Source organism: Streptomyces ochraceiscleroticus (assembly GCF_000720485.1).
GTDB lineage: Bacteria > Actinomycetota > Actinomycetes > Streptomycetales > Streptomycetaceae > Streptomyces > Streptomyces ochraceiscleroticus.
Map to the genome: position 1 here is coordinate 224115 of NZ_JOAX01000002.1, position 56728 is coordinate 280842.

Here is a 56728-nt window from a genome sequence, read left to right on the forward strand (position 1 = left end):
CCCTGTGGGACATCGGCCTTGCCGTCCAAGAGGTGCGGCGCAATGCCGCGCGCGGGGTGCGGGCCGTGACGTTCAGCGAGATCCCCACGTACCTCGGACTGCCCTCCATCCACAGCGGCTACTGGGACCCCTTCTTCGCGGCCTGTGAGGAGACCGGCACGGTCGTCAATATGCATATCGGGTCCAGCTCCCAGATGCCGGCCGCTTCCCCCGATGCGCCGCCCGCCGTGCAGGCCGCCCTCTCGTTCAACAATGCGATGGCGTCGATGATGGACTTCTTGTTCAGCGGCGTCCTGGTGAAGTTTCCACAGCTCAAACTCGCCTATAGCGAGGGGCAGATGGGCTGGATCCCGTACGCGCTGGAGCGGGCGGACGACGTGTGGGAGGAGCACCGCGCCTGGGGCGGGGTGCGCGACCTGATCCCCGAGCCGCCCTCGACGTACTATTACCGGCAGATCTTCTGCTGCTTCTTCCGGGACAAGCACGGCGTCGCCTCACTGGACGCGGTCGGCCGGGACAACGCCACCTTCGAGACGGACTACCCGCACGTGGACTCGACCTTCCCGCACACCAAGGAGGTGGCGCTCGACCACGTGAAGGGGCTGGACGAGGAGACCGTGTACAAGCTGATGCGGGGCAACGCGATCCGGATGCTCGGCCTCGGCCTGGACACGTGAGGCCCCGGTGGACCTCACGTACACGGACGAGGAGGAGGACTTCCGGGCCCGGCTGCGCGCGTGGCTGCGCGAGGTGCTGCCGAAGCTCCCCGACCGCCCCGCCGCCACCGACTGGCCCGGCCGCAGGGCCTACGACACGGCCTGGCAGCGGCTGCTGTACGACGCGGGGTACGCGGGGCTGCACTGGCCCGCGGACGCCGGCGGGCAGGGCGCGACGCCCACCCAGCACCTGATCTTCCTGGAGGAGACCGAGCGGGCGGGCGCTCCCTACGTGGGCGCGAACTTCGTGGGACTGCTGCACGCCGGGCCCACCATCGCCGCCGAGGGCACCGAAAGCCAGCGCGCCCGCTGGCTGCCGCCGATCCTGCGCGGCGAGGAGATCTGGTGCCAGGGCTTCAGCGAGCCGGACGCCGGTTCGGATCTGGCCGCGCTGCGTACGAAGGCGGTGCGGGACGGCGACGCCTACGTGGTCAGCGGCAGCAAGATCTGGACCTCGCACGCCGAGGTCGCCGACTGGTGCGAGCTGCTGGTGCGCACCGACCCCGAGGCGCCGCGGCACAGAGGTATCAGCTGGCTCGCGATGCCCATGGACGCGCCCGGCATCACCGTACGGCCGCTGCGCACGCTCACGGGGACCGCCGAGTTCGCGGAGGTCTTCCTCGACGAGGTGCGGGTGCCGGTGGCGAACCGCCTCGGGGCCGAGCACGACGGCTGGCGGGTGACGATGGTGACGCTCTCCTTCGAGCGCGGCACCGCCTTCGTGGGCGAGGTGGTGGCGTGCCGCCGGGTGCTGGCCGAGCTGGCCCGTACGGCGCGCGAGAACGGCCGCTGGGACGACGCGGTGCTGCGGCGCAGGCTCGGACGCCTGGCCGCGGAGTTCGCCGCGCTGTGGCGCCTCACGCAGTGGAACGTCAGCGAGGCGCAGCGGGGCGGCGGCGTGCCCGGTGCCGGCGGCTCGGTCTTCAAGCTGCGGTACTCGCACGCCCGGCAGGAGCTGTACGACGCGGCCGCCGAGGTGCTGGGCGCCGGGTCGCTCGACGCGGACCAGGAGTGGATCGCCGACCGGCTCTCGGCCCTCTCGTACACGATCGCGGCCGGCACCTCCCAGATCCAGCAGAACATCGTGGCCGAGCGGCTCCTCGGCCTCCCGAAGGGACGCTGACCGTGGACTTCCACCTCACCGACGACCAACAGGCGCTGCGCGCGGGCGTGCGCGAGCTGCTGGCCGGGCGCTTCCCCGGAGAACGGCTGCGCGCGGCGGTGGACGCCTACGAAGCGGCAGGGCGCGGGCCTGTACTGGACCGCGCCCTGTGGCGCGAGCTGGCGGACGCGGGCTTCTTCTCGCTGCTGCTGCCCGAGGCGGACGGCGGCGCGGGGCTCGGGTTGCCGGAAGCGGTCCTGGTGCTGGAGGAGGCCGGGCGGGCGCTGGTGCCGGGACCTCTGGTGGCCGGGATGCTGCTGGCGGGTGCGGTGGACGGGGCGGCGGCCGGCGAGCGGGTCGCGGGGCTGTGCGACGCGGCGACGATGCCGGCGCTCTGGGAACACCCGTCCGACTGCGATGAGGTCATCGTGGTGGCGGAGCGCGCTGCGTACCGATGTGCGCCGGGCAGCCTGCGCACGGCTCCGGTGCGCTCGGTGGACCCGCTGACCCCGCTCGCCCGGCTCCTCGAGGGGCCGGGCGGTGCGCCGTACGCGGCGGACGTCCCCCGGATCCGCCGTGAGGCCGTGCTGCTGACCGCCGCGCAGCAGCTCGGTGGCGCCGCGCACGCCCTCGAGGCGGCGGTGGCGTACGCGCGGTACCGGGAGCAGTTCGGGGCCCCGATCGGCTCCTTCCAGGCCGTCAAGCACCTGTGTGCGCAGATGCTGGTACGCGTGGAGCTCGCCCGAAGTGCCGTCTATGCGGCCTCTGTCACCGAAGATCCTGCCGAGGTGGCCGGTGCGAAGCTGCTCGCCGACGAGGCCGCCGTACGCAATGCCCGCGACTGTCTTCAGGTGCACGGCGGCATGGGATTCACCTGGGAGGCGGACGTGCACCTCCTCCTGAAGCGGGCCTGGCTGCGTGGCGAGAGCCGGCAGTCGGCGGCCGCGGGCGAGGAAGCGCTGGCGGCGGCGTTGGCCGACGGTCATATCGCTGTGTGACAGCCGTTGAGCGGAATGTCGGACTCCGCACGGATGAGCGGTCACGCTGCGTCGATATCGGGTTGTGTCCTTCGCGTGACTCGTTACACGGGGGAGTCGGTGCGGCGCTCGGGTACGCTCGCTCGGGTGCGAGTGGTTCTGAGGCGCAACTGTCCCGGCGTTGCCTGCGAGGCATCTCCGGGGTACGGGGTGCGTACCGCTCGCACCGGGCAGGGGCCCGCGAATCCCCTGCGTTCGACTCCCCGCATTGCGCGTCGCACAGTATGCAGCACGCATACTCCCTTCCGCTGGAATATGCCTGAAGCGCTTGTTGGGGTGACTGAACGTCAACCATGCTGTGCTTCGCCGGGATCACGCACCGTGATCCCGTGGAGGCGCGAGGCGATGTTTCCGCCGGTTCGGATGGTGTGAGCGGTGCAGGTGCTTCAGGTGCAGTTGGAGGTGCGGCCCGACCCCGCTGAGGTGGGGCGGGCCCGCAGGTGGGCCCGGTCGCGGCTGGCCGGGACCGGCATAGGGGCCGATGAGCCGCTGGCGGAGACGCTGATCCTGCTGGTCTCCGAGCTCGTCACCAACGCCGTGGTGCATGCCGGCTCGCACGCCGAGCTGCGGCTGCGTTTCTCCGGCGCAGGGCCCGTGGTCGGGACGGTGCGCCTGGAGGTCGTGGACGGCAGCGCCCGCCCGCCGCGGCCGCGCCGTGCGGAGGGTGACGACACCAACGGCCGCGGCCTGGAGCTGGTCGACGGGCTGGCCGACCGCTGGGGCTGGCAGCCCGAAGGGCCGGGCAAGCGCATCTGGTGCGAGGTGGACCGCGGCCGGTCGCTGCTGATGGCCACGGGGGCCGAGCCGGGCGCACTGGGGGCGTACGAGCAGCCGTGTGCCGTCACAAACGGGATGTAACGGAAAAAGTCCAGACCAGGTGTTGACGAGACGTGGCACCTTGATCACGCTTGGGGCAGCGATTCGCCGCGAGGGGACGCCGAGGGTACGGGGGAGACGCCCCCTTGGCGAGTGCGGGTCGCGCCCGGAGCCGGGTGGCGGTCCGCGGTGCCGCGCTCGGGGTGCGCATGAGCGCACCGCCACCTTGGCCGGGCGGCTCTTCTGTGGAGCCGCTGCGGACGGCTCCACCTAGAGCACCGCTACGGGAGCGACCGGCGCCCCGGAGCCGCCGACGAACGGCTCCGCCACCGCCGAGAGCAGGAAGGCGTAGCGCCCCTCGGAGGCGCAGGCCGCCGACAGCTCCTCCAGGTTCCAGTTCTGGCCCTGCAGCAGCCCCATCTCCACGAGGTGCAGCGCGTGCACGGGCATCCACAGGTCCGCGATCTCCGGCGGGAAGATCTCGAAGGTGAGGGTGTCATTGGCGACCGCGGCGACGTCGCGGGCGTGGAACCACTCCGGCGTACGGACCGACAGCCCCGGTGAGGGGAACGCGTACCCCTGCTTGTCGCCCGCCAGGTAGCGCCGTATCTGCCCGGTGCGTACGAGGGCGACGTCACCGGCGCGTACGGCCGTGCCGGCCAGCTCCTCCGCGGCCTCCAGGTCCTCGGGGGTGACGGCGTGCGCGCCGTCCAGCGGCCGGTCGCCGCCACCGTCCCGTACGCGCGCCACGTCCAGCAGTACCCCGCGTGACAGGACCGGAGGGGCCTTCTCGATGCCGAGCGCGGTCGCGCCGGCGTGGGCGGTGACGGCGGCGGCCGGCCGGCCGTTGTAGAGCTTCCCCGAGTGCGAGACGTGCGTGAGGCCGTCCCAATGGGTGGCCGCCTGCAGGCCCATGGTCACGACGTCGTCGCTGGTCGCGACCGTGTCCGGGCCGAACATCTCATAGTTGACCGCGACCATCGTGTGCAGCGGGTTGACCCGCCCCGGTATGGCGCCGGTCTGCACGCCGTCCTGCCGGAGCGGCAGCGCGAGCGGGATGCGCAGGCCGCTGCGGACGGTCGCGACGGCGGCGCGCACCACGTCCGCGGTGATCAGGTTCAGCGTGCCGATCTCGTCGTCCGGTCCCCACCGCCCCCAATTGTTCACACGTCGGGCGATCTCGTGGAACTCCGGCGGCAGGGGCATGAGCCCTCCTCGGGGGATTCGGTCGTGAGGCTTGTCTTCGTACCGCGCCTGCCCAAAAATCTAACGGTCCGTCAGAAACTGCGGGAAGGGGAGCGGCATGGGGAACTTCTTGGCCGGCAAGGTGGTCGCCGTCACGGGGGCGGGCCGCGGCATCGGGCGGGCCGTGGCGCTGGCGGCCGCGGCCGAGGGCGCCAAGGTGATCGTCAACGACTACGGCGTCTCGGTGGACGGCAGCGAGCCGGGCAGTGAGGTCGCCGCCGGGGTGGTGAAGGAGATCGAGGCGGCCGGCGGCGAGGCCGTCGCGGTCGCCGACGACGTCGCCACGATGGACGGCGGGCAGCGCATCGTGGACACGGCTCTCGCGCGCTACGGGCGCATCGACGGCGTCGTGTGCGTGGCGGGCATCCTGCGCGAACGGATGCTGTTCAACATGTCCGAGGCGGAGTGGGACCCGGTGATCGCGACCCACCTCAAGGGCACGTTCACGGTCTTCGGGGCGGCCGCCGCGGTGATGCGCCGCCAGAAGGCGGGCACCCTCATCGGCTTCACCAGCGGCAACCACCAGGGCAGCGTCTCCCAGGCCAACTACGCCTCGGCCAAGGGCGGCATCATCTCCCTCGTGCGCAGCGCCGCGCTGGGGCTCCACAAGTACGGCGTGACCGCGAACGCCGTGGCGCCCGTCGCGCGCACCCGTATGTCCGCCGACGTCCCCATGGAGCTCAAGGAGATCGGCGAGCCCGAGGACGTCGCGGCGCTCGTCGTCTACTTGCTGAGCGAGCGCGCCAAGGGGGAGGGGATCACCGGGCAGGTGTACACGGTGGCCGGTCCGAAGATCGCGGTCTGGGCGCAGCCCCGGGAGCTGCGCGCCGCGTACAACGAAGGCCCGTGGACGCCGGAACGGATCGCCGACTTCCTCCCGGGGACGGTCGGCACCGACCCCATGCCGCTGCTGGACCGGCTGGAGGCGATGGCGGCCGCGGCGGCCGCCAAGGAGCGCCCGAATGCCTAGCCGGGCCACGGCGGCCCGGAACGGCGCTCCGAGGGGCCCGGTGGGGGAGAGGCGGGCGTCGTGCGAGGGGTGATCTTCGATGGCGAGGCGCCGCGGTTCGTGACCGACCTGGAGGTACGCGCTCCGGGGCCGGGCGAGGTCCTGGTCGGCATCCGTGCGGCGGGGTTGTGCCACAGCGATGTGTCAGTGGTCGATGGGACGATTCCCTTTCCGGTGCCGGTCGTGCTGGGGCACGAGGGCGCCGGGGTCGTCGAGGCCGTGGGGGAAGGGGTTTCGCATGTGGTGCCGGGGGACCATGTGGCGCTTTCCACGCTCGCCAACTGCGGGGCGTGCGCGGAGTGCGACCGGGGTCGGCCGACGATGTGCCGGAAGGCGATCGGGATGCCGGGCAGACCCTTCCGGCGAGGCGATACGCGGCTGTACAGCTTTGCATCCAACTCCGCGTTCGCCGAGCGCACGGTCGTCAAGGCCGTCCAGGCAGTGAAGATTCCCGTCGGCCTCCCGATGGCCTCCGCCGCGCTCCTGGGGTGCGGCGTGCTGACGGGCGTCGGGGCGGTGCTCAACCGCGCCCGGGTCGGCCACGGCGAGTCGGTGGTGGTGATCGGGGCCGGCGGTATCGGGCTGAACGTCCTGCAGGGGGCCCGTATCGCGGGTGCGTCGACGATCGTCGCGGTGGACGCGAACCCGGCGAAGGAGGCGGTGGCACGGCAGTTCGGCGCGACCCACTTCGTGGACGCGTCGGCGCCGGGCGGCACCGTAGCGGCGGTGCGCGACATCCTTCCCACGGGCGCCGACCACACCTTCGAGTGTGTGGGCAGCGCCCGGCTGATCCGGCAGGCGGTCGACCTGCTGGACCGGCACGGCCAGGCGGTCCTGCTCGGCGTCCCGCCGGCCGACGCGGAGGCGTCCTTCCTGGTGTCGTCGATGTACCTGGACAAGGCGATCCTGGGCTGCCGGTACGGCTCGTCGCGGCCGCAGCGGGACATCGCCCTGTACGCGGAGCTGTACCGCGCGGGGCGGCTGCTCCTGGACGAGCTGGTCACCCGTACGTACCCGGTGGAGGACTTCGCGAAGGCGGCGGCGGACGCGGCGGAGGGGAGGCTTGCGCGCGGGGTGCTCATCTTCTGAGCGGCCCGAGGGGCTTGGGGGCTCGAGGGCTTGGCCCGATCCTGATGAATCATGGCCATCCGGCCACTCGAAGGCGGCGGTGCGCTGCCCGAGGCTGAGGGGGTGACCCAGACACCTCAGCCTTCCGCCCCGCCGGAGCCGACTCCGGTGATCTCCGCGGCGTCGACCGAGAGGCGCCGCGGTCCGCGCCGCCGCCCGCACCGCGCGTGGTCCGTCGCTGCGGTCACCTTCCTCACGCTCATCGGTGCCGCCAGCTTCGCCTCGTTGCCGGGCCTGCTCATCGAGCCGCTGCACGAGGAGTTCAGGTGGTCGCGCGGCACCATCGGGTTCGCGGTCTCGGTCAACCTCGCGCTGTACGGGCTCACCGCCCCGTTCGCCGCCGCACTCATGGACCGGTTCGGCATCCGCCGGGTCGTCGCCGCGGCGCTCGCCGTCATCGCGGCCGGGGCCGGGCTGACCGTAGTGATGACCGCCTCCTGGCAGTTGATCCTCTACTGGGGCGTCCTCGTCGGCCTAGGCAGCGGATCCATGGCGCTGGCTTTCGCCGCCACCGTCACCGGGCGCTGGTTCGTCCAGCGGCGCGGCCTGGTCACCGGCATCCTCACCGCCGCGGGCGCCTCCGGACAGCTCGTCTTCCTCCCGCTGCTCTCCTGGATCATCGAGGGCCACGGCTGGCGCCCCGCGGCCGTCACGGTGGCGCTGACCGCCGTGGCCGTCGTACCGCTGGTGTGGCTGCTGCTGCGCGACCACCCCGCGGACGTGGGCGTGGCACCGTACGGCGCGACGGAGTTCGTACCGCGCCCCGCTCCGCAGCGAGGCGCCGCCCGGCGCGCGCTCGGCGCGCTCGCCAACGCTGCGCGCACCGGCCCCTTCTGGCTCCTCGCCGGTACCTTCGCGATCTGCGGCGCCACCACGAACGGCCTGGTCAAGACGCACTTCGTGCCCGCGGCCCACGATCACGGCATGCCGATGACACTCGCCGCCTCGCTGCTCGCGGTCATCGGGATCTTCGACATCCTCGGGACGGTCGCCTCCGGCTGGTTCACCGACCGCTTCGACAGCCGCCGGCTGCTCGCCGCGTACTACGGGCTGCGCGGCGTCTCCCTGATGTTCCTGCCGATGCTGCTCTCGGACGCCGTCCACCCGCCGATGCTCTTCTTCATCGTCTTCTACGGCCTGGACTGGGTCGCGACCGTGCCGCCCACGATTGCGCTGTGCCGCGAGCACTACGGGGACGACGCCGCGATCGTCTTCGGCTGGGTGCTGGCCTCCCACCAAGTGGGCGCCGCCCTCATCGCCTTCATCGGCGGTCTCGCCCGGGACGCGCTCGGCACGTACGACCCGGTCTGGTACGCCTCCGGAGCCCTGTGCGCCCTGGCGGTCCTGATGGCACTGGTGATCCGGCGGCGGACGGAGGCGCCGGTCAGTCCCTGACTTCCCGGAATTCCCCGAACGCCCCCCGGTGGAACAGCAACGGCCCCGCGGCGGCCGCCGCTTCGTCCGTGCCGAGCGCGTCCACCCGGCCCACGACCACGAGGTGGTCGCCGCCCGTGTGGACGGCCTGGACGGCGCAGTCGATCCAGGCCGGCACGTCCGCCAGCCGCGGGGAGCCGCTCACCGGCGCCGGCACGTGCCGTACCCCGGCGAACTTGTCGGCGCCGCTGACCGCGAAGCCGCGGCACAGCGCGCCCTGGCCCGCGCCCAGGATGTTCACGCAGAAGACCCCGGCCCGGGCGATCCGCGGCCAGGTCGTGGACGTGCGCGCCACCATGAAGGCCACCAGCGGCGGGTCCAGGGAGAGCGAGGCGAACGACTGACAGGCGAAGCCGGCGGGGGCGGGACCGGCCGCGTCACCGGGTGCGGGGTCGGCCGCGTCACCGGGAACGGGCGCGTCGGCGGGTGCCGTGATGATCGTGACGCCGCTCGCGAAATGGCCCAGCACGCGCCGGAATTCGCTGCGGTCGACCGGGGCCCGCTCGTCCTCGCGTACGGCCCGCAGGGGCGCCCTGGAAGCCGTTCCCGGGGTACCGGGCGTGGCGGGCCCGGCAGTTGTCGGGGCCGGGGCCGCGGTGCCGGCCGCACGCAGATAGCGCACCGCTGTGGCCGCCATGCCGGCATGTCCCATCATGCTGCGCTCCCTTCCACGCCCTCATTGAAACTGATGGTCCGTCAGATAGGAAGGGCGGGGCGCGCGGGGCCAGGTGGGCTGCGCGGGCGGCGCCCGGTGGCGGATCACCGGCGGATCGAATAATTGTCGGTATTCGGTCGGTTGGCGGCGGATCATGCCGGGTATCTCCCTCACGGCCGCACCCGTATCGGATCCGGGGAGAGTTCCGCCGCATGACCGATGCGATGGCGTCGTCGTCCCTCCCGTCGCCGTCCTTCGACGACGTCTTCTGCGGGCTGCTGCCGCGGCTCTACCGCCGGGCGGTGCTGCTGGCGGGGTCCCGGCAGGCGGCGGAGGACATCGTGCACGAGGCGTACTTGAAGCTCGCCGGGCGCCCGTACCGCTTCCTGGACCACCCGGAGCCGTACGCCCGTGCCTTCACGGCCCTGCTGAGCGTCGCCCGGGAGGCGCACCGCAGGGAGCGCCGGCACGCGCTGATCGGCGAGGGCGGCCCGGAGGACGGACCCGGCAGCGGCGCGCTCATGCGGGAGCTGCCCGGCACCGGCTGGGACGGCGCGCGGGAGCGCCGGCAGGCCGAGCTGGAAGCGGTACGGATGCTGAGCCGGCTCTCGCACCGCCAGGCCGGCCTGGTCATCCTTGTCGACCTGGACGGATACACCATCGGCAGGGCCGCAAGGATCATGAAGGTGCAGCGGTGCACGGCGGCCCGGCACCGGGCCCGCGCCCTGGACCGGCTGCGCGGCTACCTCGCCGCTTCGCCGTACGACCTCACGGGGAGGTGAGCACACCGTGGAGCGGGACGACTTCGGGAACACGCACGTGGCCCCTGGGGACGGGCGGGACGACTTCGGGGACGGACGGGGATGCCCCGGGGACGGGCAGTGGTGCCCCGGAGGCGGGCAGGGGCTCCCCCGTAATGAGCGCGGGAGTACCCGGGGCGGGCGAAGGAATCCCCGGAGCGGTTACCGGAACGGGCTGGGGCGCCGTGGTGCCGAAACGATATTGCGGGAACGACTCCGGGCGGCAGACGAGGAAATCCAGCCACCGCCCGGACTGTGGACGCGCATAGCCGAGTCCGCGCCCGCGCCCGGCGCGCCCCGCAGCCCCCTGTCGTTCCTGCGCCGGCGGCCGCAGCTCATGACGGTGCTGTTCGCCGTCGCGGCGCTTGCTCTGGGCCTCGTCGTGTGGCGGCTCGTAGGGACCGGCAGCGAGCGCCCCGCGCCGCCCGGGCCCGGTACGGGGCTGGAGGTCACGGTGTACAACAGTGAACCGGCGTGCGAGAAGGCGCGCACAGTAAAGTGCGCGCTGCGTCTGGCCCGGGACCCGCACCAGGCGTACGCCGCCCCGGGCAACGCCGCGGGCCGCGTCTGGAACGGCGACCGGCTGGCCACGGAGTGCGTCCTCACCAATGGGCGCCTCGTGCGGGACAAGGCGGGCGCGATCTCCCGCCGCTGGTACCGGGTGACCTCCGCGGAGGGCGCCGAGGGCTGGCTGCCGGGCGTCCACACCCGCGATGTGCACCAGGTACCGCTCTGCCCCAGCGGCGAGTCCTAGACGTCTGCCTCAGTGGCGAGTTACGGGGGAATGCGGGCCCTTCGTGGTCAGTGGCCGCGGTACTCCGGTGTGCGCCGTGCCACGAAGGCCGCCACCCCCTCCTGCGCGTCCGCCGTCGTCATGTTGATCTCCTGAGCGGCGGCCTCGGCGGCGAAGGCCGCACCGCGGTCGAGGTCCGACGAGGCGTTGACGAGCTGCTTGGTGAGGGCCAGCGCGCGCGTCGGACCGGCCGCCAGCCGGTCGGCCCAGGCGGCCGCGGTCTTCGCCAATTCGCCGTCCGGTAGCACCCTGTTGACCAGCCCGAGCCGCTCGGCCTCGGCGGCCGGCAGCGCGTCGCCGAAGAACATCAGCTCCTTGGCGCGCTGCGGGCCGACGAGCCGGGGCAGCAGATACGCACCGCCGCCGTCCGGCACCAGGCCGCGGCGCACGAACACCTCGATGAACGTGGCCGATTCGGCGGCCAGTACCAGGTCGCAGGCGAGGGCGAGGTGCGCGCCGAGCCCCGCCGCGGTGCCGTTGACCGCCGCGATCACCGGCTTCTCGCAGTCCATCACCGCGGCGATCAGCCGCTGGGCGCCCTGCCGGATCATCCGTGCGACATCGCCGACGATCCGCTCGCTGCCGCTGCCGCTGCCGCTGCCGCTGCCGCTGCCGCTGCCGCTGCCGCTGCCGTCGGGCCAGGGTCGCAGGTCCGCGCCCGCGCAGAAGGCACGGCCGGTCGCGGTGATCACCACGGCGCGTACAGCCGGCTCTGCGGAGGCTTCCGCAAGCCGCGAAATGATGCGTTCGCGCTGGTCAGGAGTGAGGGCGTGCATCGCCTGCGGGCGGTTGAGAGTGATCCACGCCACGCCATTGTCAGTGGTGTGGAGTATCAAGGATTCGGAGGTCCCGTCGGGACCGTCGGGGGAGGTCGTCATGATCAAGCTGCTCCAGCTTCTGGCGTCGGCATGGAGACGGCCGGCGGTGCGGCCGGGGCTCGGACGCCGGCGTTCAATGGCAGACGGCGAGCGCGTCGAGGGCCACGGCACCCTGGCCCTTCGGGAGGACGACCAGCGGGTTGATGTCCAGCTCGGCGAGCTGATCGCCCAGCTCCAGCGCCATCCGCTGGACCCGCAGCATGACCTCGACCAGCGCGTCGGTGTCGGCCGGCGGCGCCCCCCTGACGCCTTCCAGCAGCGCGCGGCCCCGCAGTCGGCCGAGCGCCGCGCGCGCCTGGTCCTCCCCGAAGGGCGGTACGGCCACCGCGGTGTCCCGCAGCACTTCGACGAGGACGCCACCCAGGCCGACAGTCACGGTCGGCCCGAAGAGCGGATCGGGCGTGACGCCGACGACCATCTCCACACCCGGCTCGACCAGTTGGCACACCAGCACCCCGTCCAGCGTGACGTCTTCGTAGCGCGCGATGTCCGTCAGCTCGCGATAGGCGTCCCTGACCTGGCTGGCCGAGGTCAGGCCGATCCTGACCAGACCCAGCTCGCTCTTGTGGGCCAGCCGCGGCCCGGACGCCTTCATGACGAGGGGGTAGCCGACCTGCGCCGCCGCCCGGACGGCCCCCGCTGCGCTGGTCACGAGCTGCTCGCGGGGCACGCGGATGCCGTAGGCGCGCAGCAGTTGCTTCCCGGCGTGCTCGCTGAGCTGTTCGCCCGGGCGCAGCAGCGCCTGCGCCTTGCGTGCGGAGGGCGAGGGCGTGCGCGGCGCCTCGTCGAAGGGGGAGCGGTAGGACGCCGTGAAGCGGTGGTGTTCGAAATGGGCGCGGACGGCCGTGATGCAGTTGGCGAACGTACGGAAGGTGGCCACCCGCGAGGAGCCGAGCAGGGTCCGCCGGTAGGCGTCCTCGGTGCCGACCGGCGAGCCCCAGACCACGCACACCAGCTTGTCCGTCTGCTCCGCCGCGTCCACCAGGTCCTGCGCGAGCTTGTCGCTCATCGGCGGGAAGGGGCCGGTGATCGGGCAGATCAGGACGCCCACGGACGGGTCGGCGAGGATCGCGTCGATGATCTTCCGGCCGCGCCAGTCGCCCACCGGGTGCCCGCCGTTGTCGATCGGATTGGCGACGTTGAGGTAGTCCGGTATCCACTGGTGCAGCTCCCGCTGCCGGTCCTCACCGAGCGTCGGCAGGCACAGGCCGGCCGCCGTCGCCAGGTCGGCGAAGTGCGCGCCGGTGCCGCCCGATATCGAATAGACGGCGACGCCCTCGGCGGCCGGCGGCCGGGCCCTGGCCAGCAGCGCCGCGGTGTCCTGCAGCTCGTCCAGGCCGTCGACGCGGACCACGCCGAACTGCCGCATCGCCGCGTCCACCACCTCGTCGGCGCCGGTGAGCTTGCCGGTGTGCGAGGCGGCGGTGCGGGCGCCGGTCTCGGTGCGGCCGACCTTGACCGCGACGACCGGGACCTTGTTGCGGGCCGCGCGGTCGGCGGCGAGCAGGAAGCTGCGGCCGTCCTTGAGCCCTTCCACATACGTGGCGATGGCGCCGACCTCGGGACGGGAGGCGAAGTAGGAGAGGAAGTCCGCGGTCTCCAGGTCGGCCTCGTTGCCGGTGGGGGCCCAGTGCGAGAGGCGGATGCCCAGCTCCTGGAGGGCGAAGACGGGGCGGCCCTGGTGGCCTGACTGCGTGATCAGCGCGATCGCCGGCCCGTCCAGGTCCTCGCGGAACGTCTCGAAGGCGTTGAGGTTGGTGTTCGGGCCGAGCAGCCGGATGCCGGAGCGGGCGACGGCCGCGGCCAGCCATTCCTGCGCGGCCGCGCCGTCGGCGCCGGTCTCCGCGAAGCCGGCGGCGAAGGCGACCGCGAACTTCACCTCGGCGTCGGCCAGTTCCTCGATGACCGGCAGTGGATCGGCGACCAGCAGTACGGCGAGATCGACCTGTTCCGGCAGGTCGGAGACGGAGGTGTGACAGGCCAGCCCGAAGACGGAGGTGCGGCCCGGGTTGACCGGGTGCAGCCGGGCGCCGACCCGCTCGGCCCAGTCGACCAGTCGGCGGGTGATGCCGGTGTGGGGCCGTCCCTCGCTGTCCGAGGCGCCGATGACGGCCACGGACCGGGGGCGGAAGAAGCGGTCCAGGTCCGGCACGGCCGCGGACAGCGGTCGCCCGCTCACGTCCAGTTCGCCGGTGCCGTCCCGGCCGCCGCCCGCGCCGGGGCCGCCGCCGGCGTGCACCGGGCCGGCCGCCCCGTGCACGGCCTGCGGCGTCGGCCCTCCGCAGGCCACGACCCGGGCGGGCCGCGAGTGAGTGGTGAGGGTGCCATGAGTGGATCCCAGCATCGCTGCGCCGCTCCCGTCTGACCGTCGCTGCGTACCTGGCAGGCAGGTACCTGACAGGTGGTCAGGTTACAGAACTGACGCTCAGTCAGGAATGGGCGTGCGGAGACGTCTTGGGGGGGCGGATACCGCCCACCCTCTTGCGCGCCGGCCGCGCTGTCCGCTGGACTAGCTCCGTCAACTGACGGCCCGTCAGGCAAGGTCGGAAGGCGCGGGTTGCGGACGATCTGGCTCGGCGGGCCCGATTGGCTCGCCGTACTCCGTACCGGCCTGGGGCTGTGGTGGCTGGAGAGCTGGCGGCACAAGGAGGACTGTTCCGATGAAGCACCCGCCGAGCACCTCGACTCCAGGGACCACGGCTCCGAGGGCCGCGACGCCGATGAGCGCAACTTCGAGGGCCGCGACTCCGATGAGCACTACCGCGACCCGGTACGACCTGCCCGAGGCCGACGCCTTCTCCCGCCCGTACTGGGACGCCGCGGCGGACGGGCGGTTGTTGATCCGGCGCTGCCGGGCCGACGGTTGCGGTGCCGCGCACCACTACCCCCGGGAGTTCTGTCCGCGCTGCTGGAGCGAGGACGTGGTCTGGGAGGCGGCGAGCGGCCGGGCCACGCTGTACACGTGGTCCGTGGTGCACCGGAACGACCTGCCGCCGTTCGGCGGCCGCGTCCCGTACACCGCCGCCGTCGTGGACCTCGCCGAGGGGCCGCGGATGATGACCGAGATCGTCGACTGCCCGGAGGCGGAGCTGCGGATCGGCATGGAGTTGCTGGTCCACTTCCGCGACGTCGGCGGGGACGGCCCCGCGGTCCCGGTCTTCCGGCCCGCCGCCGGTGCGTCCTGACCCACCGTCCTGACCCACCGTCCTGACCGGCCGTCCCGACCCGCCGCCCTGGCCCACCGTCCCGACCCACCGCCCTGACCCACCCTCCTCACCCACCGGACGCGCCGGGCCCCGTCCCGGGCAGTGATATCCGGTGGCGTCGTGCGGCGCCGGGCGGCACCCTGGGCGGGTGCTGATCAGAGAAGCCGTAACCGAGGACTGGGACGCCGTCTGGCCGTTCTTCCGCGCGATCGTGGCCGCCGGGGAGACGTACACCTACCCGCGCGACCTCGACAAGGAGGCGGGCCGCGCGCTCTGGATGCTCAGCCCGCCGGGCCACACGGTCGTCGCGGTCGGCGAGGACGGCACGGTCCTGGGCACGGCCAAGATGAACCCCAACCACATGGGCGGCGCCGCGCACATCGCCGGGGCCAGCTTCATGGTCGACCCGGCGCACGGCGGCAAGGGTGTCGGCCGCGCCCTGGGCGAGTACGTACTGCGCTGGGCGCGCTCCGAGGGCTACCGCGCGATGCAGTTCAACGCCGTCGTGGAGACCAACACCGGTGCCGTCGCCCTCTGGCAGTCACTCGGTTTCGAGATCATGACGACCCTGCCGGAGGCGTTCCTGCATCCGGAGAAGGGCTATGTCGGGCTGCACATCATGTACCAGCGGTTCTGAACCCCGTTGGCCGACCGAACGGACTACGGCCACAGCAGTTCCCGCTGCCAGCCGTCGGCCGTCCGCTCGCCCGCCCGCCGGTAGCGCAGCCGTACGTGCCGGCGACGGGCGTCGCCCTGGAAGAACTCCACCTCCTCGGGGCGCAGCACGTACGCCGTCCAGCTCTCCACCTCCGCGTCCGGCTCGCGCTGCGCCCGCTCCCAGGAGGCGTCCGCCGCCCGCTCCAGCTCCGCGTACGAGTCCAGTACCTCGCTCTGGTGACCCACGAGCGCGGCCGCCAGCGCGCCCGGTGAACGACGGTGCAGGTCGGCCGAGCTCTCCTCCGGGGTGCCCGTCACGACCTCGCCGCTGACCCGGACCTGGCGCGCCACCAGCGGCCAGTAGAAGCACAGCGAGGCGCGCGGCCGGGCGGCCAGCTCACGGCCCTTGCGGCTGCCGCGGTGCGAGGCGAAGTGCCAGCCGTTCTCGTCGGCGTCGTGCAGCATCACGATGCGCACGGACGGGATGCCCGCCGCGTCCGCGGTCGCCAGCGCCATCGTGTGCGGCTCCGGCACGCCCGCGGCGGCCGCCTCGCCCAGCCACTGCCGGAACAGCGGCAGCGGCGCGTCGGGGACGGCGTACGGATCGAACGCGGGCAGTTCGCCCGTCCAGACGCGCAGGCTGCGCAGCAGGTCACGGAAGGCGTGGGCTTCGGGGGAGTCGTCCGTCGTGGTCATGCCGGGCAGCGTACGTCCGCCGAGCCGCCCGCGTCCCTCGCGCCCCCGTCGGCAATTCGGTTGCGGCGGGCGGCGCCGGCGACGGACGCTGGTGCCATGTCTGCGATCTCGGCCGGGACGGCCGTCGCCGTGCCCGCGCCTGCCCGGCGAGGGGCCGCCCGGCTGGCCGACGGGCGCCGGCTGGCCTGGGGCGAGTGGGGACCCGAGGACGGGACGCCGGTGCTGCTCTGCCCCGGTGCGGCCACGTCCCGGCGGCTCGGTTTCGGCGCGGAAGCGGTCGAGGAGCTCGGCGTACGGCTGATCTCCGTGGACCGCCCCGGGCTGGGCGCCTCCGACCCGTCGCCCGGCCGTACGCTCACCGGCTGGGCCGAGGACGTACGGGAGTTCGTCGCGCTGCGCGGGCTTTCTGGGCTGCGCGGCGTCGGCTTCTCCCAGGGCGCGCCGTTCGCGCTGGCCTGCGCCGCCGCCGGGCTGTTCGCCCGGCTCGCGGTGGTCTCCGGTACGGACGAGCTCGCCGCACCCGCGTTCGACGCGCTGCTGCCGGACGAGGTGCGGTACCTCGCTGAGCGGGCCGCGGCCGATCCGGCGGCCGCCGAGCGCTCGTTCGCCGGTTTCGGGAGCCCGGAGGTGCTGTGGGAACTGGTCGCCGCGGGCAGCGGAGCGCGCGACCGCGCCCTTCTGGAACAGCCCGCGTTCGCCGCTGCGTTCCAGGAGGCGATGACTGAGGGGTTCGCGCCGGGCCCGGCCGGCTATGCGCGCGACACGCTCCTGGCCATGAGCCACTGGCCGTTCGATCCCGGGGTGATCCGGGTGCCGGTCGACCTCTGGTACGGCGCGCTGGACACCGCCCCCACGCACTCGCCGGACCACGGCGCCCGGCTCGCCGCCCGTATACGCACCGCGCGTCGCCACCTCGTACCGGACGCGGGCGGCATGCTCCTGTGGACGCATGCCGACCCCGTCCTACGGGAGCTGCTCGACGACGAGGCCGCTGAGTGACGCCGCGGAGCAGCGGACCGCCCGGCGTGGACCGCTAGCGGACCTCGTGCGCCGTGCGCCGGTAGGTGGAGCGCCGGTCGTCGATGTCGGCCCAGCGATCGCCGTACACGTTCTGAGTGATCGCCGGATCGCGCAGGAACTGGTGCGGGAAGCCGAGTGGTACCGCGCTCACCTCGTCCAGCCGGGCCACCGCGTCGGCGTCCAGTTCCACGTCGACCGCGGCGAGGTTGTCCAGGAGCTGGCTCTCCTTCGTGGCGCCGACGAGCGGGATGATGTTGCCGGGCCGCTGCCGCAGCCAGGCGAGCGCCACCTGGGCCGGGCTCCAGCCGCCCTGCTCGGCGATCTCCAGGACAGCACTGACGACCGCTTCTTCCTGCTGGTCCGCGCGGTTCTCCGCACCGAGGATCCGCAGTCGGCCGGACTCGCCGCGGCGGTACTTGCCGGTGAGCTTGCCGGCGGCCAGCGGCGCCCACGCGAGCACGGCCAGGTCGAACGCGCGGGCTTGCGGGAGCAGTTCGCGCTCCGGCGTGCGCTCCAAGAGGTTGTAGCGGAGCTGCGACCCGGCGAACGCGGTCCAGCCGCGCAGCTCGGCAAGGGTGTTCGCCTGCGCGATCTCCCAGGCCGGCCAGTCGGACACCCCGACGTAGAGCACCTTGCCGGCCCGCACGATGTCGTCCAGGGCCCGCATGACCTCCTCGACCGGGGTGAAATTGTCGCGCGCGTGCACCCAGAGGATGTCCAGGCGGTCGGTGCGCAGCCGGTCCAGGCTCGCCTCCACCGACTGCACGAGGTTCTTGCGGTGGCTGCCGCCCGCGTTCACGTCCCCCTTGCGGGTGGCGCAGGTGTACTTGCTGGCCAGTACGTACTGGTCCCGGCGGCCGGCGAGCAGCTCGCCGACGATGCGCTCCGAGCTGCCGTCCGTGTAGTTGTTCGCGGTGTCGATGAAGTTGCCGCCCGCGTCGGCGTACGTGTCGAGGATCCGCCGGCTGGTTTCCTCGGCGGCGCCCCATCCCCAGTCGTCGCCGAACGTCATGGTGCCGAGACTCAGCTCGCTCACCCGGAGACCGGTCCTGCCGAACAGCGTGTACCGCATGGCTCCCCCTTCGGTTGGGTCGTGAGCCGGACGCTACGAGCTGGAGCGCGCTCCAACGCAACCTTCACGCGCCGTGCGGTACGGCGCCCTCCCCCTCACTCCGCCCCCGCACCCTCACTCCGCTCCCAGCACCACCGTTCCGGACGAGCAGAACCACCCGCCGGTGCCCGAGGCGACGGCGAGCCGCGGCAGACGGTCGCCCGCCTTCCGTACCTGGCGGCCCTCACCGGCCTCGCCACGTAGCTGTCGTACCGCCTCGACCAGCAGGAACAGTCCGCGCATCCCGGGATGGCAGGCGGCGAGGCCGCCGCCGTCGGTGTTCGTCGGCAGCGCACCGTCCCGGAGCAGCCGCCCCTTCTCGACGAACGCGCCGCCCTCGCCCTTCGCACAGAAACCGAGGTCCTCCAACGTCACCAGCGTCATGTACGTGAACGCGTCGTAGATCTGGGCGAGGTCGATCTCGTCCGGGCGCACGCCTGCCCGCGCGAAGGCCAGTCGCCCGGAGACGGCGGCGGGCGAGACGGTGAAGTCGTCCCACTCCGACATCGTGGTGTGCGAGACGGCGCTGCCCGAGCCGAGCACCCAGACCGGCGGCCGGGCCAGGTCCGGTACGCGGTCCTCGGCGACCAGCAGGACCGCGCAGCCGCCGTCGGAGCGGACGCAGCAGTGCAGCTTGGTGAACGGATCGGCGATCGCCGGCCCGGCGAGCACGTCGTCGGTGGTGATCGGGTCCCGGTACATCGCGTCCGGGTTGGCCGCAGCGTTGGCGCGCGCCTGGACGGCGACCTCGGCGAGCTGTTCCAACGTCGTGCCGTACTGGTGCATATGGCGGCGCGCGGCCATCGCGTACTTGGCGATCAGGGTGTGGCCGTAGGGCGCTTCGAACTGCAGGGGGCCGCGGGCCCCGAAGGAGAGGTCGGCGGTGCGGCGCCGCGCCTTGAGGTCGGCGCGCGCGGTCGAGCCGTACACCAGCAGCACCGCGTTCGCATGGCCGGCGGCGATCGCGTCGGCGGCGTGCGCGGCCATGACTTCCCAGGTCGAGCCGCCGATGGAGGTCGAGTCCACCCAGGTGGGGCGGAGCCCCAGGTACTCCGCGACCTCGATCGGGGCGAGCGTGCCGAGCCCGGCGGAGGCGAAGCCGTCGATCACCGAGCGGTCCAGCCCGGAGTCGGCCAGCGCCCGGCGGGCGGCCTGGGCGTGCAGGACGTAGGGGGTGGCGTCGTCGACGCGTCCGCAGTCGGCCAGCGCCACTCCGGCGACGGCGACCCTGCGCGTAGGTGACGGAGCAGTCGTACCGGACCCGGTAGTCATGAATCTGACGGTACATCAGGTAAGTGCGTACGGGCAGGCCGTATTCCGTGGCAACGAGCCGTCGTACGTGGAGCGCATCCCGTCCGGATACGCCTCGGGCACCGTCCGGCTCTCGGTGAGAGGCCGGGCGGTGCCCGAGGCGATGCAGATATGGCAGGACGAAGGGCGGACCGGCGGGGGACGCGAGCGCGGCAGGACGTGTGCGGTCCCGGCGACGCGTCGTGCCGGGGGCGGCGGTCGCTCGCCGCGCCCCGGCTACTTGGCGGGCTTCTTGCCCGTCACGCCGAGGTGGACGAGCAGCGCGAGGTTCGGCTTGAGCTCGGCCTGCTTGACGCCCCAGCTCGTGAAGCCCTTCTGATGGCCGGCGACCGCGGCGAGCATGGCGACCAGCGAGCCGGCCATCGCCGCGGGACTGACCTCCTTGTCCACCTTGTTCTTGGCCTGGAGCTCCTTGATGGAGTCCGTAAGGGAGTTGGTGACGGCGTTGAGGATCTTCATGCGGATCTTGTAGAACCGCTTGTCACCCTCCGCGGCGCCGAGGTCGACGACGCGCAGGATGGCGTCGTGCTTCCGCCAGAAGGAGAGGAAGCCGTCGACCAGCTCCTCGGCCGTCTGGCGGCCCGACTTGCCGGCCCAGGAGCGCCCGGCGACCAGTTCGGTCAGGCTCGCGCCCTCCTTGGCCATCTCCTCGGCGATCTCGAGTACGGCGCCTTCGACGTCGGGGAAGTACTGGTAGAACGTCGCGGGGGACGTGCCCGCCTTGCGTGCGACGTCGATGACCTTGACGTCCCGGTACGGGGACGAACTGAGCATCTCGCTGAGGCAGTCGAGGAGCTTCTGCCGGGTCGCCTGCCCGCGGCGGCCGGCGACTCTGCCGTCGACGGTTCGAACTTGTCCTGTCATGCCGTCAGCTTACCGAGGGGTGATCGGAGCGCGATTTGGCTGCCTGCAAATGGGGATGGGGCGAATCGGGCCGGAAATGGGCTTTCGCCGCACGGCTTCGGGGCTGCGCATCCGTCTCGGGGGCACTGGCCTGATCAAGTGAATCATCTTATCAACAGCCTGTGGACAACTTCGGTGGACAACCGCCCGGGGGTATGTGCAGGGGCGTGCGCAGGGCTGTGTGCGGAGGTGTGCGCCGGGATGTGCGCCGGGCGCGTACCGGAAAGCCCGGTTACTTTGTCCGTATGACGGCTTTTGCGGAGGGTGCCCCCTGTTGGGCGGACGCGATGCTGCCGGACCTTGAAGCGGGCAAGCGCTTCTATGGAGAGCTGTTCGGCTGGACCTTCTCGGACAGCGTTCCCGAGTTCGGCGACTACACGACGGCCCTGCTCGACGGGCGTAAGGCCGCCGGCCTGCTGCCCAAGAAGGACGGCCGGATGCCCACCGTATGGGGCGTCTACTTCGCGACGTCCGACCTCAAGGGGACTGCGCCCAAGGTCCGGGAGGCGGGCGGCCAGGTGATCTCGGGCGGCACCCCGCTCGGCGACCTGGGCGCGATGATGCTGGGTGTCGACCCGGGTGGCGCGGTCTTCGGCGCGTGGCAGGCCGGCCGGCATCAGGGCTTCGAGGTGCAGGCCGAGCCCGGCGCGTACGCATGGATGGGGCTCAGTACGCGCGAACCGGAGGCGGTCGACGCCTTCTACGGGGACGTCTTCGGCTTTGAGGGGGTGACCGAGGGGCCGATGGCGAGCCCCACGTTCCTGCCGTGGCGGATCGCCGGGCAGGAGCGCGAGATCGGGTGCCGGATCGTGCTGGACGCGCGGGCGCCGGCCGAGCTCCCGGCGCACTTCACCGTCTTCTTCCTGGCCGAGGAGATGGATGCGGCCCTGCGGACGGCGGTCCGGCAGGGCGGCAAGGTCCTCAGCGAGCCCCAGGGGACGCCCGGCGGCCCCCTCGCCCTGGTCGTCGACAATCAAGGGGCGGCCTTCGGGCTTATGGCGCCGAAGTAGACCGGCAAAACCAGCGGAACGCCCATCACCCCTCGTGCCTCTTCAGTCCTGCACGTTCAAGAGCCCCCTCGCCTGTTGCGGTGCATACACCGTCACCTCGGCCCAAAACGGCCCTCCTCTTGCGAAGTAGACGTACCGATCCGCCAATTAGTTCGTGGTCATGGCCCCCGAACGCCGTTCGGCACAGCAGAATTGGTGCGAGGCAGCTCCCGCTGCCGGGCCGCGGGCGGCGCGGCCCGGCAACGGGTCCGCAGGCTCGGCGGCAGGCCGTTGAGTACGCGGGAGCGAACAGTACGTACGGGGATGGGGATGGCGACGACGGACCGCACACCGGGGCACGGACCGGCGCCCGAGAAGGGCCGGCCGGCGCGTCGGGCCGTGACGTCGGACACCCGATGGCCATCGGACATATGTGCGGTCGGCGCATGAACGGGGCCCGACGCGCTCCCGTATGCGGGGTGTAACGGCAGGTAACGAGCCCTGCGCGTACCGCACGGCGGGACACGGGACACGACGGGAAGCCCCCGGGTTCGCAACCGTCGGCTTCGCCAGGAAGAATCAGCATGCGTACGGCCGAATCGGCCAGGCGGTGAGACGCTGCTCGGGGCAGTGGCTCTCGGCGGCTCTTGGCTTTTTGAGAGTCTCTTTGACGCCCCACGGGGAGGTGGCAGGCAAGTGGTGGAGCAGCTGACGCAGCACGATCCCCGGCGGATCGGCCCGTTCGAGGTGCTCGGCCGTCTCGGTGCCGGCGGTATGGGGCTGGTGTATCTCGCGCGTTCGGCCTCCGGCCGGCGGGTGGCGATCAAGACGGTCCGTACCGAGCTCGCCGAGGACCAGCTGTTCCGGGTCCGCTTCACGCGCGAGGTGGAGGCGGCGCGCGCGGTCAGCGGCTTCTACACCGCTGCGGTGGTCGACGCCGATCCGCGCGCGGCGGTGCCGTGGCTGGCGACCGCGTACGTCCCCGCTCCCTCCCTGGAAGAAATAGTCAATGAGTGCGGGCCGCTGCCGGCCCAGGCGGTGCGCTGGCTGGCGGCCGGTGTGGCCGAGGCCCTGCAGTCCATCCACGGCGCGGGCCTGGTGCACCGCGATCTGAAGCCGTCGAACGTCCTGGTGGTCGAGGACGGACCACGGGTGATCGACTTCGGTATCGCCAGCGGAGTGTCGAACACGCGTTTGACGATGACGAACGTCGCCGTCGGTACGCCGGCGTACATGTCGCCCGAACAGGCGCGCGACTCGCGGAGCGTCACGGGAGCCAGCGACATCTTCTCGCTCGGCTCCACTCTGGTCTTCGCCGCCACCGGACACGCCCCCTTCCACGGCGCCAACCCGGTCGAGACGGTCTTCATGCTGCTGCGCGAGGGCCCGGACCTGGAGGGCCTGCCGGACGAGCTGCGGCCGCTGATCGAAGCCACGATGCAGATGGCGGCCGAGCACCGCCCCAGCCCCGCCGACCTGCAGTCCCAGCTCGCGCCGCACCTCTTCGGCTCCGGTACCGACGACAGCGGCACGGCCTCGGCCTGGCTGCCGGGGAACGCCGTGGGCCTGATCGAGAGCCGGCGCGGCGGCCGGGTGACGGCCGCCCGGCAGCCCGCTGCGGCCTCCTCGGGCCGCGCAGCCCGGGGTGGGTACTCCGCGCAGCCGGAGCGGCCGCCCGCCGCCCCGCCCGCACCGTCGGCGCCGCCCCCGGCGCCGCCCGCCTCCCGGCCCGCGCCGCAGCGTCAGGAGAGCGCGCCGATGCCCGCGCCCACCGGCGACCCCGGATGGGCCGCTTCCGCGGCGGTCGGGCCGGGTGCACGCCGGATGGGCGACCCGCGCAGCGGCGCACCGCTCGCGCAGGCGGCGCCCACCGGCCCGGTCGCGCCCGCGCCGCCCCAGGAGGCGGAGGGCCCGGACGGCTCCGTACGGCTCGGTGGTGCCGCGGCCCCGATAGGGCCCGGCCCCCGGCCGGCGGACCACGCCCCGCAGGCGCAGCCCGGCCCGACGACGAACTGGGTACGGCCGCCGGCCGGAGTGCAGGCGCCGGGGCCCGCGGGCCCGCCGCCCGCGGTGCCTCCGCAGCCCGCACCGGGCCCGCAGGGCGCCCACGGCGCGCCCGCGGCAGGCCGGCCGGGCGACCCCCCGGCGCAGGGCGGACCCGGCCGCTGGCGCCCCTGGCGCTTCCGCATGTCCAACGATGTGTGGGGCACCCCGGTCGTCTCCGGTGACCTGCTGTACGTCACGTCCTTCGAGGTGCACGCGCTCGATGTGGCCAGCGGGCGGCGCCAGTTCAAGACCCGCGAGGTCGCCTGGGCGATGGCCGTCTCGGACGGCCGGATCCACGCGTCGGACGGCCCGAGCCTGTACGCGCTGGACGCCGCCGACGGCTCCGAGCTGTGGCGGCTGAACACCGAGGGCTGGGTCTACGGCCTCGGAGTCGACCGCGGCACGGTCGTCACCGGCACCCGCGGCGGCGGTGTGCAGGCGTGGGAGGCGGCCAACGGCGAGCTGCTGTGGGAGATCGGCGGCGCGCAGACCGACTTCGAGACCGCCGAGTCCGGCCCCGTCGTGCACGAGGGCACGGTGTACGTCTGGGCGGACGCGCGGCTGAAGGCGCTGGAGGCCCGTACGGGCGCCGAGCGCTGGTCGTACCCCATCGGGGACGCGGCGTCCTGCGGCGGGGTGCCCGTGCGGCTGCTGACGGCTCCGGACGGTGTGGTCTACGTCGCGGCCGGCACGCGCGTTCTGGCCATCGACAGCAACCGCGGCGACGTCCGCTGGCACTTCGAGGCGCCGGCGGTCTTCCTGGCACCGCCCGCTTACGCCCCCGGGCCCGCCGTCACCGGCGGCGGCATCTACCTCGCGGACTACCTCGGCACGGTCTACGCGCTGGACGCGAACGACGGCCGGGACCGCTGGCGGATCGCCACCGAGGCGCGCCAGTCGACCGAGCCGGTACTGGTCGCCGACGGCGCGGTGCACCTGGGCAGCGGCAACGCCCTGTACACGCTGGACGCGGTCGCGGGCACGCCTCGCTGGCGCTTCCAGGCGGGCGGCGAGGTCATCGGCGCACCGGTGGCCGCGGACGGCCGGGTGCACTTCGGGTCCGCCGACCACTGCCTGTACACGCTGGACGCGATGGGCGGCCAGTTGCGCTGGAAGCTGGCGACCGGCGGCGAGATCACCGGCACCCCGGTGGCAGCCGCGGGTGTCGTCTACGCCTGCAGCAAGGACCGCTGCGTGTACGCGCTGGACGCCGCGAAGGGTACGGGGCAGGCGCGGCGCTCCTAGGGCGCCGCGCGGTCCTGCGCTCCGGCTAGCGCTCCTCGGGAGGGCGGCCCCGGCCGGGCTGCCGGTCGCCTCCGGGCCGCCGGTCGCCGAGTACGGGCGGCAGCGGCTGCGTCCGGTCGGCCGGCGCGGGCGGGTGAGGGCGCGCGTCCTCGGTCGGCGGCTCGCTCCGGTACGGGCCCTGCTCCTGGTACGGGCCCTCGTTCTGGTACGGCCCCTGGGGCGGAGCCGTCGGTGTACCGGCCGGCGGGGTCGTGCCGTCGTGCGTCGTCGGGGGCCACGGCTCTCGTGCGGGGTCGCCGGCCGAGGACCCGCCGGCGCCCGGCCACTGGACGGTCTGCTGTCCGTAGGGGCTGCCCGGCGGCTGTCCGTAAGGGCCGTCCGGATGCGTCGCATACGGGGGCTGGTCGGGCTGGCCCTCATAGGCGTACGGCGCGCCCCCGGGCTCGCCTTCGTACGCGTACCGGTCGTCGGGCTCCGCTCCGTACGGTGCGGGCGCGTACTCCTCCTCGCGCTCCCTCGCCCTGCGGCGCCGACGGGCCCGGCGGCCGCGCATCAGCAGCGCGCCCAGCAACAGCAGGACGCCGCCGCCCAGCGCCACCGCGACTCCCAGGCCCAGGCCGCGGCCCCCGCTCCCTACGGTGAGGCTGCCGGCCGCCTGGCCCTGCCGGACCATCCACAGGACGGTGAAGCCGAGCACGACCAGCCCCGCGAGCGTGATCACCAGGCGGGACCGCAGCACCACGCCGATCAGCGTCAGCACGGCCGCGACCAGCATCGGCAGCAGGAGTGAGCGCATGACGTCGGCGCCGCTGCCGGTGATCCCGTTGAAGAGGTCCGCGATACGGATGTCCGCACCATGACGGCCGTCGTACCAAGGACGGAAGGGGCTCCATACGGCGGCCGCCGCTCCGATGAGGGCGATCAGGGAGCCGATTACGTTGCGCACCACAAGCGTTGCCTCGCTTCGCATCGTCCTGATGCCTCCACAGCCGACGCTACGCCGTGCCGCCGCGGGCCGCCACGGCAATCCGGTCCCGGTATCGTGACGTGAGCTCGTCAATCAATCGGGGGATCTCATGGCACGCCGTCATCTGCGGCTCACGGCCGTCGTGGCCTTTGTTCTGCTCTCGCTCACCGGCTTCCGGCCGCACGGCCACAGCAGCCACGGGGGTGGCAGCGGTGGTGGCGGCTGCAGCGCCCACTCCAGCAGCAGCGGCTACCACGGCAGCAGCAACCACTACGACGATGACGACGACTACGACGATGACGACTACTCCGGCAGCGGCTCGGACAGCAGCCCGAGCGCTACCGCAGAGGTCCAGGGCACGGTCGTGGAGTGCGTGTCCGAGCACCCGAAGGCGGCCCGGCCGGGAGCCAAGGTCCGGCTGACGGACGACGGCCTCTACGACGAGGTGACGATCACGGTCGAGTTCCGTGGCGCGAACGGGTCTGTGGTGGACACCGGCAAGAGGACGGTCGACCCCGTCCTGGACGACGAGGACGACACGACCGGAGACCCGGTCTTCCGGATCCCCATGGCCCACCCCGACCGGGCCGGCAAGGTCACTCGCTGCGAGGTCCGCAGTGTGAGCTGACCTCGCAGCAGTTCAGCTCATCTCACCCGAGGGGCGTTTCCCTTGCGCCGCTCCTCGAAGAGTTCCGCCTGCCGCTCCGGGGGCAGGTTGCCGAGGGCTATGAGGTGCGCCGCGTGCGCCAGCGCCTGGGTGCGCGCCGCCTCCTTGGCCGCCCAGAGGGCCCGTACGGTCCCCTGCACGGCTTCGGTGGGCTGTGCCGCCACGGTCTCCGCCGCGCGGAGGGCGGCCGGCAGCGCCTCGCCCGCCGGCGTCAGTTCGGAGACCAGCCCCACCTCGTAGGCGCGGCGGGCGCCGAGCCGCTCGGCGGTGCCCATCAGGGCGAGCCGGGCGATCTCTCCGTACGGCATCCGCTGCGCCATGAGGACCGACTCGTACGCACTGACCATCCCGTAGGTCGTGTGCGGGTCGAAGAACGTCGAGGTCTCGGAGGCCACGAGGAACTCGCACTCGCCCAGTAGGTAGAACGCGCCGCCGCAGGCCATGCCGTCGACCGCGGCGATCACCGGCTTCCACAGGTCGGCCGCCTTGGGGCCGATGCGGAGCAGCGGGTCGTCGAGGGAGTACGGAGAGGCGGGCTGCGGCACGCGTACCGAGCGGTCCACGCCGGTGCAGAAGGCGCGGCCGCCGGTGCCGGTGACGACCGCCGCGCGCACGGTGTCGTCGAAGCGCAGGGCGCGCCAGGCGCCCGCCAGTTCCTCGGCGGTCGGCAGGTCGATGGCGTTGAGGCGGCCGGGCCGGTCGAGAGTGATCAGGGCGACGCCCTCGGCGGCCCGGGTGTCGACGCGTACGGTCACGGGCGCTCCAGCAGCCAGCGTGGCACGGTCACGCCGTCCGCCATCTCGTGGAAGGTCACCTTCACCGCCGCGCCGATGCGGAGCCGTTCCGGGGGCACGGAGTTCAGTGCGGCGTCCGGCGCGCTGACGAGGTTGCCGGCCAGCCGGATGCGCGGCGCTTCGGCCAGCTCGACGACGATGGCGTTGTACGGCGCGAGGGCGGCGTACGCGGGCAGCAGTGGCGGGTGCGGCAGGACGTAGGACCAGATGCGGCCGCGGCCGGACATCCGCCGCCACTCGCTCGCGAAGGACTGGCAGTGCGGGCAGCAGGGGCGGGGCGGGAAGCGCAGTGCGCCGCAGTCGGCGCAGGCTTGGACGCGCAGTTCGCCGCGTGCCGCGTACGCCCAGAACGGCGCGCCGTCGTCGTCGGGGACGGGGAGCAGGAAGCCGTCGGCGGGGGCGGGTTCCGCGGCGGTCGCGGCGGTCGCGGCGGAGTTATCCACAGGCGTGGCGGACGCGGTGCGGTTGTCAGTGGTGGCTGTCACACTCGGTTTTATGAATCTCACTGACGGTCAACTCCTCAGCAGTAGCGCGGAAGTCGGGACGCTCTCGCCCGCGGTGACAAGGCAGGTCGCGGCGTCCGGCACCTGTGCGGTGCTGGTGCCGCGAAGCTGTTTGACGCCCTCGGTGATCAGGTTGAAACCGTGGACGTACGCCTCGGAGAGGCCACCGCCGCCGGTGTTCAGCGGGAGCCGGCCGCCGATCTCCAGGGCGCCCTTCTCGGTGAAGGCCGCGCCCTCGCCCCGCCCGCAGAAGCCGTAGCCCTCCAGGGAGAGCGGGACGAGCGGGGTGAAGGCGTCGTAGATCTGCGCGACGTCGATGTCCTGCGGTCCGAAGTCGGCGGACTTCCACAGGTGCCGGGCGGCGGTCCGGGCGGGCCCGGTGAGCGGGTCGTCGGTCCAGTAGTTGACCATGCCGTGGTGCTGGGCGGGCAGGCCCTGGGCGGCGGCGTGGACGTAGACGGGGGTGCGGCGGCAGTCGCGGGCGCGCTCGGCGGAGACCAGGACACAGGCCAGCGCGCCGTCGGTCTCCAGGCAGTTGTCGAAGAGGCAGAGCGGCTCGCTGATCCAGCGGGAGGTCATGTACATCTCGCGGGTCAGCGGGCGGTCGTACATGACCGCCGCGGGGTTCTGGTTGGCGCGGTTGCGGCAGGCCAGCGCGACGTTGAAGAAGTGGTCGCGGGTGGCTCCGTACTGATGCATGTAGCGACGGGCGAGCATCCCGATCTCGTCGGCCGGGCGCAGCAGGCCGAAGGGGCGGGTCCATTGAGCGGGGGTGGGGAGTTGAACGGCGGTGTTCTTCCAGGGGCGGGGGCCGGAGCCGCGCTTGCGCGAGCGCCAGGCGACGCCGACGGTGGCCTGGCCGGTGGCGATGGCGGCGGCCAGGTGCGCCACGGTGGCACAGGAACCGCCGCCGCCGTAGCCGGCCTTGGCGAAGAAGGTGACGTCGCCCGCGCCGATGGCCTTGGCGACCTCGACCTCGTCGGTCTCCTCCATGGTGTAGGAGGCGAAGGCGTCGACCTCCGAGGGGGCGATGCCGGCGTCGGCCAGGGCGGCCGTGATCGCGCGGCAGGCCAGCGTCTTCTCGGATTCGGGAAGGTGCTTGGCGAAGGGTGTCTGTCCGATGCCGGCTATCGCCGTAGCGTCCTTGAGGGTCGCCCCCATCGCCACCTCCGTGGTCGGTCGTCCGGCCGGTCGTCCGTACTGACAGCCGAGGAGGCTACCGCTAACCTGACGGGCAGTCAGCTAACTGGCACAGGGTTCTCCCGGCCGGTACGCGCCGCACGGCCCCCGGGCGGCTCGCCTCGGTGCCGGGGGAGAGAGGCAGGGGCGATGCCGAGCGGGGCGGAAGATGTGCGGGCCGACCTGGAGTTCGGGTCTGTTCCGCGGTTGGTGCGGGCGGCGGCCGCTCGGTACGGCGGGCGGGAGGCGGTGGTCGAGGGGCGGGCCCGCGTTTCGTACGAAGAGCTCGGCGCGCGGGTCGAGCGCGCGGCCGCGGCCTGCATCGCCGCCGGTGTCGCGCCCGGCGACCGGGTGGCGGTCTGGGCGCCGAACACCGCGGAGTGGATCGTCTCCGCGCTCGGCGCGGTGTCGGCGGGCGCGGTCCTGGTGCCGGTCAACACCCGTTTCAAGGGCGCCGAGGCCGCCGACGTCCTGCGCCGCACCCGCGCCCGGCTGCTCTTCGTCACCGGCACCTTCCTCGGCACGTCGTACGTCGCCTCGTTGCGCCGGGCCACCGCGGAGGGCACGGGGCGAGGCCCGTTGCCGGGCCTGCCGGACCTGCGGGACGCGGTGGTGCTGGCCGACGACGCGCCCGTCGGCTTCCGCACGTGGCGGGAGTTCCTGGCCGGGGGCGACCAGGTGCCGGCCGCGGCCGTACGGGAGCGCGCGGACGCCGTGGCGCCCGACGCCCCCTCGGACATCGTCTTCACCTCGGGCACCACGGGGCGGCCCAAGGGCGCCGTGATCACTCACGCCCAGACGCTGCGCGCGTACGGCGTCTGGAGCGAGCTGGCGGGGCTGCGGGAGGGGGACCGCTATCTGATCGTCAACCCGTTCTTCCACACCTTCGGCTACAAGGCCGGTGTGCTGGCCTGTCTGTTGCGCGGCGCGACGATGGTCCCGCAGCCGGTGTTCAGCGCAGACACCGCGCTCGCCAATATCGCCGCCGAGCGGATCACTGTGCTGCCGGGACCGCCGTCGCTGCACCAGCAGTTGCTGGACCATCCGGCGCGCGCCCGGCACGACCTCTCGACGCTGCGGCTGGTGGTGACGGGTGCCGCGGTGGTGCCGCTGGAGCTGGTCGAGCGGCTGCGCGGGGAGCTGGGCATCGACACCGTACTGACCGCGTACGGCCTGTCGGAGAGCTCGGGGGTGGTCACGATGTGCCGGCGCGGCGATCCGCCCGAGATCGTGGCCGGGGCGTCGGGCCGGGCGATACCGGGCACGGAAGTGGCGGTGGTCGACGCCGATGGCCGCCCGGTGGCCCCGGGGCGGCCCGGCGAGGTAAGAGTGCGCGGCTATCACGTCATGACGGGCTACTTCGAGGACCCCGAGGGCACCGCCCGCGCCGTCACCCCGGACGGCTGGCTGTGCACGGGAGACGTGGGGGTGCTGGACGAGGCGGGCAATCTGCGGATCACCGACCGGATCAAGGACATGTTCATCGTCGGCGGGTTCAACGCCTACCCGGCCGAGATCGAGCAACTGCTCCTGCGTCACCCGGATATCGCCGACGCCGCCGTGATCGGGATAGCGGACGCCCGGCTGGGCGAGGTCGGCCGGGCGTACGTGGTGCGGCGTCCCGGCGCGACCGTGTCGGCGGAGGAAGTACTCGTCTGGTCGCGCCGGGAGATGGCCAACTACAAGGTTCCCAGGGAGGTGATGTTCCTGCCCGAGCTGCCGCGGAACGCCGGCGGCAAGGTCCTGAAGGCGAAGCTCCGGGCCGTCACCGGTTGTTGAGGCGGACCGGGAGGGACTGCAGACCGTTGCCGATGAACGAGCCGGTGGCGCGCAGCTCGGACGTGGGCACCGCCAGCTCGAGGTCCGGGAAGCGGTCGAAGAGCGCCGGCAGTGCGGTGCGGGCCTCCATGCGGGCCAGCGGCGCGCCCAGGCAGAAGTGCACCCCGTGCCCGAAGGCGAGGTGCTCCCGGTCGGCGCGGCGCAGCTCGAAGGAGTCGGCGTCCGCTCCGTGCCGCTCGGGGTCCCGGCCGGCCGCGGCGTAGGCGGCGAGGATCGGGTCGCCCTGGCGGATGACCGTGCCGTCCGCCAGCGGGATGTCCTCGACGGCGTACCGCAGCGGCAGGTTGGCGATGCTGGGCGCCCAGCGCAGCGTCTCCTCGATGACGTCGTCCCAGCCGGCCTTCCCGGAGGCCAGCAGGGCGTGCTGCTCGGGGTGGGTGAGCAGGGCGTGGACGGCGTTGCCGATGAGGTTGACGGTCGTCTCGTAACCGGCGCCGATCACCAGCAGGAGGGTGTCGAGCAGTTCCCGCTCCTCCAGGCGGGAGCCGTCGTCGTCCCGGGCGGAGACCAGCACGCTGGTCATGTCGTCGCCGGGCTCCCGCCGCTTGAGGGCGATGAGCCCGCCGAGGACGGTGCTGACCTTCTGCGCGGTGGCGGCGGCCTGTTCGGGGGTGGCAGAGGTGTCGAAGATTTCGTCCATGACCTCCTTCACCTCCGCACGGGACTCCTCGGGCACCCCGAAGAGTTCGGAGATCACCCGCATCGGAAGGGGGTGTGCGTAGGAAGAGATCAGATCGACCGGCTCGCCGGCGGGCGCCGCTTCCAGGCCCGCCAGCAGCTCCTTGGTGATCCGCTCGACGCGCGGGGCCATCGCCTCGGTGCGCCGCCCGGTGAACGCCGGTGCCACGAGCTTGCGCAGCCTGCGGTGGTCGGCGCCGTAGGCGGTGAACATGTTCGTGACGCCGACCCAGGACTGCAGCCAGCTGTCGTGGTGTTCGCCGTTCCGCCAGGCGGGCCAGTGCTGCCGCGGGTCCTTGCTCACCCGGTCGTCGGCGAGCAGCCGCTTGAGCAGGCCGTGGCCGCCGACCGACCAGGCACGTATGCCGCCGGGCAGTTCGACGAGCGCGGCGGGTCCTATCGCGCGGAGGCGGGCGGCCTCGCCGGGGAGGTCGGTGCCGGCCGGGTCGATGGCGACGGGCTGCTGTCCCATGGGGTGGCTCCTGCCTGATCGGGGGTGAGGGGGGTGAAGCGGGCCGGGAGCGCGGCCAGCGCACGGTGGAAGGCGCCGACCCGCCACTCCAGCTCATCGAAGGGCACGGTGAGTTCGATGTCGGAGAGCCAGGCGGTGAGCCGCTCGATGGCGGTGGTCGCGATGAGCAGCGCGGTGTTGCGTACGGGGCAGGCGTGCGGCCCCGCCGCCCAGGACAGGTGCGCGCCGCCGCCCGCGCCGGGCTGCTCCAGCGGGACGGTGCCGAACTGCGCGTTGGCCGCGGCGTACGACACCATCGTGAGCTGGCCCGCGCGGATCCAGGTGCCGTGGAAGAAGACGTCCCGGCGGGGGAAGTGCGCGGAGTAGTTGCCGAGCGGCGGGTCGTTCCACAGCACGTCGTTGATGGCGTCGCGGGCGGTGAGCGCGCCGCCGGACAGGGTGCTGTAGTAACGGTCGTCGGAGAGCATGCGGGCGAGCGCGTTGCCGATGAGGTTGGTCGTCGGCTCGTGCCCGGCGCCCATGGTGAGGACGATCTGGTGGATCAGTTCCTCGTCGGTGAGGCCCGCGGGGTGGTCCATGAACCAGGAGGTGAGGTCGGGGCCGCGGCGCTCCTTCTTGGCGGCGACCAGCTCCATGATGTAGCGCGTGTAGTCCTCGTTGGCCCTGGCCGCTTCCGCGGGGCTGCGGCCCTCCAGCATTCCGGCGAGGGCGGAGATCAGCCGGTCGCTGTAGGAGTCCGGGAGCCCGAAGACCCGGTTGAAGATCATCAGCGGCAGCACGCGCGCGTACTGGGTGATCAGGTCGGCCCGGCCCTCGGCGCCGAACCGGCTGATCAGCGTGTCGGCCGCGCCCTGCACGTAGCCGCGCAGCTCGTACGGTTCGAGCAGGGCGAAGCTGTCGGTGATCACCTTGCGGTAGCGGTTGTGCGCCTCGCCGTCGCTGAAGAACACGTTGGGCCGCCAGGTGAGCATCGGCATGACCGGCGAGTCCTGTGGCACAGTCGGCATCCAGGGACGGGAGTCCTTGGACCAGGTGGCGTCGTCGTGCAGCAGCTCCAGCGCGGCGCGGTAGTCGGTGACCAGCATCGCGGGCACGCCCGGCGCGATCTCCACCTGCGCGACCGGCCCCTGCCGCCGCAGCTCGGCGTAGAAGCCGTGCGGGTCGGCCGCGAAGTCGGGCCCGTACAGCAGCACCGCGTCCTGCGCCGGGGCGTAGGGCGCGGTGTGCGGCGACGCCGGAGGGGCCGGTTCGGCAGCCGGGCGGGCATGGGCGGGGCAGCCCGGGGGCGGTGTGGCCCCGGGCCGGTAGGGGGAGGTCACGGGTTCTCCATGGGCGTGTGGTCCAGGACGTGTCCGACGAGGGCGATCAGCGCGTCGAGCGACTGGTCGCGGTCGCGGGCGTCGCACAGCACCAGCGGGGTGTCCTCGTGCAGATCGAGGTGGTCGCGCAGCGTCTCGACGGAGTGGTCGGGGGCGTCGGGGAAGGTGTTGACCGCCACCGCGTAGCGCAGCCCGGCCTCCTCGATGATGTCCATGACCTCGAAGGAGTCCGCGAGTCGCCGGGTGTCGGCCAGTACCAGCGCGCCGACCGCGCCGCGCGCGATGTCCTGCCACAGCGGCCGGAACCGCTTCTGGCCGGGCGTGCCGAAGAGGTACAGCACGAGGTCGCCCGCGAGCGTGATCCGCCCGAAGTCGATGGCGACGGTGGTCGTGGTCTTCTCGCGGACCCCGGCGAGGTCGTCGACGAACGCGCCGGTCTGCGTCATCACCTCTTCGGTGTGCAGCGGCGGGGTCTCCGACAGGGCCCGGATGAACGTGGTCTTGCCGACCCCGAAGGGCCCCGCGACCAGCAGCTTCACCAGGGTCTGGTCGGTACCGGACAGGTACATGGCGCCGGTGCCGTCGGCGGCGCTGTGCGTGCTGCCCGCCGCGCTAGGACTTGAGAGTGCGGAGTCCATCGAGGACCCTCTCCAGAATCTGCCGGTCGATCTGCTCGGCTTCGGGGATGGGGGAACGGGCGTGCAGGTGCCCGGCGTCGACGAGGTCGGCCACCAGTACCTTCACGACACTGACCGGCAGTCGCAGGTGGGACGCGGTCTCGGCGACGGTCAGCGCGCCCGGCCGCAGCAGCGCGAGGACGCGGAGCGCCTCGGGGCGCAGCCCGGCGGGCGCGGTGACGGTCGCGCCGTACAGCACGGTGAGCCGGTCCAGGGTGTTGCGGCTGGGGCGGGCGCGGCCGCCGGTCGCCAGATAGGCCGGTACGAGACGCCGGTTGCTCTGGCGGGGCGTCATGCGGGCGAACCCGCGTCCCGCGGCGGCGAGCCCATCGCCTTCGCGCCCAGCGTGGCGACCTGGACCTGCATCTGGTGGGAGACCACGCCCATGTTGACCTCGGGCCCGGCGAAGACCGCGAGGCAGGTGTTCTCGCCGGCCGGGATGGCGATCACCCAGCCCTCCGCCGACTCCACGACGGTCTGCCGCAGCCGGGCGTCGTCCTGGCCGGCGAAAGCGGCGGTCACGGCGCGGCCCGCGCCCTGCAGCGCCGACATCATGGCGGCCACGCCCTCGGCGGCCTCGCGGGCGAGGCCGGGGGAGGAGCCTTCGATGAAGCCGTCGCCGGAGATGACGGCCGCGTGCAGGACGTGCGGCAGCTCCAGCAGCGGTGCCAGCACCCAGGACTGGTCCTGTGTGACGCGGCGGCGGACAGGGGTGCTCATCCTTGGTCGTTCCCTTCGGGGCGCGGAATTCGGTACTCGGCTTCGGCCCGCCCGGAGAGGGTGCCGCTCTGCAGGGCGGCCCAGCGGGTGGCGGACTCCTGCGGGCTGCGCTCGGCGACGGGTTCCGTACGGGGGAGGGGGCGCTCGGGCTCGACGGCGGGCCGGCGCCGCCGGCGACGCGGCAGCCCGGCGTCGGACGCGGAGTCCGGCGCGTGCGCGGGCTCGGCCTCGTGCCACGGCTCGGCCTCGCGCTCGGCCTCCGGCGTGTACGCGGTCTCGGCCTCGGGCGCACGAGCGGGCGTGGGCTCCGGCGTACGGACGGGCTCGGCCTCGGGGGCGCGAGCGGGCGTGTGCTCCGCCGCAGCCACCGGCGCGGAGCCCGGCGCGGGATCCACCTGCGACGCAGTCTGTGACACGGCGTGCGACATGCCCTGCGACATGGTCTGCGGTACCCCCAGCGGCGTCGAGTGCGCGTGCAGCATCTGCGGCGGCAGCGGAGCCATGGCCGACATCGGCTGCGCGGTCTCGTCCATCAGCGTCAGCAGCGGATCGCCCGGGATGTACACGACGGCCCGGACGCCGCCGTACGGCGAGGACTCGACGTGCACCGTGAAGCCGTACTGGCGCACGAGCTGCCCGACGGCGGCGAATCCGGACCGCGGCGGGTCGCCCAGCTCCGTGAGCAGCACCTGCTCCCCGCCGCCCAGCAGCCGCGTCGCGTACGCGATTTCATCGGCGTGCATGCCGATCCCGTAGTCGTCGACGATGACGGACGCGCCGCGGTTGCCCTGCTGGAGCGTGACGGCGACGGGCAGTTCGTGGTGGGAGTGGTGCAGCGCGTTGGCCAGCAGCTCGGTGAGCGCGATCGCGACCGGCTCGACGGCGCGCGCGACCACGCCCACCGGGTCCCGCAGCAGATTGCTGACCTGGATGCGTTCGTAGCCGCGCAGCCGCGACATCGCGCCGACGACGAGGTCGGCGAGGTGCGAGTCGTCGCGGGTCAGCCCCGGCCAGGCGCCGCAGACCACGCCGGTGGTCTGCACCCGGCGCAGCGCCTGCTCGTTGAGGAAGTCGGCCTGCAGCAGGTCCTGGGCGACGGCCTGGTCGTCGTACCGGTGCTGCATCTCCTGGAGCAGCGTCTGCAGCCGGTACAGCAGCGCCTGGATGGTGGTCGTTGCGCCGCGCATCGTGGCCTGCGCCGCCTCGTCGACCCGCGCCCGTTCCTTGGCGACCGCCTGCGCGAGCTGGTCCATCGCCGAGGTCAGCGAGCGGTCCACGTCGGTCGCCGTGAAGCGGGGGTCGCGCAGGCCGCGGACGGCGACGTGCGGGTGGGCCAGCGAGGTGGCGAGGTCGGGCAGCCGGGCCTCGGCGAGGTGGCGGAGTTCGTCCTCCGTGGCGCGCAGTTGGGCGGCGAGCTCGCTGTGGCCGCGCTCCGCGGCGGAGCGGCGGGCCTCGGCCGTGGCCAGGTGCCGGCGCAGGGCCTGGCTTCCCCGCCGCATCCGGACCAGGAAGAAGGTCATCACCACCGCGGCGGCCGTTCCCGCGCTCAGGCACCACAACAGTGTCGCCGGTATGGAAGTCATCGAGGTCCTCGTGTGGGGGGTGAACGTGGCGACGGCGAACGAACACCTGATCGCCGCCGCGATGTTACCCACGAAGTGACCTTTTGCACGGCCGAGTGGGAAAGCGGCATTCCGTGTGGACAAGATCACTCCGTTTTACCGGCGGTCACGTCGCATACACCCGGAATGTCGTGCCTCAGTTGTGAACTCCCTTTGTCCGGCCGCCAGTTGTGTCGTCAGTCCGAGTGCCGCTCCCGCAGCACACCCTTCAGTACCTTGCCCAGCGGCCCGCCGCGCGGCAGCTCGGCCGCGATCTCCAACTGCTCCGGCAGCTTCTGCGTCATCAGTCCGGCCCGCCGCAGATGGGCCGTCAACTCCCGCAGCGTGAGCGCGGGTCCGCCTGTTTCCGTGAGCGTGACCACCGCGCACACCCGCTCTCCGCGCTCCCGGTCCGGCAGCCCGATGACCGCCGCGTCCGCCACGGCCGGATGGCCCCGCACCAGGTCCTCGACCTCCTGCGCCGAGATGTTCTCGCCCTTGCGGATGATGATGTCCTTCAGCCGCCCGGTCAGGACGAGATGCCCGTCCGCGCGCAGAAACCCCAGGTCACCGGTGTGGAACCAGCCGTCCGCGTCGAACGAGGCGGCCGTCAGCGCCGGGTCCGTGTACCCCTGGCAGACCATCGGTCCCTTGAGCGTCACCTCGCCCGGCTCCCCGGCCGGCAGCGCCCGCCCGTCCGGCCCGGCGATCCGCACCTCGGCGCCGGTCACCGGCCGCCCCACCGTCCGCGAGAGCTGCTCGTCGGTGTCGTACGGGGTCCCCATCGCGATCATCGGGCACTCGGTCATGCCGTACCCGTGCAGCACCGCGCACTCCAGTTCGCGGCCCGCTTCGAAGTACAGCCCGGGCGGCAGCGGCGCGCCCCCGCCGGACAGCAGCCGCAGGGAGGGGATCAGCTTCCCGCCGTGTGCGCGTCGCCGCGACTCCTCCAGGAACGCCTGGTAGAAGGCGGTGCTGCCGCCCGCCATGGTGACGCCGAGCCGCGCGTACGTGTCCGCGGCCGCGCCCGGCGCGAACGTCTCCAGCACCACCGCGGGAAAGCCGCTCACCAGCATCGCGATGACGTAGTCGGGCCCGGCGATGTGCGCGTACGGGAACGCGATCGACCCGATGTCCGCCGTCGACATCCCCAGCGCGGTCGCCAGGCCCACGCCGCCCGCGATCAGCGAGGCGTCCGTGTGCCGCACGCCCTTCGGGACGGCCGTCGTCCCGGAGGTGTAGTAGATCCACGAGGTGCGCTCCCGCGCGTAGGAGCTCTGCTGCTCCCGCGCGTGCCCCGGCGTGAACTCCGGCAGCGTGGCCGGGTCCCCGTCCGGAAGCCCCGTCTCGCCGCCGACAGTGATGACCCGCGTCCCGTCCGGTGCCACCTTGCGGGCCATCGCCGTGAAGTCGACGTCCCGCCACACCCCCGGTACGAGCACGAACTCCGCCTCCGAAGCGGCGAGTACGTACCCGACCTCGCGCTCCCGGTGCAGATGGACGACCGGTATCTGTACGGCGCCCAGCCGGGCGAGCGCGAGCGAGGCGAGCACCGTGCCGACCCGGGTCGGCAACTGCCACGCGACCCGCGTCCCGGCCCCGATGCCCAGCTCCCGGAAGCCGGCCGCCGCGCGCAGCGCCCGCTCGCGCGCCTCCCCGAAGGTGACGGTCCGCCCGTCCGGCTCGTAGAACATGACCGCGTCCGCCGACGCGGCGGCCCGGTACTCGACCAGCTCCCAGAGCGTACGTATCCGACCGGACTCATACACGGCGCGCCTCCCGGCAATGGGCGGGACGGGATGTGGCGCGACTGTAGCACCGGACCTGACGGGCCGTCAGGTGCCGGACGTGCCACTGTCGCACAGTCCGAACACGCCGCAGGGACCGGCTACGACGGCATCCCCTCCGTGCCGTCGGAGCCGGCCCCTGCGATCCCCCGGGTGGTGGCTCAGTGGGCCGTGCGCGTGATCAGTGCTCCAGCTTGGGCTCGGCGATCGGCCGGTGGCTGTCCTGCGGCGCGATCGTGCCGTCGCCGGCAACCGGACGCTGGCCCTCCTGCGCGGCCAGCACCTCGTCGCCGATGACGGGCCGGTGGCTGTCCATGGTGACGATCTCGTCACCGATGATCGGCCGGTGGCTGTCGAGCGGCCTGATGATGTCCTGGTCGTCGGTCTGCGGAGCCTTCTTCTCGGTGTTCACAGTGATCAACTCCCGTGTGTGGGCGCTTGCGGTCCACCGCCCGGCGACTCCCCCGTGGGTCGCCGGACGGGAACCAGGGCCGAACACCATGACGGTGGGGCCGCGTCACCGAGCCGCTTGCCCCCCGAGGCGGCGGTTCGGTACGTAGAAGAGTGACGTGCCGCGATGAACGATCGATAAACGGCGACGATTACCTCGCCGACCTGCGGCGATGACATGGTCGAGCTACCGGCGCCGGCCTCGTCGGCCCCACCGTTGACGGCCTCGCGGCCCCCGGTCGACGCCGGTCAGGCAACCGCCGCCGGCGTCAGGAGCTGCTGCACCTGGGCGCTCTCCGCCGCTCCGAGGCGCTCGTAGCTGGACAGCGCCTCCTGCCAGCACACCCGGGCCCGCCCGGTGTGCCCGACCTGGCTCAGCGCACGCCCCAGCGTGGTCAGCGCGTTGGCGCGCCAGAGCTCGCCGCCGACGCCGCGCAGCGCGGTCAGGGCCTGCTCGGCGTAGTTGGCGGCGCGCGCCGGGCGCTGGCCCGCGAGGTCGACCTCGGCCAGCCGGAAGTACGTCATGCCCTCCCAGAACGGCTGCCGGCTGTCCTGGAAGATGGTGAGCGCGGCGTTGAGCTGCTGCGCCGCGTCCTCCAGGCGCCCGGCCGCGGTGAAGGCGAGCGCCAGCGCGTACATCCCGTTGGCCAGCCGCCGGGTGGCGCCGATTCTGCGGTAGATCGCGACGCCTTCCTCGGCCAGCCCGATGGCGCTGTCCACCCGGCCGGTGTCCAGGTGGACGCGCGAGAGGTTGCACAGCGCGCTCGCCTCGGACTGCTGGTTGCGGTCGTCGCGGAACGCGATCAGCGCCTGGCTGAGGTACGCCTCGGCGTCCGCGTGCCGTCCCTGCGCTCCCGCGATGATGCCGCGGTCGTTGGGCGCGTACGACGAGGAGATCGGGTCGTTCGTCGCGAGCCCGAGGAGCATCGCCGACTTGGCGTGCTCGTCGGCGTCGTCCAGCCGCCCGGCCAGGGTGCGGATGTAGGCGAGCGAGGTGTGGATACGGGCCTCGGCGTGCTGGTCGCCGTGGGCGCGGGCGGCGGCCAGCAGCGTCGTGTTGGCCTGGTCGTGCTGGCGCGCGTCGGCGCCGGACTCGGCCAGGTCCTTGGTGAGCAGGAGCAGATCGGCGGCGCGGCGCACGGTGTCGGCGCCGGTGGACTGCTGGGCGCAGGCCAGCAGGCAGCCCGCCTCGCTGAACAGCCACTCCAGCGCCACCGCGCGGTCCTCGAAGGCCAGCCCCGGATAGCGCGTGCTCTCCATGTGGTCGACCAGCCGGTCGCCCGGGCGCTCCAGGAGGTACATCCGGGCCGCCGAGGCCAGGTAGAAGTCCAGCAGGCGGGAGAGGGCCGCGGCGCGCTCGGAGGGCGGGTGCTCGTCGCGCTCGGCGCAGGCGCGCGCGTAGAGCCGGACCAGGTCGTGGAAGCGGTAGCGGCCCGGGGCCGCCGATTCGAGGAGCGAGGCGTCGACCAGGGACTCGATCAGCTCTTCGGCCGCGTCCACGTCCATGTCCAGCAGCGCCGCGGCCGCCGCGAGCGAGATGTCGGGCCCGTCGGCCAGCCCCAGCAGCCGGAACGCGCGTGCCTGCGCCGGCTCGAGCTGCCCGTACCCCAGCTCGAAGGTGGCCTTCACGGCCAGGTCACCGGCGCGCAGCTCGTCCAGCCTGCGGCGCTCGTCGGCGAGCTTGCGGGCCAGTACGGACACGGTCCACGTGCGGCGTGAGGCGAGCCGGGAGGCGGCGATGCGGATGGCCAGCGGCAGGAAGCCGCAGGCGCCGACCACGTCCATGGCGGCCTTGCGCTCGGCGCCGACCCGCTCCTCGCCGACGATGCGCGTGAAGAGGGTGAGGGCCTCCTCGGGACTCATCACGTCGAGGTCGATGAGGTGCGCGCCGGCCAGGTCGATCATGCGGGCGCGGCTGGTGATCAGCGCGGCGCAGCCCTCCGTACCGGGCAGCAGCGGCCGTACCTGGGCGGCGTCCCGCGCGTTGTCCAGCAGCGCGAGCACCCGGCGCCCGGCGAGCGTGGAGCGGTACAGCGCGGCCCGCTCCTCCGTGCCGTCGGGGATGGAGGAGTCCGGTGTGCCGAGCGCGCGGAGGAACGCGCCGAGCACGGCCTCCGGCTCGGCGGGGGTGTGGCCCGCGCCCTGCAGGTCGATGTAGAGCTGGCCGTCGGGGAAGTGCTCGCGCGCCGCGTGCGCCACATGGACGGCCAGCGTGGTCTTGCCGACGCCGCCGATGCCGGTGAGCGCGGAGACCGCCATGACGCTGCCCTCGGCCGTGGCGAGCTGCGCGCCGAGCTCCGCGACGAACGCGGCGCGCCCGGTGAAGTCCGCGACGGTGGCCGGGAGCTGCTGGGGGCGCAGGACGGTGGGGCCCGCGCCGGCGTGCTCCTCCTCCGGCGGCGGGCTCGGCGCCTCCAGGGCGGTGTCGGCCCGCAGGATGCGCTGGTGCAGGTCGGCGAGCGAGGCGCAGGGGTCGACGCCCAGCTCGGCGTCGAGCAGACGGCGGGTATCGGCATAGACGGCCAGCGCCTCCGCCTGCCGTCCAGAGCGGTACAGCGCGAGCATGAGGAGCTCGCGGAGCCGTTCACGCAAGGGGTGGGCGGCCGTGAGGGCAGTCAGCTCGGAGACCGCCTCGGCGTGGTTGCCGAGGTCCAGGTCGAGGTCGAGGCGGGCCTCGGTGAGGGAGAGGCGCCATTCCTCCAGGCGGGTGCGCTGGTTCTCCGCGTACGGGCCGGGAACGTTCGCCAGTGGTTCGCCGTTCCACAGGACGAGGGCGGAGTCCAGCAGGTCACGAGCGCGGCAGCGGTCGCCGCTCGCGCGGGCCTTCTCGGCCTCGGCCGCGAGTGCCTCGGCGCGGTCGAGGTCGAGGTCGAGCGCGCCCGGCCGGCCGGATCGCAGGGCGTAGCCGCCGGACTCGCTGACCAGCGCGTCCGCGTCGTCGCCGAGCGCCTTGCGCAGCCGGGAGGCGTAGGTCCGCAGGGCCGCGAGCGCGGCGTGCGGGGGCTCGTCGCCCCAGATGGCGTCGACCAGTTCGGCGGCGGTGGCGTTGCGGCCGCCGCGCAGCAGCAGGGCGGCGAGCAGGGCGCGCTGCTGCGGGGTGCCGGCCGCGAGCGGGGTGCCGTCCCGCCAGGCCCGTACGGGACCGAGCACGGTGAAGCGGAGCTGCCGCGGCCCCTGCCCCGGACTCTCGTCCATGGTGTCCCCCTGCCTGTGCATCTCGTTCGCATCGGCCAGTCTGCCTTGTCGGCGGCCCCTGCGTCAGTAGGGGTCAGCTCTGTGCACAATCCCTCCTCTTGTGATCCAGCGGGCCGTACCGCGACGCCGGAGGGAAGTCGTCCGCTTCTCTGTGGTCGGCAGATAGCTGACGACCCGTCAGTTCACCGCTACCGTGAGGGACATGGCGATGAACGCGGAGACCAGGGAAGCCTTCCCCAGGATCATCTCGGTGGACGACCACACGGTGGAGCCGCCGCACGTCTGGCGGGACCGGCTGCCCGCCAAGTACCAGGACACCGGGCCGCGCGTGGTGCGCGCGCCTCTGAAGGAGATGACCTTCGTGGGCGGGAAGTTCGCCCCGAAGATGGGCGCACCGGACGAGGAGGGCCCGCTCGCCGACTGGTGGGTCTACGAGGACCTGCACCGCCCGCTGACCCGGCTGGACACCGCTGTCGGCTACTCCCGGGACGAGATCCGGCTGGAGGGGATCACGTACGAGCAGATGCGCCCCGGTTCGTACCGCGTCCCGGAACGGCTGGCGGACATGGACGTCAACCATGTCCAGTCCGCCCTCTGTTTCCCCACCTTCCCGCGCTTCTGCGGCCAGACGTTCACCGAGGCCAAGGACCGTGAGCTGGGGCTGCTGGGCGTGCGGGCGTACAACGACTGGATGGTGGAGGAGTGGTGCGGTCCCGAGGCGCGCGGCCGGCTCATACCGCTCACCCTCATTCCCCTGTGGGACGCGGAGCTCGCGGCCGAGGAGGTACGGCGCAATGCAGCCCGCGGCGTGCGCGCGGTCTGCTTCAGCGAGATCCCGCCGCACCTCGGCCTGCCCAGCATCCACACCGATTACTGGGACCCCTTCCTGCGGGCCTGCGACGAGACCGGCACGGTCATCGCCATGCACATCGGCTCGTCGTCGAGGATGCCGTCCACCTCGGCGGACGCGCCGCCCGCCGTCGGTTCCACGATCACCTTCGCCAACTGCTGCTTCTCGATGACCGACTGGCTCATGAGCGGCAAGTTCGACCGCTTCCCGAGCCTGCGGATCATGTACGCGGAGGGCCAGATCGGGTGGATCCCGTACATCCTGGAGCGCGCCGACGTGGTCTGGGAGGAGAACCGCGCCTGGGGCGGCGTCGCCGACAAGGTCCACCGGCCGCCCTCCGAACTCTTCGCCGAGCATGTCTACGGCTGCTTCTTCGACGACGCGTTCGGCCTGCAGAACCTCGACGCGATCGGGGTGGGCAACGTCCTGTACGAGACGGACTATCCGCACTCCGACTCCACCTGGCCGAAGTCGCGCGAGGTCGGCGAGAGCCAGATGGGGCACCTCGCCCCGGACGTCGTCGAGCGGATCGTGCGCGGCAACGCCATCGAGCTGCTGGGGCTGACGGCGGACGGGCTGTGGGCGGGGGCGGGCGCCTGATGGTGTGGGCGCCGGAGGCGGGCCGCCTCGTGTACGGCATGCAGCTTCCCGTTCAGTCGCAGAGCACGCTGTACGCCGAGCCCTGGGAGGCGGGGGCCGGGCCGCGTGACCTGGTGGAGATCGCCAGGGCTGCCGACCGGCACGGCTTCGCGTATGTGGCCTGCTGCGAGCACGTCGCGATCCCGCGCCGGCTGGCCGGGGCGATGAGCACGGTCTGGTACGACCCGGTGGCCACGCTCGCGCACCTCGCGGCCGTGACGGAGCACGTACGGCTGCTGAGCCATGTCGCCGTGGTCGGGCTGCGGCACCCGCTGCTCACGGCGAAGCAGTACGCCACGCTGGACGCGCTGTCCGGCGGGCGGCTGATCCTCGGCGTGGGCGCCGGGCACGTACAGGAGGAGTTCGAGGCGCTGGGGGTGGACTTCGAGCGGCGGGGAGCGGTGCTGGACGAGACGCTGGACGCCTTGAAAACGGCCCTCGGGCCCGAGGAGTTCCCGGAGTTCGCGGGGGAACGTTTCTCCTTCGAGGGGCTGGGCCAGGCGCCGCGGCCCGTACAGACGCCCCGCCCGCCGCTCTGGGTCGGCGGCTCCTCGCCCGCCGCCGTGCGCCGGGCCGCCGAGCGCGGCGACGGCTGGCTGCCGCAGGGCGACCGCAGGGACCGGCTGCCCGGGCAGATCGCCAGGCTGCGGGCGCTGCGCGAGAAGGCGGGCGTGCGCGAGCCGCTGGTGATCGGCGCGATCGCCGAGCCGCTGTACGTGGGCGAGCCCGGCTGGGACACCGGCAAGTGGACGCTCACCGGCCCGCCGGAACGTATCGCCGACTCGCTGCGGGAGTACGCGGCCATCGGCGTGCACCAGCTCCAGATCCGTTTCCGCAGCCGCAGCCGCGCCGAGCTGACCGATCAGATGGCGGCCTTCGGAGCGGACGTGGCGCCGCTGCTCGGCAGTTGACCCGACCGAGGCGTACTGAGGCGTACCGAGGAGTGCACGCATGGGCAAGCTCGACGGGCGGGTCGTCGTGATCACCGGCGCCGCACGCGGACAGGGCGAGCAGGAGGCGCGGCTGTTCGTGGCCGAGGGCGCCCGGGTCGTCCTCGGTGACGTACTGGACGAGCAGGGGCAGGCGCTGGCGGACGAGCTGGGCGGGGACGCCGCGCGCTACGTCCGCATGGACGTGGCCAGTGAGGACGACTGGACGGCCGCCGCGGTCGCCGCCAAGGACGCCTTCGGCGGGATCGACGGGCTGGTCAACAATGCCGGGATCCTCCGCTTCAATGAGCTGGCGAAGACGCCCCTGGCGGAGTTCCAGCAGGTCGTCCAGGTCAACCAGGTCGGCTGCTTCCTCGGCATCCGTACGCTCGCGCCGGAGATCGCGGCGGCCGGCGGCGGCACGATCGTCAACACCGCTTCGTACACCGGCCTCACCGGCATGGCGCTCGTCGGCGCCTACGCCGCGAGCAAGCACGCCGTGCTCGGGCTGACCCGGGTCGCCGCGCTGGAGCTGGCGCCCCGCAACATCCGGGTGAACGCGGTGTGTCCGGGCGCCGTGGACACCCCGATGACCAACCCGGCCGCACTCGACCCGGCGGCCGACCCGGTCGCGTCCCAGCAGGCGGTGGACGCGCTCTACCGGAAGCTCGTGCCGATGGGGCGCGCCGGCCGGCCGGAGGAGGTCGCGGCCCTGGCGCTCTTTCTGTCCTGCGCGGACTCCTCGTACATCACCGGGCAGCCGTTCGTCGTGGACGGCGGGTGGCTGGCGGGCGTCAGTCTCTTCTGAAGCCGTGCCTGACGGGCCATCAGGTATTGACCGGTCCGGCCGCCGGTGGGACAGTCGGCGACATCTGAACTGACGGAGCGTCAGTTGATCAGGGAGGGCAGACCCCTTGGAATTCGGGCTCTTTGTACAGGGATACGTCCCGGCGGCGCGCGCCAAGGCCGACCCCGAGGCGGAGCACAAGGCGCTGATCGAGGAGACCGAGTACGTCATCCAGGCGGACCGCTCCGGCTTCAAGTACGCCTGGGCCTCCGAGCACCACTTCCTGGAGGAGTACTCCCACCTCTCCGCCAACGACGTCTTCCTCGGCTACCTCGCGCACGCCACCGACCGCATCCACCTCGGCTCCGGCATCTTCAACCCGCTCGCCCCGGTCAACCACCCCGTCAAGGTCGCCGAGAAGGTCGCCATGCTCGACCATCTCTCCGGCGGCCGCTTCGAGTTCGGCTCCGGACGCGGCGCGGGCAGCCACGAGATCCTCGGCTTCATGCCGGGCGTCACCGACATGAACCACACCAAGGAGCTCTGGGAAGAGACCATCGCGGAGTTCCCCAAGATGTGGCTCCAGGACGAGTACGTGGGCTTCAAGGGCAAGCACTGGGAGCTGCCGCCGCGCAAGGTCCTGCCCAAGCCGTACGGGAAGGCCCACCCGCCCATGTGGTACGCGGCGGGCTCCCCCTCCTCGTACGCGATGGCCGCCAGGAAGGGCCTCGGCGTCCTCGGCTTCAGCGTGCAGAAGGTCTCCGACATGGAATGGGTCCTGGAGTCCTACAAGTCGGCGGTCAAGGACGCCGAGCCGGTCGGCGCGTTCGTCAACGACAACGTGATGGTCACCTCCACGGCGATCTGCGCCGAGACGCACCAAAAGGCCGTCGAGATCGCGGTGGGCGGCGGCCTCAACTACCTCCAGTCCCTGCTCTTCCGCTACCACGACACCTTCCCGCGGCCCGAGGGCATACCGGAGTGGCCCGAGCTCCTCCCCGAGTACACCGAGGAGCTCATCGAGCTGCTGATCGCCGAGGAGCTGATGATCTGCGGCGACCCGGACGAGGTGCTGCGGCAGTGCAAGCGCTGGGAGCAGGCCGGCGCCGACCAGCTCTCCTTCGGCCTGCCCGTCGGCATCTCCCGCGAGGACACCCTCACCACGATCGAGCTGATCGGCGAGCACGTGATCCCGAAGATCGACACGGACCCGGTGCACCGCACCACGCGCTTCCGCCGGGCGGCCGGCTGAGAGGAGTACCGGCACCATGCTCGACCACCTGATCAAGGGCGCGACCGTCGTGGACGGCACGGGCGCGCCCTCGTACGCCGCGGACGTCGGCATCCGGGACGGCCGCATCGCCGTACTCGCCGAGCCGGGCGCGGTCGCCGAACCGGCCCGCACAGCCGAGGACGCGGAAGGGCTCGTCCTCGCCCCGGGTTTCATCGACCCGCACACGCACTACGACGCGCAGCTCTTCTGGGACCCCTACGCCACCCCGTCCATGCACCACGGCGTGACGACGGTCGTGGGCGGCAACTGCGGCTTCACCCTCGCACCGCTGAACCCCGGCCGCCCCGAGGACGCCGACTACACCCGGCGGATGATGAGCAAGGTCGAGGGCATGTCCCTGGTCGCGCTGGAGGAGGGCGCGCCCTGGGACTGGCACACCTTCGGCGAGTACCTCGACGCGCTGGACGGGCGGACCGCCGTCAACGCCGGCTTCATGGTCGGCCACTGCGCGCTGCGCCGCCACGTCATGGGCGCCGACGCGATCGGCGGACAGCCCACCCCCGAGCAGCTCCAGGAGATGCTGCGCCTCTTCCACGAGGCGATGGACGCGGGCGCCTGGGGCCTGTCGACCACCCAGTCCTCCTCGCACTCGGACGGCGACGGCGCGCCCGTCGCCTCCCGGCACGCCGGCCCCGACGAACTGCTCGCCCTCTCCCGCGCGGTCGCCGACCACGAAGGCACCCAGCTCGAGGCCATCGTCGCCGGCTGCCTCGACCAGTTCTCGGACGCCGAGATCGACCTGTTCGTGGCCATGTCCGCGGCCGCCGGACGGCCGCTGAACTGGAACGTCCTCACCATCGACGCCGCCGTACCGGAACGCGTGCCGCGTCAGCTCCTCGCCAGTGAACGGGCGCGCAAGGAAGGCGGCCGGATCGTCGCCCTCACCATGCCGATCCTCACACCCATGAACATGTCCCTGGGCACCTTCTGTGCCCTCAACCTCATCCCCGGCTGGGGCGAGATCCTCGGCCTCCCCGTGCCCGAACGCCTCGCGAAGCTGCGCGACCCGGCCGTACGCGAGGAGATGCTGCGCCGGGCGCAGAGCAAAGAGGCGGGCGTCTTCCGGCGGCTGGCCCGCTTCGACCGGTACGTCATCGGCGACACCTACGCACCCGCCAACGAAGGGCTCACCGGCCGCGTCGTCCGCGACATCGCCGCCGAACGCGGCCAGGACCCCTTCACCTGCCTCGTCGAGATCTGCGCCGCCGACGATCTCCGTACCGTCCTGTGGCCCATGCCCACCGACAACGACCTCGCAAGCTGGGAACTCCGCCGCGAGACATGGGAACACGAGGACGTCCTGCTCGGCGGCTCCGACGCGGGCGCCCACCTGGACCGGATGTGCGGCGCGCCGTACACCACCCGCTTCCTCGGCGACTGCCTGCGCGGCCGCAGGCTCGTCGGCCTGGAGCTGGCCGTGAAGATGCTCACCGACGACCCGGCGCGCCTCTTCGGGCTGCGCGACCGCGGCCGGATCGCCGAGGGGTACCACGCCGACCTGGTTCTGTTCGACCCCGAACGCATCGACGCGGGGCCCGCCACCCTCGTCCACGACCTGCCCGGCGACAGCCCGCGGCTCGACTCGCGAGCGCTGGGCGTGGTGAGCGTGCGCGTCAACGGCGTGCAGACGCTGCGCGACGATGAGCTGACCGGCGCCGTACCGGGGACCGTGCTGCGCTCCGGGCGGGACACGGAGACGGTGAGCACACGGTGACGCGCGGGGAGCGCTTGTTCATCGGGGGCCGGTGGGTGGCCCCCGAGCTGGGCCACTACGAGGTGACCGACCCGGCCACCGAGGAGGTCGTCGGGCTCGCCCCCGAGGCGAGCGAGGACCAGGTGTACGAGGCGGCCGCGGCGGCCCGCGAGGCGTTCGACGGCTGGTCGCGCACCGCCCCCGAGGAGCGCGCCCGCATCCTGGCCCGCACCGCGGAAATCATCCGGGACCGGGCCGGGCCGTACGCCGAACTGGCCCGCGCGGAGTCCGGCGCCACCACCGCCACCGCACGCGGCATGCAGGTCGCGGTGGCCGCCGCCCGCTTCGACCGGTACGCGCGCGGCGCCCTGGAGCCCGTCGAGGAGGCGCTCCCGCCGCAGATCAACGAGGCCGGGCCGATGGGCAAGGCGGGCGTGCTCGGCGCGCTCGCCGTCCGCCGGCCGGTGGGCGTCGTCACCTGCATCACCTCGTACAACAACCCCTGGGCCAACCCGGCGGGCAAGATCGCCCCCGCCCTCGCCATGGGCAACGCCGTCGTCGTCAAGCCCGCGCCGCAGGACCCGCTGTCGGTGTTCCGGATGGCGGAGGCGCTGGCGGAGGCCGGGGCGCCGCCCGGTGTGGTGAACGTGGTGACCGGCTCGCGCCCGGAAGTCGGCGAGGCGGCGGTCGCGGCGCCGGACGTCGACATGGTCAGCTTCACGGGCAGTACGGCGGTCGGCCGGGCCATCGCGGAGGCGTGCGGCCGCGGCATGAAACGCCAGTTGATGGAGCTGGGCGGCAAGGGCGCCGCGCTCGTCTTCGACGACGCCGACCTGGCGGCGGCAGTGGCCGGCATCGGCACCACCTTCTCCTTCTACAGCGGCCAGATCTGCACCGCGCCCACCCGGGTGCTCGCCCAGCGGGGCGTGTACGAGCGGCTGGTCGAGGGGCTCGCGCGGTACGCCGGGGCCTTGAAGGTCGGCGACCCGCGCGCACGGGGCACGGTCGTCGGGCCGGTCATCTCGGCGGCGCACCGCGACCGGGTCGAGGCGTACGTTGCGCTCGGCCGCAAGGAAGGCGCCCGGCTGGTCACGGGCGGCGAGCGGCCGGCACTCGACCGCGGCTGGTACGTCGCACCCACCCTCTTCGCGGACTGCACCCCGAGCATGCGCGTCGTCCGCGAGGAGATCTTCGGCCCGGTCGTCTCCGTCCTCCCCTTCGACGACGAGGAGGAAGGCATCGCGCTCGCCGACGACAGCGAGTACGGACTGATCGACTACGTCTGGTCCGGCGACGTGGCCCGCGCCTTCCGGGTCGCCCGCCGGCTGCGCGCGGGCGGCGTCGGCATCAACACCGTGGGCCGCAACATGGAGGCACCCTTCGGCGGCTTCAAACAGAGCGGCGTGGGCCGCGACGTCGGTTCCTACGCCCTGTGTGCGTACGGCGAACTCCAGTCGCTCGTCTGGCCGGGATGATCCGTACGGCGACGCGTCGAGTCCGGATAGCGGACACTCAAGGGAAAATTTTGAATCCTAACAAAACGGACACGGCTGCGGTTCCCGTAATTCGGATCTCAACTATTGGACCTTGCTGTTGCGTGGCGATGCGGGCGCGGAGCCTGTCGAATGGAAGGCGTGAACGGTGATCTCCCTTCGCATGCAAGGTTCGGGCTGCGGAGTTCGATCATCCGGATACGAATACAGCAGGGCTTAACGTCCTGTTCATGGTTCAGGTAGACCCCCGGCCACCGGCCGGAGACACGGTGACGAGCGTCAACGGCGACGCATCGGGCGACACCCGCAGCAAGGGCCTCAGCGGCAACTCCGTCGGCCTGCTCGGCAGTGCCGTCATCGGTGTGTCCACCGTCGGGCCCGTCTACTGCCTGACCTCGACCCTCGGCCCCACCGTCGGCGAGGTCGGCCTCCAGATGCCCGCCGTCTTCCTCGCGGGCTTCCTGCCGATGCTGCTGGTCGCCTTCGCGTACCGCGAGCTCAACAAGGCCGTGCCGGACTGCGGTACCTCCTTCACCTGGACGGTGAAGGCGTTCGGGCCGCGCGTCGGCTGGATGTGCGGCTGGGGCCTGGTGATCGCGACGATCATCGTGCTCTCGAACCTCGCCGGCGTCGCCACCTCCTTCTTCTATCTCCTCCTCGGACAGCTCACGGGCAGCGACTCCATCGCGGCGCTGGACGACAACAAACCCGTCCACGTCCTGACCTGCCTGGCCTTCGTCGCCATCGCCACCGCGATCAGCTACCGCGGCGTGACCACCACCAAGGGCCTGCAGTACGCGCTGGTGGGCCTGCAGCTCGCCGTGCTCGTCGTCTTCGTCGCCATGGCGGTCGTGAAGGCCAGGACCGGCGACTTCGCCGGCTCCATCGACTTCCACTGGTCCTGGATGAACCCCTTCGAGGTGAAGTCCTTCGGGTCCTTCACCGCCGGACTCTCCCTCTCGATCTTCATGTTCTGGGGCTGGGACACCTGCCTCACCGTGAACGAGGAGACCTCGGGCAGCGAGAAGACCCCCGGCCGCGCCGCGATGCTGGCCATGGTCGTGCTCATCGGCTCCTACCTGACGACCGCGGTGGCCGCGCAGATGTTCTCCGGCGTCGGCACCAAGAGCCTGGGCCTGGGCAACCCCGCCACCTCCGACAACGTCTTCGCGACCCTCGCCGGGCCCGTCATGGGCTCAGCGCTCGGCGTGCTGCTCTTCGTCGCCGTGCTCGCCTCGGCCGCCGCCTCCCTGCAGACCACGTTCATCCCGGTCGCCCGCACGGTCCTCGCGATGTCCACGTACGAGGCGCTGCCCGCCTCCTTCGCCCGCATCCACCCGCGCTTCCAGTCCCCGGGCCGGGCCACCGTCGCGGCGGGCATCGCCACCGGCGTCTTCTATGCCGTGATGACCTTCCTCAGCGAGAACGTGCTCGTCGACACGATCTACGCGCTCGGCCTCATGATCTGCTTCTACTACGCGATCACGGCCTTCGCCTGCGCCTGGTACTTCCGCGTCGACCTGCGCAAATCCGCCCGCGACCTGATCTTCAAGGGCATCTTCCCGTTCCTCGGCGGCCTCCTCCTGACCGGCGTCTTCGTGAAGACCCTCATCGACATCTGGGACCCGGCCTACGGCACCGGCAGCTCCGTCTTCGGCGTCGGCTCGGTCTTCGTCATCGGCGTCGGCCTCCTCGTACTGGGACTGGTCATCATGCTGGTCATGCAACGCCGCAGCCCGGCGTTCTTCCGCGGCGAGGTGCTCACCCGCAGCACGCCGGCGTTGGTGGTGGAGGACTGAGAACCGCGGCTCAGGCCGGCCCGAGGAACACCGGATTGGTCATGGCCGCCATCGGGCCCGGCAGGCCGCCGGTGGTCGCCGGGTGGCGGACCTCGGCCCGTATGTACGCGGCGTTGTCGGGCGTGGTCTGCCAGGTGAGCGTGCCGGAGCCGGAGGACGACAGCGGTGCGGTGTACCGCGTGCCCTGGTCCGTGATGAAGGAGCCCGTGCAGCCCGGGGCGCCGGTCACCTCCAGGTGGGCGGTCGCCGGGGACGTACGGTCCACCCGGAGGCGCTCGCCGATGCCCGCGTGCTCGCCGCGCCCGCCGATGACCGAGAAGGCCAGACCGACCTCGGCCGACTCGGCGATCCAGACGCGGCCGGCCCGTATGCCGGCCAGGATCGCCTCGCGGGAGAGGTCGTCGGCGAGGACGACGGTCTGCGGGAGGCCCACGACGTCCGGGTCGCGGTGGGCGTCGCTGTGGCCGACGGCCGGGAGCCAGGCGCCGCGGCCCTGGGCGTGCGCGACCAGCGTGTTGTCCCACTCGGCGAGGGTGACCTCGTCATCGGGGGTGTACGGGCCGTTCCACACCTCCACCGCGTCGGCCTCGTTCAGCCCGAACTTCCAGTTGCAGCCGATGCACGTGGCGTGCGGATGGGCCGGGATGACCAGGCCGCCGGCCCGGCGGGCGGCGCGGGCGTACTTCCCGAAGGCGTTGTCCCGGGCGCGGTAGCGCCAGTCGAGGAAGACGCCGGGGTCGGTGCCCATCGCGACGACGTGGCCGTTGCGCGTGGTGATCTCCTCACCGGTGAGGATGAGCAGGTCGTCGCCCCACAGTCCCTCCCACGCGCCGTGCGAGGAGGTGGTGTTGTGCTCGGTCGTGGTGAGGAAGTCCAGCCCCGCGGCGCGGGCGAGCGCGGCGATCTCTGCAGGGGTGCGCTTGCCGTCGGAGTGGATGCTGTGGAGGTGGTTGTCGCCTCTGTACCAGGCCCGCCCGCGGCCCTTGGCGCGCTGCGGGGGATACACCGGCTTCGGCGTCTCGCCGGAGGCGCCGTACCGCAGGGTGACCGTGATCCCGTACCGCAGGCCCTGGGGAGCGACGGTGTACGGGCCGAGGGCGATGTGCCAGGTGCCGGGGCGGATCGGCCCCGGGAGATAGCCGGGCGTCGCGGCGTCGGAGCGGAGGAAGAACTCCGTACGGGCCCCGCCCGACCAGCCGCGGAATCCGGCGCCGCCCAGCTCCGTGCCGCGCTGGTCGAAGATGCCGATGTCGCAGGCGTTGCCGTTGGTACCCTCGGGCACGGGCGGCTTGTCGTACGTGTACGAGACGGCGATCTCGCGGACGCCGGACGGGACTTCCACGGGGACGTACACGAAGTCGGGGGCGCCGGTGGGCAGGTGGCCCCGCACCGTACGGGTCTCCTCGCGGCGGGAGCCGTCCCCGTCCGTGCGGTCCACTGCGCCGGCGAAGTTCACGGTATCGAGCGTAAGCACCCCCGCGGCCCCCGCAACAGCCGTCATCCTCAGTACGTCACGCCGCCGCATCCGTGCCCCCTGCCTCCGGACGTCCTCACTGGAACGTGCGACACCGTTGTACGCCGCCGTGACGCCGAGCGGAACGGGTGCGGGCGGGGGAGTGGCCGCGGGCGGGCGGTCAGTCGCTGCTGGCGCGGTTGCGGACGAAGTGCCAGACGAGGCCGCCTCCCCCGACGACGAGGGCGATCAACCACCAGTAGGGCACCGCGCCGCCGTGGCTGGAGCTGTTCGAGCCGCTCCAGCCGCCCGAGGAGTGGAAGCCGCCGGAGCTGCTGCCCTTGGAGCCGGTCTTGGACACGCCACCGGAGCTCGATCCGCCGCTGCTGCTACTGCTGCCGTGCGAGCCGCCCGAGAGGGACGGGGTCGCGTACGCCGCCGTGGGCGCCGCGACGACCGCGCCGATCAGCAGCATCGTGGCCAGCGCGTTCCGCGCGGCCGTGCCGCGGGCAGCCGTGTTCCGTGCCGGTGTGGCATGCATGTGAAAACCCCCGTACGTATGTGATCGGCCTCGGACAGTAGGGCATACGGTGACCGAGCGCCACGCGAGTGCCCGCCTTGCACGGAGGTGTTACGGATGCGCATCAGCACCACGATCTTTCTGACGGACGAGACGATCCGGCCGGTGCGGCTGGCCCGCGAGCTGGAACAGCGCGGGTTCGCCGGGCTGTACCTGCCCGAGCACACCCACATCCCGGCCTCCCGCGACACCCCGGCGCCGATGGGCGAGCCGCTGCCGCGCGAGTACGGCCGCACCCTCGACCCGTTCGTCGCGCTCGGCCAGGCCGCGGCCGTCACCGAGCGGCTGACGCTCGGCACGGGCATCACGCTGGTCGCCCAGCACGACCCGATCGGCCTCGCGAAGCAGGTCGCCACGCTGGACTTCCTCTCCGGCGGCCGGTTCACGCTCGGCGTCGGCTTCGGCTGGAACGTGGAGGAGGCCGCCGACCACGGGGTGGAGTGGTCCTCGCGACGGGCGCTCGCCCGGGACCGGATCGCGCTGATGCGGGCCCTGTGGGCGGACGAACCGACCGCGTACGAGGGGGCCTTCGGCTCCGTACGGGCGAGCCACGCGCACCCGAAGCCGGCGAAGGGCGCGCCGCGCATCCTGGTGGGCGGCGGGGCAGGGCCCACGCTGTTCGCGCACGCCGCGGAGTACGCGGACGGCTGGCTGCCGATCGGCGGGCGGGGGCTGACGGACGCGCTGCCGGAGCTGCGCCGGGTGTGGACCGAGGCCGGGCGCGAGGGGGAGCCGGTGGTGGTCCCGTACGGGGTGCGTCCCTCGGCCGGGAAGCTGGCGCACTTTCAGGAGCTGGGCATCGACGAGGTGGTGGTGCAGCTGCCGGCGGCGGGCGAGGGCGAGGTGCTGCGGGCGCTGGACGCGTACGCGGAGTACCTGTGAGGCGCGGGCGGCGATCCAGGGGCCCAGGGGCCGAAGAGGCGCCCGGATGTCTGCCCGACGGTAGTCGGAGGGAACCTCCGTATGGCGTGATCATCCGCACACAAAACGGTCTCCGTGGCCCGTCGGTCGCTCCGGCGCCCGCTCGTATCCTCGGAGGATGACTTCCAGCCCGCAGGGATCCGAGCAACTGCCGCAGGGACCCGAGCAGCCCCCGCAGGGAAACCGGCGCCCCGCGCCGACCGCGAACGCCATGCGCCGGGCGCTGAGGCGCGCGCGGGACGGCGTGGCGCTGGACGTGGCCGAGGCGGCCGTCCTCCTCCAGGCGCGCGGCGACGACCTGGACGATCTGTGTGCCTCCGCCGCCCGGGTACGGGACGCGGGGCTGGACGCCGCGGGCCGACCCGGCGTCATCACGTACTCCAAGAGCGTCTTCATCCCGCTCACCCGTCTGTGCCGCGACAAGTGCCACTACTGCACCTTCGCCACCGTGCCCGGCAAGCTGCGCCGCGAGGGGCACGGGATGTTCATGTCCCCGGACGAGGTCCTGGACATCGCCCGCCGCGGCGCCGAACTGGGCTGCAAGGAGGCCCTGATCACCCTCGGGGACAAGCCCGAGGACCGCTGGCCCGAGGCGCGCGAGTGGCTGGAGGCCGAGGGGTACGACGACACGCTCGCCTACGTGCGCGCGATGGCGATCCGCATCCTGGAGGAGACCGGGCTGCTGCCGCACCTGAACCCGGGCGTGATGTCCTGGACGGACTTCCAGCGGCTCAAGCCGGTCGCGCCCTCGATGGGCATGATGCTGGAGACCACCGCCGAGCGGCTGTGGAGCGAGCCCGGCGGCCCGCACTACGGGTCGCCCGACAAGGAGCCCGCCGTACGGCTGCGCGTCCTGGAGGACGCGGGCCGCAGCTCCGTGCCCTTCACCAGCGGACTGCTGATCGGCATCGGGGAGAACTACGAGGAGCGCGCGGAGTCACTGTTCGCGCTGCGCCGCGTCTCCCGTGCGTACCACGGCATCCAGGAGCTGATCATCCAGAACTTCCGCGCCAAGCCGGACACCGCGATGCGCGGCATGCCGGACGCGGAGCTGGACGACCTGGTCGCCACGGTCGCCGTCGCGCGGCACATCCTGGGCCCGTCCGCCTGCCTCCAGGCGCCGCCCAACCTGGTGGACTCCGAGTACGGGCGGCTCATCGGGGCCGGCATCGACGACTGGGGCGGTGTCTCGCCGCTCACCCCGGACCACGTCAACCCCGAGCGCCCCTGGCCCCAGATCGAGGAGCTGGCCGAGCGGTCCGCGGAGAGCGGCTTCGCGCTCAAGGAACGCCTCGCCGTCTACCCGGAGTTCGTGCTGCGCGGCGAGCCCTGGCTGGACCCGCGGCTGCTGCCGCACGTCCGGGCGCTCGCCGACCCCGAGACGGGCCTCGCGCGCGAGGACGCGGTGGTCGAGGGGCACCCCTGGCAGGAGCCGGACGAGGAGTTCTCGCTGCACGGCTCGGGCCGGACGGACCTGCACCGCACCATCGACACCGAGGGCCGCACCGGCGACCGCCGCAACGACTTCGACGAGGTCTACGGCGACTGGGAGGCGCTGCGCGAGGCGGCGGCCCCCGGAATGGTGCCCCAGCGCATCGACACCGACGTACGGGCCGCCCTGAAGCAGGCAGCCGAGGATCCGGCGAAGCTCACGGATGACGAGGCGCTGGCCCTGTTGCACGCCGACGGGCCCGCCCTGGACGCGCTCTGCGGCATCGCCGACGACCTCCGTAGGGCGACGGTCGGCGACGACGTCACGTACATCGTCACGCGCAACATCAACTTCACCAACGTCTGCTACACCGGCTGCCGGTTCTGCGCCTTCGCGCAGCGCCGCACGGACGCCGACGCGTACACCCTCTCGCTGGACCAGGTGGCCGACCGTGCCCAGCAGGCGTGGGACGTGGGCGCCACCGAGGTGTGCATGCAGGGCGGCATCCACCCGGACCTGCCCGGTACCGCGTACTTCGATATCGCGCGGGCGGTGAAGGAGCGCGTCCCGGGGATGCACGTGCACGCGTACTCGCCCATGGAGGTCGTCAACGGCGCGACCCGTACGGGGATGTCCATCCGGGAGTGGCTGACCGCCGCCAAGGAGGCGGGCCTGGACAGCATCCCCGGTACGGCCGCCGAGATCCTCGACGACGAGGTGCGCTGGGTGCTGACCAAGGGGAAGCTGCCCACCGCCACCTGGGTCGAGGTCATCAGTACGGCGCACGAACTGGGCATCCGCTCGTCCTCGACGATGATGTACGGGCACGTGGACCAGCCGCGGCACTGGCTGGGCCACCTGCGGCTGCTGGCCGACATCCAGCGGTCGGCGCTGGAGAAGGGTGTCGAGGGCTTCACGGAGTTCGTGACGCTGCCGTTCATCCACACCAATGCGCCGGTTTATCTCGCCGGCATCGCCCGGCCGGGGCCCACCTCGCGCGACAACCGGGCGGTGACCGCGATGGCGCGGCTGCTGCTGCACCCGTACATCCCGAACATCCAGACCAGCTGGGTCAAGCTCGGCACCGAGGGCGCGGCCGAGATGCTGCGCTCGGGCGCCAACGACCTGGGCGGCACGCTCATGGAGGAGACGATCTCCCGGATGGCCGGGTCGAGCTACGGCTCCTACCGGTCGGTGCGCGACCTGGTCGCCA

At 72.7% G+C, this 56728-nt stretch carries 48 protein-coding genes and 1 pseudogene (2 of these 49 only partly in view); 26 read left to right on the plus strand and 23 right to left on the minus strand.

Annotated features, from left to right (window positions below; genetic code table 11):
- The 4 genes from IG84_RS0103225 to IG84_RS0103240 all read left to right on the plus strand — a co-directional run.
- A protein-coding gene (locus tag IG84_RS0103225) for an amidohydrolase family protein (RefSeq protein ID WP_031051060.1) crosses the window boundary here: on the plus strand, window positions 1-677 show its 3' portion. Its footprint begins 514 nt before the window's first position; the window shows 677 of its 1191 coding nt (coding positions 515-1191); the start codon falls outside the window, past its left edge; its stop codon occupies window positions 675-677.
- Window positions 678-684: 7 nt separating this feature from the next.
- Window positions 685-1839: an acyl-CoA dehydrogenase family protein gene (locus IG84_RS0103230; RefSeq protein WP_031051063.1), complete on the plus strand. Its 1155-nt coding sequence runs from the start codon at window positions 685-687 to the stop codon at window positions 1837-1839.
- A 2-nt stretch (window positions 1840-1841) separates the two neighbouring features.
- Window positions 1842-2816 (plus strand): acyl-CoA dehydrogenase family protein, encoded by a 975-nt coding sequence (locus tag IG84_RS0103235; protein ID WP_031051065.1) that lies wholly within the window; start codon window positions 1842-1844, stop codon window positions 2814-2816.
- 414 nt (window positions 2817-3230) lie between these two features.
- The gene (locus IG84_RS0103240) at window positions 3231-3713 is read left to right on the plus strand and encodes an ATP-binding protein (protein WP_031051067.1); all 483 of its coding nucleotides are present in this window, start codon (window positions 3231-3233) and stop codon (window positions 3711-3713) included.
- A gap of 228 nt (window positions 3714-3941) precedes the next feature.
- Here IG84_RS0103240 and IG84_RS0103245 read toward each other — a convergent pair whose 3' ends face one another.
- Window positions 3942-4877 (minus strand): cyclase family protein, encoded by a 936-nt coding sequence (locus IG84_RS0103245; protein ID WP_031051069.1) that lies wholly within the window; start codon window positions 4875-4877, stop codon window positions 3942-3944.
- 97 nt (window positions 4878-4974) lie between these two features.
- On the opposite strand from IG84_RS0103245, the gene IG84_RS0103250 reads away from it, so the two are divergent.
- The 3 genes from IG84_RS0103250 to IG84_RS0103260 are packed head-to-tail and all read left to right on the plus strand — an operon-like array spanning window position 4975 to window position 8448.
- Window positions 4975-5886 carry an SDR family NAD(P)-dependent oxidoreductase gene (locus IG84_RS0103250; RefSeq protein WP_031051071.1) on the plus strand — a complete coding sequence of 304 codons (912 nt, stop codon included), beginning with the start codon at window positions 4975-4977 and terminating at the stop codon, window positions 5884-5886.
- 60 nt (window positions 5887-5946) lie between these two features.
- Window positions 5947-7014, plus strand: a complete 1068-nt coding sequence (locus tag IG84_RS0103255; RefSeq protein WP_031051074.1) for a Zn-dependent alcohol dehydrogenase — start codon at window positions 5947-5949, stop codon at window positions 7012-7014.
- Between the two features lie 51 nt (window positions 7015-7065).
- On the plus strand, window positions 7066-8448 hold the full coding sequence (locus IG84_RS0103260; RefSeq protein ID WP_078648572.1) for an MFS transporter: 1383 nt from the start codon (window positions 7066-7068) through the stop codon (window positions 8446-8448).
- Here the strand turns inward: IG84_RS0103260 and IG84_RS0103265 are convergent.
- The gene (locus IG84_RS0103265; RefSeq protein ID WP_031051081.1) at window positions 8438-9142 is read right to left on the minus strand and encodes a flavin reductase family protein; all 705 of its coding nucleotides are present in this window, start codon (window positions 9140-9142) and stop codon (window positions 8438-8440) included. The genes IG84_RS0103260 and IG84_RS0103265 overlap by 11 nt on opposite strands.
- A 212-nt stretch (window positions 9143-9354) precedes the next feature.
- Between IG84_RS0103265 and IG84_RS0103270 the strand changes: the two genes are divergently transcribed.
- Entirely contained in the window at window positions 9355-9924 is a 570-nt protein-coding gene (locus tag IG84_RS0103270) for an RNA polymerase sigma factor (protein WP_245659203.1), read from the plus strand.
- 220 nt (window positions 9925-10144) lie between these two features.
- Window positions 10145-10696 (plus strand): anti-sigma factor, encoded by a 552-nt coding sequence (locus tag IG84_RS0103275; RefSeq protein WP_245659204.1) that lies wholly within the window; start codon window positions 10145-10147, stop codon window positions 10694-10696.
- Between the two features lie 47 nt (window positions 10697-10743).
- Here IG84_RS0103275 and IG84_RS0103280 read toward each other — a convergent pair whose 3' ends face one another.
- Both IG84_RS0103280 and IG84_RS0103285 read right to left on the minus strand, forming a co-directional pair.
- Complete coding sequence (locus IG84_RS0103280; protein WP_031051089.1) at window positions 10744-11613, minus strand: enoyl-CoA hydratase/isomerase family protein; 870 nt, start codon at window positions 11611-11613, stop codon at window positions 10744-10746.
- A 73-nt stretch (window positions 11614-11686) separates the two neighbouring features.
- Window positions 11687-13957, minus strand: a complete 2271-nt coding sequence (locus IG84_RS0103285; protein WP_031051090.1) for an acetate--CoA ligase family protein — start codon at window positions 13955-13957, stop codon at window positions 11687-11689.
- Window positions 13958-14170: 213 nt separating this feature from the next.
- Between IG84_RS0103285 and IG84_RS41995 the strand changes: the two are divergent.
- The 3 genes and pseudogenes from IG84_RS41995 to IG84_RS0103295 all read left to right on the plus strand — a co-directional run.
- Window positions 14171-14263, plus strand: a pseudogene (locus IG84_RS41995) (DoxX family protein); the annotation flags it as partial.
- A gap of 100 nt (window positions 14264-14363) precedes the next feature.
- The gene (locus tag IG84_RS0103290) at window positions 14364-14798 is read left to right on the plus strand and encodes a Zn-ribbon domain-containing OB-fold protein (RefSeq protein WP_211266404.1); all 435 of its coding nucleotides are present in this window, start codon (window positions 14364-14366) and stop codon (window positions 14796-14798) included.
- 169 nt (window positions 14799-14967) lie between these two features.
- Window positions 14968-15456: a GNAT family N-acetyltransferase gene (locus IG84_RS0103295; RefSeq protein WP_031051095.1), complete on the plus strand. Its 489-nt coding sequence runs from the start codon at window positions 14968-14970 to the stop codon at window positions 15454-15456.
- A 23-nt stretch (window positions 15457-15479) separates the two neighbouring features.
- Here IG84_RS0103295 and IG84_RS0103300 read toward each other — a convergent pair whose 3' ends face one another.
- Window positions 15480-16172, minus strand: a complete 693-nt coding sequence (locus tag IG84_RS0103300) for a pyridoxine/pyridoxamine 5'-phosphate oxidase (protein WP_031051097.1) — start codon at window positions 16170-16172, stop codon at window positions 15480-15482.
- Window positions 16173-16268: 96 nt separating this feature from the next.
- Here IG84_RS0103300 and IG84_RS0103305 point away from each other — a divergent pair, with 96 nt between their 5' ends.
- A complete protein-coding gene (locus IG84_RS0103305; protein ID WP_031051099.1) occupies window positions 16269-17171 on the plus strand; it encodes an alpha/beta fold hydrolase in 903 nt (300 codons plus the stop codon).
- A 34-nt stretch (window positions 17172-17205) separates the two neighbouring features.
- Here IG84_RS0103305 and IG84_RS0103310 read toward each other — a convergent pair whose 3' ends face one another.
- The 3 genes from IG84_RS0103310 to IG84_RS0103320 form a co-directional block, all read right to left on the minus strand.
- Complete coding sequence (locus IG84_RS0103310) at window positions 17206-18264, minus strand: aldo/keto reductase (RefSeq protein WP_031051101.1); 1059 nt, start codon at window positions 18262-18264, stop codon at window positions 17206-17208.
- A 114-nt stretch (window positions 18265-18378) separates the two neighbouring features.
- Window positions 18379-19575: a thiolase C-terminal domain-containing protein gene (locus IG84_RS0103315; protein ID WP_051861322.1), complete on the minus strand. Its 1197-nt coding sequence runs from the start codon at window positions 19573-19575 to the stop codon at window positions 18379-18381.
- Window positions 19576-19830: 255 nt separating this feature from the next.
- Window positions 19831-20478: a TetR family transcriptional regulator gene (locus tag IG84_RS0103320; RefSeq protein WP_030263037.1), complete on the minus strand. Its 648-nt coding sequence runs from the start codon at window positions 20476-20478 to the stop codon at window positions 19831-19833.
- A gap of 284 nt (window positions 20479-20762) precedes the next feature.
- Here IG84_RS0103320 and IG84_RS0103325 point away from each other — a divergent pair, with 284 nt between their 5' ends.
- Both IG84_RS0103325 and afsK read left to right on the plus strand, forming a co-directional pair.
- Window positions 20763-21527: a VOC family protein gene (locus IG84_RS0103325; protein ID WP_031051104.1), complete on the plus strand. Its 765-nt coding sequence runs from the start codon at window positions 20763-20765 to the stop codon at window positions 21525-21527.
- A gap of 675 nt (window positions 21528-22202) precedes the next feature.
- Window positions 22203-24797 carry a protein serine/threonine kinase AfsK gene (afsK, locus tag IG84_RS0103330; protein ID WP_031051105.1) on the plus strand — a complete coding sequence of 865 codons (2595 nt, stop codon included), beginning with the start codon at window positions 22203-22205 and terminating at the stop codon, window positions 24795-24797.
- 25 nt (window positions 24798-24822) lie between these two features.
- Here the strand turns inward: afsK and IG84_RS42000 are convergent, their stop codons facing one another.
- Entirely contained in the window at window positions 24823-25746 is a 924-nt protein-coding gene (locus tag IG84_RS42000) for a hypothetical protein (protein ID WP_078648574.1), read from the minus strand.
- Between the two features lie 127 nt (window positions 25747-25873).
- Here IG84_RS42000 and IG84_RS40420 point away from each other — a divergent pair, with 127 nt between their 5' ends.
- Complete coding sequence (locus IG84_RS40420; protein WP_051861325.1) at window positions 25874-26392, plus strand: hypothetical protein; 519 nt, start codon at window positions 25874-25876, stop codon at window positions 26390-26392.
- 17 nt (window positions 26393-26409) lie between these two features.
- Here the strand turns inward: IG84_RS40420 and IG84_RS0103345 are convergent, their stop codons facing one another.
- The 3 genes from IG84_RS0103345 to IG84_RS0103355 form a co-directional block, all read right to left on the minus strand.
- The gene (locus IG84_RS0103345) at window positions 26410-27186 is read right to left on the minus strand and encodes an enoyl-CoA hydratase/isomerase family protein (RefSeq protein ID WP_031051111.1); all 777 of its coding nucleotides are present in this window, start codon (window positions 27184-27186) and stop codon (window positions 26410-26412) included.
- The gene (locus IG84_RS0103350; protein WP_051861356.1) at window positions 27183-27668 is read right to left on the minus strand and encodes a Zn-ribbon domain-containing OB-fold protein; all 486 of its coding nucleotides are present in this window, start codon (window positions 27666-27668) and stop codon (window positions 27183-27185) included. Before IG84_RS0103350 ends, IG84_RS0103345 begins: the two co-directional genes overlap by 4 nt.
- A 69-nt stretch (window positions 27669-27737) precedes the next feature.
- Window positions 27738-28889 carry a lipid-transfer protein gene (locus IG84_RS0103355; protein ID WP_031051115.1) on the minus strand — a complete coding sequence of 384 codons (1152 nt, stop codon included), beginning with the start codon at window positions 28887-28889 and terminating at the stop codon, window positions 27738-27740.
- 168 nt (window positions 28890-29057) lie between these two features.
- Here IG84_RS0103355 and IG84_RS0103360 point away from each other — a divergent pair, with 168 nt between their 5' ends.
- Window positions 29058-30686 (plus strand): FadD3 family acyl-CoA ligase, encoded by a 1629-nt coding sequence (locus IG84_RS0103360; protein ID WP_031051116.1) that lies wholly within the window; start codon window positions 29058-29060, stop codon window positions 30684-30686.
- On the opposite strand, the gene IG84_RS0103365 is transcribed toward IG84_RS0103360, so the two are convergent.
- From IG84_RS0103365 to afsR, 9 genes are all read right to left on the minus strand, one after another.
- Window positions 30673-31896, minus strand: coding sequence for a cytochrome P450 family protein (locus IG84_RS0103365; protein WP_031051117.1), 1224 nt, complete (start codon window positions 31894-31896; stop codon window positions 30673-30675). The genes IG84_RS0103360 and IG84_RS0103365 overlap by 14 nt on opposite strands.
- Window positions 31821-33215: a cytochrome P450 gene (locus IG84_RS0103370; RefSeq protein ID WP_031051118.1), complete on the minus strand. Its 1395-nt coding sequence runs from the start codon at window positions 33213-33215 to the stop codon at window positions 31821-31823. The genes IG84_RS0103365 and IG84_RS0103370 overlap by 76 nt, the downstream gene beginning before the upstream one ends.
- Window positions 33212-33784 (minus strand): GTP-binding protein, encoded by a 573-nt coding sequence (locus IG84_RS0103375; RefSeq protein WP_031051120.1) that lies wholly within the window; start codon window positions 33782-33784, stop codon window positions 33212-33214. Before IG84_RS0103375 ends, IG84_RS0103370 begins: the two co-directional genes overlap by 4 nt.
- Window positions 33785-33827: 43 nt before the next feature.
- Entirely contained in the window at window positions 33828-34187 is a 360-nt protein-coding gene (locus IG84_RS0103380; RefSeq protein ID WP_031051121.1) for a DUF742 domain-containing protein, read from the minus strand.
- Window positions 34184-34612, minus strand: a complete 429-nt coding sequence (locus tag IG84_RS0103385; protein WP_030263071.1) for a roadblock/LC7 domain-containing protein — start codon at window positions 34610-34612, stop codon at window positions 34184-34186. Before IG84_RS0103385 ends, IG84_RS0103380 begins: the two co-directional genes overlap by 4 nt.
- Complete coding sequence (locus IG84_RS0103390) at window positions 34609-36195, minus strand: ATP-binding protein (RefSeq protein ID WP_031051124.1); 1587 nt, start codon at window positions 36193-36195, stop codon at window positions 34609-34611. Before IG84_RS0103390 ends, IG84_RS0103385 begins: the two co-directional genes overlap by 4 nt.
- A gap of 215 nt (window positions 36196-36410) precedes the next feature.
- Window positions 36411-37982, minus strand: a complete 1572-nt coding sequence (locus tag IG84_RS0103395; protein ID WP_031051126.1) for a class I adenylate-forming enzyme family protein — start codon at window positions 37980-37982, stop codon at window positions 36411-36413.
- A gap of 199 nt (window positions 37983-38181) precedes the next feature.
- Window positions 38182-38421 (minus strand): hypothetical protein, encoded by a 240-nt coding sequence (locus IG84_RS0103400; RefSeq protein WP_157848804.1) that lies wholly within the window; start codon window positions 38419-38421, stop codon window positions 38182-38184.
- Between the two features lie 278 nt (window positions 38422-38699).
- On the minus strand, window positions 38700-41666 hold the full coding sequence (gene afsR, locus IG84_RS0103405) for an SARP-family global regulator AfsR (protein WP_465270452.1): 2967 nt from the start codon (window positions 41664-41666) through the stop codon (window positions 38700-38702).
- A gap of 187 nt (window positions 41667-41853) precedes the next feature.
- Here afsR and IG84_RS0103410 point away from each other — a divergent pair, with 187 nt between their 5' ends.
- The 7 genes from IG84_RS0103410 to IG84_RS0103440 all read left to right on the plus strand — a co-directional run bounded on the left by IG84_RS0103410 (window position 41854) and on the right by IG84_RS0103440 (window position 51129).
- Window positions 41854-43095 carry an amidohydrolase family protein gene (locus IG84_RS0103410; RefSeq protein WP_031051132.1) on the plus strand — a complete coding sequence of 414 codons (1242 nt, stop codon included), beginning with the start codon at window positions 41854-41856 and terminating at the stop codon, window positions 43093-43095.
- On the plus strand, window positions 43095-44045 hold the full coding sequence (locus IG84_RS0103415) for an LLM class F420-dependent oxidoreductase (RefSeq protein ID WP_031051134.1): 951 nt from the start codon (window positions 43095-43097) through the stop codon (window positions 44043-44045). The genes IG84_RS0103410 and IG84_RS0103415 overlap by 1 nt, the downstream gene beginning before the upstream one ends.
- A gap of 40 nt (window positions 44046-44085) precedes the next feature.
- Complete coding sequence (locus IG84_RS0103420; protein WP_031051135.1) at window positions 44086-44871, plus strand: SDR family NAD(P)-dependent oxidoreductase; 786 nt, start codon at window positions 44086-44088, stop codon at window positions 44869-44871.
- A 106-nt stretch (window positions 44872-44977) separates the two neighbouring features.
- Window positions 44978-46102 carry an LLM class flavin-dependent oxidoreductase gene (locus IG84_RS0103425; RefSeq protein ID WP_031051137.1) on the plus strand — a complete coding sequence of 375 codons (1125 nt, stop codon included), beginning with the start codon at window positions 44978-44980 and terminating at the stop codon, window positions 46100-46102.
- 16 nt (window positions 46103-46118) lie between these two features.
- Window positions 46119-47858: an N-acyl-D-amino-acid deacylase family protein gene (locus tag IG84_RS0103430; protein WP_031051139.1), complete on the plus strand. Its 1740-nt coding sequence runs from the start codon at window positions 46119-46121 to the stop codon at window positions 47856-47858.
- Complete coding sequence (locus tag IG84_RS0103435; RefSeq protein WP_031051140.1) at window positions 47855-49312, plus strand: aldehyde dehydrogenase family protein; 1458 nt, start codon at window positions 47855-47857, stop codon at window positions 49310-49312. The genes IG84_RS0103430 and IG84_RS0103435 overlap by 4 nt, the downstream gene beginning before the upstream one ends.
- Window positions 49313-49560: 248 nt before the next feature.
- Entirely contained in the window at window positions 49561-51129 is a 1569-nt protein-coding gene (locus tag IG84_RS0103440) for an APC family permease (RefSeq protein WP_031051141.1), read from the plus strand.
- A 10-nt stretch (window positions 51130-51139) separates the two neighbouring features.
- On the opposite strand, the gene IG84_RS0103445 is transcribed toward IG84_RS0103440, so the two are convergent.
- Both IG84_RS0103445 and IG84_RS0103450 read right to left on the minus strand, forming a co-directional pair.
- Entirely contained in the window at window positions 51140-52654 is a 1515-nt protein-coding gene (locus IG84_RS0103445) for a CehA/McbA family metallohydrolase (protein ID WP_031051142.1), read from the minus strand.
- Between the two features lie 109 nt (window positions 52655-52763).
- Entirely contained in the window at window positions 52764-53123 is a 360-nt protein-coding gene (locus IG84_RS0103450) for a hypothetical protein (RefSeq protein ID WP_031051143.1), read from the minus strand.
- Between the two features lie 96 nt (window positions 53124-53219).
- Between IG84_RS0103450 and IG84_RS0103455 the strand changes: the two genes are divergently transcribed.
- Window positions 53220-54044, plus strand: a complete 825-nt coding sequence (locus tag IG84_RS0103455; protein WP_031051147.1) for a TIGR03619 family F420-dependent LLM class oxidoreductase — start codon at window positions 53220-53222, stop codon at window positions 54042-54044.
- A 157-nt stretch (window positions 54045-54201) separates the two neighbouring features.
- Window positions 54202-56728 carry the 5' portion of a bifunctional FO biosynthesis protein CofGH gene (locus tag IG84_RS0103460; protein ID WP_281179307.1) on the plus strand. 128 nt of this gene lie beyond the right edge of the window, so only the first 2527 of its 2655 coding nucleotides appear in the window; the start codon lies at window positions 54202-54204; the stop codon falls past the right edge of the window.

What these genes read in the sequence shown, in the direction of transcription:
- IG84_RS0103245 (WP_031051069.1), bottom strand. Translation starts at nt 4,877, where the DNA reads ATGCCCCTGCCGCCGGAGTTCCACGAGATCGCCCGACGTGTGAACAAT.
- IG84_RS0103250 (WP_031051071.1), top strand. Translation starts at nt 4,975, where the DNA reads ATGGGGAACTTCTTGGCCGGCAAGGTGGTCGCCGTCACGGGGGCGGGC.
- IG84_RS0103260 (WP_078648572.1), top strand. Translation starts at nt 7,066, where the DNA reads ATGGCCATCCGGCCACTCGAAGGCGGCGGTGCGCTGCCCGAGGCTGAG.
- IG84_RS0103265 (WP_031051081.1), bottom strand. Translation starts at nt 9,142, where the DNA reads ATGATGGGACATGCCGGCATGGCGGCCACAGCGGTGCGCTATCTGCGT.
- IG84_RS0103270 (WP_245659203.1), top strand. Translation starts at nt 9,355, where the DNA reads ATGACCGATGCGATGGCGTCGTCGTCCCTCCCGTCGCCGTCCTTCGAC.
- IG84_RS0103280 (WP_031051089.1), bottom strand. Translation starts at nt 11,613, where the DNA reads ATGACGACCTCCCCCGACGGTCCCGACGGGACCTCCGAATCCTTGATA.
- IG84_RS0103285 (WP_031051090.1), bottom strand. Translation starts at nt 13,957, where the DNA reads ATGCTGGGATCCACTCATGGCACCCTCACCACTCACTCGCGGCCCGCC.
- IG84_RS0103290 (WP_211266404.1), top strand. Translation starts at nt 14,364, where the DNA reads ATGAGCACTACCGCGACCCGGTACGACCTGCCCGAGGCCGACGCCTTC.
- IG84_RS0103300 (WP_031051097.1), bottom strand. Translation starts at nt 16,172, where the DNA reads ATGACCACGACGGACGACTCCCCCGAAGCCCACGCCTTCCGTGACCTG.
- IG84_RS0103305 (WP_031051099.1), top strand. Translation starts at nt 16,269, where the DNA reads ATGTCTGCGATCTCGGCCGGGACGGCCGTCGCCGTGCCCGCGCCTGCC.
- IG84_RS0103310 (WP_031051101.1), bottom strand. Translation starts at nt 18,264, where the DNA reads ATGCGGTACACGCTGTTCGGCAGGACCGGTCTCCGGGTGAGCGAGCTG.
- IG84_RS0103315 (WP_051861322.1), bottom strand. Translation starts at nt 19,575, where the DNA reads ATGACTACCGGGTCCGGTACGACTGCTCCGTCACCTACGCGCAGGGTC.
- IG84_RS0103320 (WP_030263037.1), bottom strand. Translation starts at nt 20,478, where the DNA reads ATGACAGGACAAGTTCGAACCGTCGACGGCAGAGTCGCCGGCCGCCGC.
- IG84_RS0103325 (WP_031051104.1), top strand. Translation starts at nt 20,763, where the DNA reads ATGACGGCTTTTGCGGAGGGTGCCCCCTGTTGGGCGGACGCGATGCTG.
- IG84_RS40420 (WP_051861325.1), top strand. Translation starts at nt 25,874, where the DNA reads ATGGCACGCCGTCATCTGCGGCTCACGGCCGTCGTGGCCTTTGTTCTG.
- IG84_RS0103355 (WP_031051115.1), bottom strand. Translation starts at nt 28,889, where the DNA reads ATGGGGGCGACCCTCAAGGACGCTACGGCGATAGCCGGCATCGGACAG.
- IG84_RS0103360 (WP_031051116.1), top strand. Translation starts at nt 29,058, where the DNA reads ATGCCGAGCGGGGCGGAAGATGTGCGGGCCGACCTGGAGTTCGGGTCT.
- IG84_RS0103365 (WP_031051117.1), bottom strand. Translation starts at nt 31,896, where the DNA reads ATGGGACAGCAGCCCGTCGCCATCGACCCGGCCGGCACCGACCTCCCC.
- IG84_RS0103375 (WP_031051120.1), bottom strand. Translation starts at nt 33,784, where the DNA reads ATGTACCTGTCCGGTACCGACCAGACCCTGGTGAAGCTGCTGGTCGCG.
- IG84_RS0103380 (WP_031051121.1), bottom strand. Translation starts at nt 34,187, where the DNA reads ATGACGCCCCGCCAGAGCAACCGGCGTCTCGTACCGGCCTATCTGGCG.
- IG84_RS0103385 (WP_030263071.1), bottom strand. Translation starts at nt 34,612, where the DNA reads ATGAGCACCCCTGTCCGCCGCCGCGTCACACAGGACCAGTCCTGGGTG.
- IG84_RS0103390 (WP_031051124.1), bottom strand. Translation starts at nt 36,195, where the DNA reads ATGACTTCCATACCGGCGACACTGTTGTGGTGCCTGAGCGCGGGAACG.
- afsR (WP_465270452.1), bottom strand. Translation starts at nt 41,666, where the DNA reads ATGCACAGGCAGGGGGACACCATGGACGAGAGTCCGGGGCAGGGGCCG.
- IG84_RS0103410 (WP_031051132.1), top strand. Translation starts at nt 41,854, where the DNA reads ATGAACGCGGAGACCAGGGAAGCCTTCCCCAGGATCATCTCGGTGGAC.
- IG84_RS0103415 (WP_031051134.1), top strand. Translation starts at nt 43,095, where the DNA reads ATGGTGTGGGCGCCGGAGGCGGGCCGCCTCGTGTACGGCATGCAGCTT.
- IG84_RS0103420 (WP_031051135.1), top strand. Translation starts at nt 44,086, where the DNA reads ATGGGCAAGCTCGACGGGCGGGTCGTCGTGATCACCGGCGCCGCACGC.
- IG84_RS0103430 (WP_031051139.1), top strand. Translation starts at nt 46,119, where the DNA reads ATGCTCGACCACCTGATCAAGGGCGCGACCGTCGTGGACGGCACGGGC.
- IG84_RS0103440 (WP_031051141.1), top strand. Translation starts at nt 49,561, where the DNA reads ATGGTTCAGGTAGACCCCCGGCCACCGGCCGGAGACACGGTGACGAGC.
- IG84_RS0103445 (WP_031051142.1), bottom strand. Translation starts at nt 52,654, where the DNA reads ATGCGGCGGCGTGACGTACTGAGGATGACGGCTGTTGCGGGGGCCGCG.
- IG84_RS0103450 (WP_031051143.1), bottom strand. Translation starts at nt 53,123, where the DNA reads ATGCATGCCACACCGGCACGGAACACGGCTGCCCGCGGCACGGCCGCG.
- IG84_RS0103455 (WP_031051147.1), top strand. Translation starts at nt 53,220, where the DNA reads ATGCGCATCAGCACCACGATCTTTCTGACGGACGAGACGATCCGGCCG.